Origin of the sequence: [Empedobacter] haloabium, assembly GCA_008011715.2 — a bacterium.
Classification (GTDB): domain Bacteria; phylum Pseudomonadota; class Gammaproteobacteria; order Burkholderiales; family Burkholderiaceae_D; genus Rugamonas; species Rugamonas haloabia.
Window position 1 is genome coordinate 5,801,113 of the sequence record CP136508.1, and the last position, 57,671, is coordinate 5,858,783.

General features: G+C 65.7%; 49 protein-coding genes (2 of these 49 only partly in view). 15 read left to right on the forward strand and 34 right to left on the reverse strand.

Annotated features, from left to right (window positions below):
- Window positions 1-702, reverse strand: partial view of a LysR family transcriptional regulator gene (locus E7V67_025235; protein WUR12954.1) — the 5' portion only. The gene continues 189 nt to the left of window position 1, outside the view; only the first 702 of its 891 coding nucleotides appear in the window; its start codon is at window positions 700-702; its stop codon lies off the left edge, out of view.
- Between the two features lie 83 nt (window positions 703-785).
- Here E7V67_025235 and E7V67_025240 point away from each other — a divergent pair, with 83 nt between their 5' ends.
- From E7V67_025240 to E7V67_025250, 3 genes are all read left to right on the forward strand, one after another.
- Window positions 786-1,865: a tartrate dehydrogenase gene (locus E7V67_025240; GenBank protein ID WUR12955.1), complete on the forward strand. Its 1,080-nt coding sequence runs from the start codon at window positions 786-788 to the stop codon at window positions 1,863-1,865.
- Between the two features lie 160 nt (window positions 1,866-2,025).
- Entirely contained in the window at window positions 2,026-2,232 is a 207-nt protein-coding gene (locus E7V67_025245) for a hypothetical protein (protein WUR12956.1), read from the forward strand.
- Window positions 2,233-2,266: 34 nt separating this feature from the next.
- A complete protein-coding gene (locus tag E7V67_025250; GenBank protein WUR12957.1) occupies window positions 2,267-3,025 on the forward strand; it encodes a DUF2807 domain-containing protein in 759 nt (252 codons plus the stop codon).
- 13 nt (window positions 3,026-3,038) lie between these two features.
- Here E7V67_025250 and E7V67_025255 read toward each other — a convergent pair whose 3' ends face one another.
- The 14 genes from E7V67_025255 to E7V67_025320 form a co-directional block, all read right to left on the reverse strand.
- Complete coding sequence (locus E7V67_025255) at window positions 3,039-4,082, reverse strand: LytR C-terminal domain-containing protein (GenBank protein WUR12958.1); 1,044 nt, start codon at window positions 4,080-4,082, stop codon at window positions 3,039-3,041.
- A gap of 20 nt (window positions 4,083-4,102) precedes the next feature.
- Window positions 4,103-5,044 (reverse strand): type II secretion system F family protein, encoded by a 942-nt coding sequence (locus E7V67_025260; protein WUR12959.1) that lies wholly within the window; start codon window positions 5,042-5,044, stop codon window positions 4,103-4,105.
- Entirely contained in the window at window positions 5,041-6,015 is a 975-nt protein-coding gene (locus E7V67_025265) for a type II secretion system F family protein (GenBank protein WUR12960.1), read from the reverse strand. Before E7V67_025265 ends, E7V67_025260 begins: the two co-directional genes overlap by 4 nt.
- A gap of 9 nt (window positions 6,016-6,024) precedes the next feature.
- Window positions 6,025-7,371 carry a CpaF family protein gene (locus tag E7V67_025270; GenBank protein WUR12961.1) on the reverse strand — a complete coding sequence of 449 codons (1,347 nt, stop codon included), beginning with the start codon at window positions 7,369-7,371 and terminating at the stop codon, window positions 6,025-6,027.
- Window positions 7,372-7,381: 10 nt separating this feature from the next.
- Entirely contained in the window at window positions 7,382-8,557 is a 1,176-nt protein-coding gene (locus E7V67_025275) for an AAA family ATPase (GenBank protein WUR12962.1), read from the reverse strand.
- A 24-nt stretch (window positions 8,558-8,581) separates the two neighbouring features.
- Window positions 8,582-9,154 (reverse strand): pilus assembly protein, encoded by a 573-nt coding sequence (locus E7V67_025280; GenBank protein ID WUR12963.1) that lies wholly within the window; start codon window positions 9,152-9,154, stop codon window positions 8,582-8,584.
- Window positions 9,144-9,599, reverse strand: coding sequence for a pilus assembly protein (locus E7V67_025285; protein ID WUR12964.1), 456 nt, complete (start codon window positions 9,597-9,599; stop codon window positions 9,144-9,146). The genes E7V67_025280 and E7V67_025285 overlap by 11 nt, the downstream gene beginning before the upstream one ends.
- Entirely contained in the window at window positions 9,596-10,969 is a 1,374-nt protein-coding gene (locus E7V67_025290) for a pilus assembly protein TadG-related protein (GenBank protein WUR12965.1), read from the reverse strand. Before E7V67_025290 ends, E7V67_025285 begins: the two co-directional genes overlap by 4 nt.
- A complete protein-coding gene (locus E7V67_025295; GenBank protein ID WUR12966.1) occupies window positions 10,966-11,247 on the reverse strand; it encodes a hypothetical protein in 282 nt (93 codons plus the stop codon). Before E7V67_025295 ends, E7V67_025290 begins: the two co-directional genes overlap by 4 nt.
- A gap of 7 nt (window positions 11,248-11,254) precedes the next feature.
- Entirely contained in the window at window positions 11,255-12,727 is a 1,473-nt protein-coding gene (locus tag E7V67_025300; protein ID WUR12967.1) for a type II and III secretion system protein family protein, read from the reverse strand.
- A 7-nt stretch (window positions 12,728-12,734) separates the two neighbouring features.
- Window positions 12,735-13,568, reverse strand: coding sequence for a Flp pilus assembly protein CpaB (gene cpaB / locus E7V67_025305; protein WUR12968.1), 834 nt, complete (start codon window positions 13,566-13,568; stop codon window positions 12,735-12,737).
- Window positions 13,565-14,905 carry an ATP-binding protein gene (locus tag E7V67_025310; GenBank protein WUR12969.1) on the reverse strand — a complete coding sequence of 447 codons (1,341 nt, stop codon included), beginning with the start codon at window positions 14,903-14,905 and terminating at the stop codon, window positions 13,565-13,567. The genes cpaB and E7V67_025310 overlap by 4 nt, the downstream gene beginning before the upstream one ends.
- Before the next feature lie 70 nt (window positions 14,906-14,975).
- Entirely contained in the window at window positions 14,976-15,506 is a 531-nt protein-coding gene (locus E7V67_025315; protein ID WUR12970.1) for a prepilin peptidase, read from the reverse strand.
- Window positions 15,507-15,558: 52 nt separating this feature from the next.
- A complete protein-coding gene (locus E7V67_025320) occupies window positions 15,559-15,765 on the reverse strand; it encodes a Flp family type IVb pilin (protein ID WUR12971.1) in 207 nt (68 codons plus the stop codon).
- Between the two features lie 431 nt (window positions 15,766-16,196).
- Between E7V67_025320 and E7V67_025325 the strand changes: the two genes are divergently transcribed.
- Complete coding sequence (locus E7V67_025325; GenBank protein WUR12972.1) at window positions 16,197-17,246, forward strand: GGDEF domain-containing protein; 1,050 nt, start codon at window positions 16,197-16,199, stop codon at window positions 17,244-17,246.
- Window positions 17,247-17,283: 37 nt separating this feature from the next.
- On the opposite strand, the gene E7V67_025330 is transcribed toward E7V67_025325, so the two are convergent.
- Window positions 17,284-18,519: an HD-GYP domain-containing protein gene (locus tag E7V67_025330; protein ID WUR12973.1), complete on the reverse strand. Its 1,236-nt coding sequence runs from the start codon at window positions 18,517-18,519 to the stop codon at window positions 17,284-17,286.
- An 82-nt stretch (window positions 18,520-18,601) separates the two neighbouring features.
- Between E7V67_025330 and E7V67_025335 the strand changes: the two genes are divergently transcribed.
- From E7V67_025335 to E7V67_025350, 4 genes are all read left to right on the forward strand, one after another.
- Window positions 18,602-19,531 carry a LysR substrate-binding domain-containing protein gene (locus E7V67_025335; protein ID WUR12974.1) on the forward strand — a complete coding sequence of 310 codons (930 nt, stop codon included), beginning with the start codon at window positions 18,602-18,604 and terminating at the stop codon, window positions 19,529-19,531.
- A gap of 287 nt (window positions 19,532-19,818) precedes the next feature.
- The gene (locus E7V67_025340; GenBank protein WUR16344.1) at window positions 19,819-23,385 is read left to right on the forward strand and encodes an indolepyruvate ferredoxin oxidoreductase family protein; all 3,567 of its coding nucleotides are present in this window, start codon (window positions 19,819-19,821) and stop codon (window positions 23,383-23,385) included.
- A gap of 161 nt (window positions 23,386-23,546) precedes the next feature.
- Window positions 23,547-26,837, forward strand: coding sequence for a methylmalonyl-CoA mutase family protein (locus tag E7V67_025345; protein WUR12975.1), 3,291 nt, complete (start codon window positions 23,547-23,549; stop codon window positions 26,835-26,837).
- Between the two features lie 337 nt (window positions 26,838-27,174).
- Complete coding sequence (locus E7V67_025350; GenBank protein ID WUR12976.1) at window positions 27,175-28,071, forward strand: hypothetical protein; 897 nt, start codon at window positions 27,175-27,177, stop codon at window positions 28,069-28,071.
- Here E7V67_025350 and E7V67_025355 read toward each other — a convergent pair.
- The 5 genes from E7V67_025355 to E7V67_025375 all read right to left on the reverse strand — a co-directional run bounded on the left by E7V67_025355 (window position 28,049) and on the right by E7V67_025375 (window position 34,495).
- Entirely contained in the window at window positions 28,049-29,083 is a 1,035-nt protein-coding gene (locus E7V67_025355) for a substrate-binding domain-containing protein (protein WUR12977.1), read from the reverse strand. The genes E7V67_025350 and E7V67_025355 overlap by 23 nt on opposite strands.
- A 27-nt stretch (window positions 29,084-29,110) precedes the next feature.
- Window positions 29,111-30,376, reverse strand: a complete 1,266-nt coding sequence (locus tag E7V67_025360; protein WUR12978.1) for an MFS transporter — start codon at window positions 30,374-30,376, stop codon at window positions 29,111-29,113.
- 36 nt (window positions 30,377-30,412) lie between these two features.
- Entirely contained in the window at window positions 30,413-31,057 is a 645-nt protein-coding gene (gene pgmB, locus E7V67_025365; protein ID WUR12979.1) for a beta-phosphoglucomutase, read from the reverse strand.
- Complete coding sequence (locus E7V67_025370; GenBank protein ID WUR12980.1) at window positions 31,054-33,378, reverse strand: glycosyl hydrolase family 65 protein; 2,325 nt, start codon at window positions 33,376-33,378, stop codon at window positions 31,054-31,056. Before E7V67_025370 ends, pgmB begins: the two co-directional genes overlap by 4 nt.
- A gap of 121 nt (window positions 33,379-33,499) precedes the next feature.
- Window positions 33,500-34,495 (reverse strand): LacI family DNA-binding transcriptional regulator, encoded by a 996-nt coding sequence (locus E7V67_025375; protein ID WUR12981.1) that lies wholly within the window; start codon window positions 34,493-34,495, stop codon window positions 33,500-33,502.
- A 227-nt stretch (window positions 34,496-34,722) separates the two neighbouring features.
- On the opposite strand from E7V67_025375, the gene E7V67_025380 reads away from it, so the two are divergent.
- Together E7V67_025380 and E7V67_025385 are read left to right on the forward strand one after the other, a co-directional pair.
- Entirely contained in the window at window positions 34,723-37,200 is a 2,478-nt protein-coding gene (locus tag E7V67_025380) for a TonB-dependent receptor (GenBank protein WUR12982.1), read from the forward strand.
- Window positions 37,201-37,439: 239 nt separating this feature from the next.
- Window positions 37,440-38,354 (forward strand): aldo/keto reductase, encoded by a 915-nt coding sequence (locus E7V67_025385; protein WUR12983.1) that lies wholly within the window; start codon window positions 37,440-37,442, stop codon window positions 38,352-38,354.
- A 14-nt stretch (window positions 38,355-38,368) separates the two neighbouring features.
- On the opposite strand, the gene pssA is transcribed toward E7V67_025385, so the two are convergent.
- A complete protein-coding gene (pssA, locus tag E7V67_025390; protein ID WUR16345.1) occupies window positions 38,369-39,124 on the reverse strand; it encodes a CDP-diacylglycerol--serine O-phosphatidyltransferase in 756 nt (251 codons plus the stop codon).
- Between the two features lie 207 nt (window positions 39,125-39,331).
- Between pssA and E7V67_025395 the strand changes: the two genes are divergently transcribed.
- Both E7V67_025395 and E7V67_025400 read left to right on the forward strand, forming a co-directional pair.
- A complete protein-coding gene (locus E7V67_025395) occupies window positions 39,332-40,276 on the forward strand; it encodes a CAP domain-containing protein (GenBank protein ID WUR12984.1) in 945 nt (314 codons plus the stop codon).
- The gene (locus E7V67_025400) at window positions 40,276-40,872 is read left to right on the forward strand and encodes an Hpt domain-containing protein (GenBank protein ID WUR12985.1); all 597 of its coding nucleotides are present in this window, start codon (window positions 40,276-40,278) and stop codon (window positions 40,870-40,872) included. Before E7V67_025395 ends, E7V67_025400 begins: the two co-directional genes overlap by 1 nt.
- Before the next feature lie 13 nt (window positions 40,873-40,885).
- Here E7V67_025400 and E7V67_025405 read toward each other — a convergent pair whose 3' ends face one another.
- The 6 genes from E7V67_025405 to rpmH all read right to left on the reverse strand — a co-directional run bounded on the left by E7V67_025405 (window position 40,886) and on the right by rpmH (window position 45,374).
- The gene (locus tag E7V67_025405) at window positions 40,886-41,086 is read right to left on the reverse strand and encodes a hypothetical protein (protein ID WUR12986.1); all 201 of its coding nucleotides are present in this window, start codon (window positions 41,084-41,086) and stop codon (window positions 40,886-40,888) included.
- A gap of 313 nt (window positions 41,087-41,399) precedes the next feature.
- Window positions 41,400-42,776 (reverse strand): tRNA uridine-5-carboxymethylaminomethyl(34) synthesis GTPase MnmE, encoded by a 1,377-nt coding sequence (mnmE, locus tag E7V67_025410; protein ID WUR12987.1) that lies wholly within the window; start codon window positions 42,774-42,776, stop codon window positions 41,400-41,402.
- A gap of 91 nt (window positions 42,777-42,867) precedes the next feature.
- Window positions 42,868-44,556, reverse strand: a complete 1,689-nt coding sequence (gene yidC / locus E7V67_025415) for a membrane protein insertase YidC (protein ID WUR12988.1) — start codon at window positions 44,554-44,556, stop codon at window positions 42,868-42,870.
- 9 nt (window positions 44,557-44,565) lie between these two features.
- Window positions 44,566-44,814 carry a membrane protein insertion efficiency factor YidD gene (gene yidD, locus E7V67_025420; GenBank protein WUR12989.1) on the reverse strand — a complete coding sequence of 83 codons (249 nt, stop codon included), beginning with the start codon at window positions 44,812-44,814 and terminating at the stop codon, window positions 44,566-44,568.
- Entirely contained in the window at window positions 44,811-45,218 is a 408-nt protein-coding gene (gene rnpA, locus E7V67_025425; GenBank protein WUR12990.1) for a ribonuclease P protein component, read from the reverse strand. The genes yidD and rnpA overlap by 4 nt, the downstream gene beginning before the upstream one ends.
- 21 nt (window positions 45,219-45,239) lie before the next feature.
- Window positions 45,240-45,374 carry a 50S ribosomal protein L34 gene (gene rpmH, locus E7V67_025430; GenBank protein ID WUR12991.1) on the reverse strand — a complete coding sequence of 45 codons (135 nt, stop codon included), beginning with the start codon at window positions 45,372-45,374 and terminating at the stop codon, window positions 45,240-45,242.
- 484 nt (window positions 45,375-45,858) lie between these two features.
- On the opposite strand from rpmH, the gene dnaA reads away from it, so the two are divergent.
- From dnaA to gyrB, 3 genes are all read left to right on the forward strand, one after another.
- Window positions 45,859-47,292, forward strand: a complete 1,434-nt coding sequence (gene dnaA / locus E7V67_025435) for a chromosomal replication initiator protein DnaA (GenBank protein WUR12992.1) — start codon at window positions 45,859-45,861, stop codon at window positions 47,290-47,292.
- A gap of 139 nt (window positions 47,293-47,431) precedes the next feature.
- Entirely contained in the window at window positions 47,432-48,538 is a 1,107-nt protein-coding gene (gene dnaN, locus E7V67_025440) for a DNA polymerase III subunit beta (GenBank protein ID WUR12993.1), read from the forward strand.
- 58 nt (window positions 48,539-48,596) lie between these two features.
- Window positions 48,597-51,095 (forward strand): DNA topoisomerase (ATP-hydrolyzing) subunit B, encoded by a 2,499-nt coding sequence (gene gyrB / locus E7V67_025445; protein WUR12994.1) that lies wholly within the window; start codon window positions 48,597-48,599, stop codon window positions 51,093-51,095.
- Window positions 51,096-51,151: 56 nt separating this feature from the next.
- On the opposite strand, the gene E7V67_025450 is transcribed toward gyrB, so the two are convergent.
- The 6 genes from E7V67_025450 to E7V67_025475 form a co-directional block, all read right to left on the reverse strand.
- On the reverse strand, window positions 51,152-51,412 hold the full coding sequence (locus E7V67_025450; protein WUR12995.1) for a PAAR domain-containing protein: 261 nt from the start codon (window positions 51,410-51,412) through the stop codon (window positions 51,152-51,154).
- A 5-nt stretch (window positions 51,413-51,417) separates the two neighbouring features.
- A complete protein-coding gene (locus E7V67_025455) occupies window positions 51,418-53,094 on the reverse strand; it encodes a DUF2235 domain-containing protein (GenBank protein ID WUR12996.1) in 1,677 nt (558 codons plus the stop codon).
- Window positions 53,095-53,097: 3 nt separating this feature from the next.
- Complete coding sequence (locus tag E7V67_025460; protein WUR12997.1) at window positions 53,098-53,688, reverse strand: DUF3304 domain-containing protein; 591 nt, start codon at window positions 53,686-53,688, stop codon at window positions 53,098-53,100.
- 26 nt (window positions 53,689-53,714) lie between these two features.
- Window positions 53,715-54,554 carry a DUF4123 domain-containing protein gene (locus tag E7V67_025465; protein ID WUR12998.1) on the reverse strand — a complete coding sequence of 280 codons (840 nt, stop codon included), beginning with the start codon at window positions 54,552-54,554 and terminating at the stop codon, window positions 53,715-53,717.
- Window positions 54,551-57,145, reverse strand: a complete 2,595-nt coding sequence (locus tag E7V67_025470) for a type VI secretion system Vgr family protein (protein WUR12999.1) — start codon at window positions 57,143-57,145, stop codon at window positions 54,551-54,553. Before E7V67_025470 ends, E7V67_025465 begins: the two co-directional genes overlap by 4 nt.
- A 75-nt stretch (window positions 57,146-57,220) precedes the next feature.
- Window positions 57,221-57,671 carry the final stretch of a LysR family transcriptional regulator gene (locus E7V67_025475; protein WUR13000.1) on the reverse strand. Its footprint extends 470 nt past the window's final position, so the window shows 451 of its 921 coding nt (coding positions 471-921); the start codon falls outside the window, past its right edge; the stop codon is at window positions 57,221-57,223.

Sequence of the window (57,671 nt, forward strand, 5' to 3'; positions counted from 1 at the left end):
CGCCCACTGGTGCACCACCTCCCCGTTGCTGGCCGACAGCGGCCCGCTGACTTTCACGCTTTCCTCGCCGCGCGGTCCGCGCAGCACCCAGCGGCCAAAATCGCCATGGCGCTCGCGAATCACGATGCAGCGGTGCGCCGCCAGCGCCGCCAGCGTTTGCGGCGTGCCATGCCGTTCGAGATAGGCCGGCGCCGCGCACAGCACGCGCGCATTGGCCGCGATGCGGCGCGAGATCAGGTGGGGCTCGTCCGCCTGGCCCACGCGGATATCGAGGTGGAACTCCTCGGCGATCAGGTCGACGGCGCGATCGAGCAGCTCCAGCTGAATCTCCAGCGCCGGATAGCGCAATGCCAGCGCGGACAGCGCCGGCGACACGCGGTTGCGCCCGAAGCCCGAGCTCGTGCAGATGCGCAGCAGGCCGACCGGTTCCTGCCGTTCCGCCGATACCGCCTCCCCGAGCTGCTGCACGTCTTCCAGGATGCGCAGCGCCCAGCCATGCACCACCTGGCCCTGCTCCGTCAGCGCGACGGTACGCGTGGTGCGGTGCAGCAGACGCACCGCCAGGGTTGTCTCCAAAACCGCAACGCGCTTGCTGACATAGGCGTTCGAGACACCCAGCGCGCGTGCCGTCGCCGTGAAACTGCGGTGGCGCACGACGGCGCAGAACAGCTCCAGGTCTTCCAGCAAGGGCGCATTTTTCACGAAGTGTGGAAAGTCGAGTCACGAATCGCTCGATTATATCCATCCCGTCAAGCGCTATGCTGTGCGCACAGGAGGACATGCCCATGAAAACCCAACGCATCGCAGTCATCGCCGGCGACGGCATCGGCAAGGAAGTCATGCCCGAGGGCCTGCGCGCGGTGCAGGCCGCGGCCCGCCGCTTCAACCTGCCCCTCGAATTCACCACGTTCGACTGGGCCCATTGCGACCACTATCTCCAGCACGGGAAGATGATGCCGGACGACTGGTTCCAGCAATTGAAGGATTTCGACGCGATCTACTTCGGCGCCGTCGGCATGCCGGACCTGGTGCCGGACCATATCTCGCTGTGGGGTTCGCTGCTGCAGTTTCGCCGCCAGTTCGACCAGTACGTCAACCTGCGCCCCGTGCGCCTGATGCCGGGCGTGCCTTGCCCGCTGGCCGGCAAGCAGCCGGGCGACATCGATTTTTATGTCGTACGCGAGAACACGGAGGGCGAATACTCGTCCGTCGGTGGCCGCATCTTCGCCGGCACCGAGCGCGAGACGGTGCTGCAGGAAGCGGTGTTCACCCGCCATGGCACGGATCGCATCCTGAAGTACGCGTTCGAGCTGGCGCAATCGCGCCCGAAAAAACACCTGACCTCGGCCACCAAGTCGAACGGCATCTCGATCAGCATGCCGTACTGGGACGAACGGGTGGCAGCGCTGGCACCCGCCTACCCCGACGTGAAGTGGGACAAGTACCACATCGACATCCTGTGCGCCCGCTTCGTGCTGAGCCCCGAGCGCTTCGACGTGGTGGTGGCGTCGAACCTGTTCGGCGACATCCTGTCCGACCTCGGCCCCGCCTGCACGGGCACCATCGGCATCGCGCCCTCCGGCAACCTGAATCCCGAGCGCACCTTTCCGTCGCTGTTCGAGCCGGTGCACGGCTCCGCGCCGGACATCCACGGCAGGAACATCGCCAACCCCGTCGCGATGGTGTGGAGCGGTGCGATGATGCTGGATTTCCTCGGCAATGGCGACGCCGCCTACCGCGCCGCGCACGACGCGATCATGGCCGCGATCGAGCGCGTGCTGGTCGAGGGCCCGCGCACGCCGGACATGGGCGGCAGCGCCAACACCACGCAGATGGGCGAGGCCATCGCCGCCCTGATCGGCTGAGCCGTATGGCCAGGCGCACGCAGGCTTCACGTGCCCCTGGCCGCATTTCAGGCCGCCGAATTTGCAGTTCATCGCACGCCGATGGTGTCGGCTGCAGCGGGTCTCTATAGTTCAACCATCGCAGAACGAAACACCCACCCGACACCTCAAGGAGCGCATCATGAACATCGCCAAAAACATGGAAGCCATCTTCGTTTCCGCCCTCGTCATCATCGGCGCCACCAGCATCGCGACGGCGGCCGTGCCGAAGCTGCAGCGTGCGCATGCCCCCGCCATCGCCACCGTCGCCACCAAGGCGCAGCAGGACATGCCGGTCGTCGTCGTCACCGCCAAGCGCCTGACGGCTGCGGAAAAAGCCGCGCTGTAATCGATCCTGACGACCTGACCGACGGAGAGAGCCGATGCAAAAATTTGTCAACGCAACGATGCTGGCGGTGGCCTTGTGCGCGGCCGGCACCGTGCAGGCGCAGGACAATGCGAGCGAAGCGCGCGCCGTGGATGGCCGCGCCGTCAAGGTGGTGCTGGACGGTGTGATCGACCTGCAGCTGCGCCAGGGCGCCAGCGCGGCGCTGACGATCAGCGGCGACAGGCGCTACCTGCCGAAGGTCGTGGTCACGCAGAGCGGCGACACGCTGCGCATCGGTACCGACCTGAAGGGCATCCAGATGAGCCGCCCCAACCTGCGCGCGGAGCTGACGCTGCCGAACCTGGCCGAAGTCGTCAGTGCCGGTGTCGGCAGCGCCGACGTGCAGGGCTTCAAGGGCGAACAGCTGCGCGTGGCACTCGACGGTGCCGGCGCGGTACGGCTGGCGGGTCAATACCGCAACCTCGATGCGCACCTGAATGGTGCCGGCAGCATGACGATCAATGCCGGCCACGCCGAGCGCGTGGACCTGAACCTGCGCGGCGCCGGCCAGATGGTCGTCAGTGGGCAGAGCCGCGACCTGCATGCGCGCCTGGGCGGCGCCGGCAGCCTCGACGCGCAACAGCTGCAGGCGGACAGCGTGAACCTCGACATGACGGGCCTGGGCGGCGCCACTGTCTACGCGAAATCGGCGGCCAACCTGCGCCTGTCCGGCCTCGGTTCGGCAACCGTGTACGGCAAGCCGGCCACCCGCAACGCCAGCGCGCGCGGGCTGGGTCATGTGAAGTGGCAGTGACGGCCCTGCGCCGCTAGGGTGCGGCCGGCGCCTGTGCCGGCCGCCGGTCGTGTCCCAGCACGATACGCAGGTCCGCGCCGCCGGCACCCTGCACTGGCTGCGGCAAGGTCAAGCCGAGCCGCTGCGACAATACCTGAGCCACGGCTGCGCCGCCGTTGCCATATTCGATGCGCGTGACGCGCACACCGAACGGCCGGGTATTGGTCAGCCGCACCGCATTCCACCGCAGTGACCTGATCCGCTCGTCGCGCGCCCAGGCGGCCGCCATGCCGGGCACGCCGTTGCCATTGCTGATCTCCAGCCGCAGGCCGGACCGGGCAAGCGCCGGACCGCGCGCCGGCGCCACGGCTGCTTCCACCCGTCGCACCTCCACCACTGCCGCGCCGGCCGGATGCACTTCCGTGCGCGCCAGGTCCGCCGGCCACAAGCTGGGCGCCGGCGCGATTGGTTCCGGCGCCGCGTGCGCCGAGGTGCTGCCCGCCACCGCGTAGTCCCGGCGCAGGTCGTGGTCGCGCAAGGTACGGGCCTGCTTCATCATGCGCAGCGCGCGTTCGGTCTGCCCCGCGGTCTCCAGCACGGCGGCCAGGTGTTCCCAGGCCAGCGGCTGCAGCGGGTCGAGCACGCAGGCCTTTTCCAGCGCTGCTACGGCCTCGTCGCGCGCCCCCTGCAGGTACAGCGCATAGCCCAGGTTCCCCAGCAGGAAAGCCTGCTCGGCGCTGGAAGGTTGCGGCTGCGCGGCCAGCAGCGCGCGCCAGCGCCCGATCGCGCCGTTCAGGTCACCCGTTTCCGCCAGTAGCACGGCCATGCCGTTGGCGGCGCCCCGATGGGCCGGATCACGCCGTAGTGCGTCCTCGTACGCGGTACGGGCGCGTTGCGGCTGCCGTGCCGCATGCGCGCCGCGGCCCAGCGCATACAGGGTATCCGCACTGTCCAGCGGCACCGGCGCCGGTGCAGGCACCGGTGCCGGGTCAGGCTGGCGCGGCATGCCACAGGCCAGCAGCACCGCACCCGTGCAGGCGGCACAGGCCGCGCTCACGATCCGGCTCGTCGTCTTCATCGCTCGCCCCCGTCGATTGTTCAGTGCCCGTTCATCATCGGCAGCACTTCCTGCGCCATGTGGATCGCGGCCGGTCCCATCAGCACGATCAGCAGCGTGGGGAAGATGCAGAAGATCAGCGGGAACATCAGCTTCAGCGACACCTTGGCCGCCGCCTCCTCCGCCAGCAGGCTGCGCTTCTGGCGCAGATTGTCCGAGTGGATCCGCAGCGAGTCACCCATGCTGGTGCCGAAGCGCTCCGACTGGATCAGCATCGCCACCAGCGTGTCGACGTCCTCCACGCCCGTGCGCAGCGCGAAGTTGCGCAGTGCCCGCTCCTTGCTGAAGCCGGCACGCATTTCCATCAGCACCAGCTGCAATTCCTGCGCCAGCACCTCGCTCTTGACGTGCACCTCGGCCGCCACCTTGGTCAGCCCGCGCTCCATGGACAGTCCGGCCTCGACGCAGACGGTCAGCAGGTCGAGCGCGTCCGGAATGTTCTCGAAGATGTCGCGGCAGCGCCGGCTGGCCGTACGCGTCAGCAGCGCGTTCGGCAGATAGTAGCCGAAGGCCGCGCCGGCAAACAGCACGGCCAGCAAGCCGTTCTGCGGCACGCCCGCGGGCGCCGCGACCAGCACCACGGCCAGCAATGCCGGCAGTCCCAGCGCCAGGACCGTTTTGGCGGCGAAGTACAGCGTGGGCGCGTGCGCATGGCGCCAGCCGGCATTGATGAACTTCGTGCGCAGTGGCGAGCGCTCCCAGCCCTCCTCCGGCAGCGACAACTTGGTGAACGGCTGCGCGGCCCGCGCGACGCGCTCGATCCACTGGGCGCCTTCGGCCGGCTGCGCCTCCTGGGCCGTGGCGCGGAACGAGCGCAGCCGCTCGCGCAGCGCGGCGGGCGCGAACAACGCCATGGCGGCGAGCGCGAGCCCGACGACGACGAGGAAGACGATCAGCAGGAACAACAGCTGGGCACCGTTCATATCCGTATCCTGATCAGGTTACGCATCCATAGGATGCCGAACAGGGTCGAGCCGGCGGCCGACCACAGCAGATTCCGGCCGGTCGCCGTGGTCCACAAGATGCTGACGTAGCCATAGTTGGTAGCCGACGATATCGCCAGCATCCCCACCGGCAGCAGCGCCAGGATCCACGCCGACATGCGCCCTTCGGCCGACAGCACGCGCACCTGCGCCAGCAGCTTCAGGCGCGCGCGCGTGAGGCGGCCGATATTGGCCAGTAACTCCGCCAGGTTGCCACCCGATTCGCGCTGGATCAATACCGCCAGCACCAGGTAGCGCAGGTCCGTCAACGGAATGCGCGTGCCCAGGTTGTGCAGCGCCTCGTTCATCGGCACGCCGTAGTTGATCTCCTCGTACGTCGCCTTGAATTCGCCGCCGATCGGGTCGGATAGTTCGTCGCCCACCATTTTCAGCACGTTGGCGAACGAGTGACCCGCGCGCAACGCGCGCGCCAGGAAGTCGGCGGCTTCCGGCAGCTGGGCTTCGATCTTCTTCAGGCGCGCCGCACGGGCGCGCAGCAGCACGCCGTAGGGAGCCGCCGCCGCCAGCACCAGCAGCAGCAACGCCGGCAGCAGCGGTACCGGCAAGCCGGGCAAGAGTGCCAGCGTAACGACCATCAGCAGCAGCGCACCGCCCAGGAACTGCCCGACCTGCCATCCCAGGCCGGACTGCAGCAGCAGCCGGTCCAGCGCCGCCAGCCGCGGTACCCGGTTCAGCCAGCGGTCCAGCCATGGCGAGGCGGCGTAGCGGCGCTGCTTCAGGATGCTGATCCGCTCGGCCCCCGGGCCGCGCCCGGCCATCATGTCGAGCCGGTGGGCGATGCGGCGGGCGCTTTTGCCATGGCTAGTCGTCCACCACAGCCACGCGCCTTCGACTATGAAGATCACGGCGGCGAACAGCAGGACGGCAAAGGCGGCGAATACCAGGTCCATCGCGTCTCCCTATTCGAACACGCGGTCCGGATCGAACACGCTGTCCGGCACCGGCACGCCGAACAGGCGCAGGCGGTCGGCGAAGCGCGGCCGCACGCCGGTCGCGAAAAAGTGGCCCTGCACCTTGCCATGGGCGTCCACGCCGGTCTGCTCGAAGCGGAAGATCTCCTGCATCGCGATGACGTCGCCCTCCATGCCGGTGACTTCCTGCAGGCTGACCAGCTTGCGCGCGCCGTCGGTCAGGCGCGACACCTGCATGACCACCGTGACGGCGGAGCTGATCTGCTGGCGTGTCGCGCGCGGCGTCAGGTTGACGCCGGCCATGCCGACCATGTTTTCCAGCCGCGCCAGCGCGTCGCGCGGCGTGTTCGAGTGGACCGTGGCCAGCGAGCCCTCGTGGCCCGTGTTCATCGCCTGCAGCATGTCGAGCGCCTCCGGTCCGCGCACTTCGCCCAGGATGATGCGGTCGGGCCGCATGCGCAGCGCGTTGCGCACCAGCGCGCGCTGGTTCACCTCGCCCTTGCCCTCGATATTGGGCGGCCGCGTCTCCAGGCGCACCACGTGCGGCTGGCGCATCTGCAGCTCGGCCGCATCCTCGATCGTGACGATACGCTCGCTGGGCGGGATGAAGCCGGACAGCACGTTCAGCAGCGTCGTCTTGCCGCTGCCCGTACCGCCCGAGATCAGGATGTTGATCTTGGCATGGCCCAGCGCCTGCAACACCTGCAGCATCGGTGGCGTCAGGCTCTTGTACTCGATCAGGTTGGCCATCGTCAGCGGGTTGGCCGAGAAGCGGCGGATCGACAGGATCGGACCGTCCACCGCCAGCGGCGGAATGATCGCGTTGACGCGCGAGCCGTCCGGCAGGCGCGCGTCCACCATCGGGCTCGACTCGTCGATGCGCCGGCCCACCCGCGAGACGATCTTCTCGATGATTTTCATCAGATGGGCGTTGTCGTTGAACGTGACCTCGGTCAGTTCGAGGCGGCCGCCCCGCTCCACGTACACCTTGCTGCAGGTGTTGACGAGGATGTCGGACACGCCCGCGTCGGCCAGCAGCGGCTCGAGCGGTCCGAAGCCCAGCATCTCGTGCTGGATGTCGAGCACCAGGTGGTGGCGCTCGCTCTGGTTCAGCACGATGCGCTCGTCCTCGATGATGCGCTGGACCAGCAACGCCAGCTCGTGCTTGAACTGTTCCGGCGTGAGGCGCTTCAGGCGTTCCAGGTCGATGCGGTCCAGGATCAGCTGATGCATCGTGCGCTTCAGGTCCTGGTAGGCCGCCTGCGACTGGGCCGGCAGGCTGATGGCGTGGCCGCGGGGGTCGTCGGCCAGTGCCAGGCGTTCGCGTAGGCTCATCGTTGCTCTCCTATTGTTCGGCGGGGCTGCGGCCGAACAGTCGGTCGAACAGGCCCTTGGTTTCCGATACGCGACGCTCCGTCACCAGTTCGACCAGCTCGGCCAGGCTGCGCGCCACCGGGCTGCTGCGCGACAGCTGCAGCACGGGAATGCCCTGGTTGACCGAATCGGTGGCCGACAGGTAGTCGTTCGGCACCGTGTGCACGACGTCCGCGCCCAGTGCGTGTTCCAGGTCCGCCAGGCGCAATTTGCCGCCCTTCTCGTAGCGGTTGACGATCAGGCGGGTGCGCTCGGCCGGATAGCCGAGCGAACGGAAGATGTCGATCAGGCGGCGCCCGTCGCGGATGTCCGGCAGGGCCAGCTGCAGCACCGGATAGATGGTGTCGGCGCTGTCGAGCGCGCGCAGCGACAGCGCGTCGATCTGCCGCCCCACGTCCAGCACGACGAAGTCGTAGTGCTGGCGCGCCACCCGCAGGATGACGTCCATGTGCTCGGGCTTCATGTCGACCGACTGCGCCGGGTCGTCGGCCGCTGCCAGCACGCCGAAGCCGGGCGCCACGTGCACCAGGCACGATTCGAGGAAGGCACCGTCCATGCGGCCGATCTGGCCGCAGATGTCGGACAGCGTCATGCTCGGCTTCTGGTCAGAGACGTACAGGGTGGCGTCGCCGAACTGGCCATGCAGGTCGATCAGCAGCACCTTCTTCTCGGCCAGCGCGGCCAGCGCATAGCCGAAGTTCGTCGCCAGGAACGTGGCACCGCTGCCGCCCTTGCAGGCGATGAAGGCCAGTACCTTGCCGTCGCGCATGCGCGTCACGCCCGCCTCGATCTCGATGCGGTCCATCGCCTCGTGGAAGGCGCGGTGCACCAGGGGCAGCTGCAGCACCTCGCGCATGCCGGCACGCATGGCGCGGATCAACAGCTCCTGCTGCGCTTCGCGCGTCAGCAGCATGAAGGTGGCGCCGGGATACTGGCGCGCCAGCCGGTCCACCAGCTCCCATTCGGCCGCGTCGACGTCCCCGGCGTCCAGGATCACCAAATCCGGGCCGTCGGCGACCGGGCGGTCCACCGCATCGCGCAGCCCCTGGCGCGACGCCACCAGTTGCACGGCCGGCAGCCGCGCCGAACCCTGCGCCGCCAGTTCCGCGTGCAGCAGGCTGTCCTTGCTGATCATCAGTGCTTTCATCGCATGGTCCTCATGTCCGTTGGATCACAGGCAGGTCATGCCCGGCCGGAAGCCGAGCGATTCCGCTTTCACGACCGTGACGGCGGTCGGCACGGTCAGCTGCGCCATGCCGGGCCCGAAGCCCGTCAGGGTGCGGTACGGCAGCGGCGTGCAGCCGCTGCCGCCGCTGGCGCAGATACTGGCGCGCACGAAGCGGATGCAGGCGGCGCCGTTCGGGTTTTCCGTGCAGTTCACGACGTTTTGCAGCGGGCAGGCCGGCAGTGTCGCCAGCGGCACCAGCGCGCCGCTGGCGTCCATCGACAGGTATTCGATGCGCACGTTGTCGGTGGTCAGGTTCGACACGAGCGGCAGGGGGCCGGCGCCGGTACGGAACAGCGCGTGGCTGCGCAGCGCCGCCATCGCGGTGTCCGTCGAAAAATCGGTCAACGCGGCCGCCCGCGCGGCACGGCGGGTGATCTCCTGCGCCGTATTGAACACGTACATCAGGCGGGCGACCTCGATCGTGCTAAACGCCAGCAGCAGGAACACACCCAACACCAGGGCCAGTTCGATGACGACGGCGCCGCGCTGGCGGCAATGGCGGCGGTCAGGGCGCATAGCTCACCGTATAGTGGACCGCCATGTTGACGTTCGGTGTCGCCAGTTCGTACCAGCCAGGCGCACGCAGCGTGGACGAGAAATGCACCGCCGCGTCGACGGTCACGTCCTGCGGCAGCCAGGCGCCGCAGTTGACGTTGTCGCAGCGGACCCCGGTCATGCCGGTCGCGGGCGGCATGTCGATTCCGGCATCGCGCGCGGCCTGGCGCACATAGGCGTCGGCATCGGCGTTCAGGCGTGCGCTGGCGCCGTACTGCACCATCGCCTCCTGCGGCAGCGCGGCGATGATCCGGCTGGCGCCGTAGACGGCCTTGTGCAGCGCGGTCGCATGCCAGGTCATGCGGCCCACGTACAGCATGCCCGGCAGCAGCAACAAGGCCGTCAAGCTCATCAGCAGGGCCGCTTCGACCGCCGCGACCCCGCGTTCCTTGCGGCGCGCATTCATCGGTACAGTCCTATCGCGGTGCCCAGCGCCGCCTCGCTGACGACACCCACGAATTCCGCCGGTATCTCGGTCGCGCTGGCCGGCGCGGTCAGCAGGAAGCGGCCGATGGCAAGCACGTTCGGCTCGGCGCCGCCGCTGGCGGGGCAGTTCAGCAGCGGCACATGCAGCAGCCGCCGGTTCGGGCGCCCCGGCTGCGTCGGTGCGGTGACATAGCCGGGCGTTACGTAGGGCGCGTCCAGCGGCATCGATACCGAGTTGGCCGGCGTGGACGGATACAAGCTGGCAAAATTGCCGGCGCTCTGGCCGCGCGGCACGTTGTACGCCCAGCGCGTGCCGTAGTCCGCATCGGGCGTATTCACCGTCGCGGCGGTCCACGGCAGGTCGGCGATGGTGCGGAGCTTGCCGCCGACCGTCGTGCGCTGGGCGTAGGCACGCACCGGGCGAGTGGTCATCCAGTTGGCATTCTCGCCGACGTACTCGCGCACATTGGTATCCGGTGGCGCGCTGGCGAGGTTGCAGACCGGGACCTGGCCGAAGCGGGAATTGAGCTGGCGCCAGAAGTCGAACGAGGCTGGCCTGCGCAGGTAGGGGAATCCGCTGCCGATGGCGGTGTACGCGAGCGTCCCGCTGCACATGAATGGCGCCACGGTATTGTCGTCGAACGAGACCGTGGCGCCGGCGTGCGAGCCGCTCGTGGGCGGATGTACCGGATCGAACAGGTAGTACAGCGGCGTGACGCCGTTCGGATTCAGGTCCAGCAGGTTGTAGCCGATGCCTGGGCGCAGGCCGTAGCGCACGGTCTCGGTAACGCCGGGGCTACCGGCATTGCTGCGCGTCGCCGAAGCGCTGGTGCTCAACGCGCAGATCGCCAGCGGCGCGACCCGCAGCGCGGTCGGTCCGGCCACCGCCACGGGCGCCACGTCCACCGCGATGCTTCCCCCGACCACGCCCATCAGCACCGGACGCATCACGTTCATCTGCTCGTCCAGGTCGGCCAGGTCGACGCGCACATAGCGCATATTGGCCGCGTCGCCCGCTGCCGCGCTGGCGCTGCGCCAGTCGGCGCCATCCGGGGTCGGGCCGAAGCGCAACGCGGCGCTGCGCCACTCCAGCGGCGTGGCGAGGTTGATGTTCAGCGAACGGGCGATCTGGCTGGCGCGCAGCACGGCCTGCGCGATGCCGGTGCTGGTTCCGTCCAGCTTGACGGCGGCCGCGATGGCGATGCTGTCGGCCGCGTTCTGCAACTGCGTCGTGCGCAGGTACAGCAGGCCAAGGTCGAGCGCCAGGCCCACGCAGCCGATCATCACGGGCAGCAGCAGCGCGTACATCAACGCGATGGCGCCGCGCTGGCGGTGGCTTGGCGTGTTCATTTGGTCCCGCTCACGCCGATCGTGAACACGGCCGGCGCCGGCGGCTCGGCGAACGACTTGCGGTAGCGCTGCTGCGCCAGCGCTGCGCTGGCGCCGTCGATGCCGTCCACGGTCGTGCGCGCACGCGCGGCATCGGGATTCAATACCTGCTGCGCGAACGCGGCGCGGGTGGCGGCACCGAACCGCGCGTCCCACTGCGGGGTCGTCGGTATCGCCTGGCAGCCGGCGCAAGCCAGCAGGATGACCGTGAGCAGAGCGGTCGTCGGTTTGAACATCATGCACTCCTCATTTCAGCTGGAAGCCGGAAGACTGGACGGGCGGCGCGGGTGGCGCCGGCGCTTCCATCCGGCCCAGCAGGTGCAGTTCGGCCCCACTGGCCGGCCGCACCGCGTCGGTCGGCAGCGCGTGGGGCGGCGGTGGCAGGGGCTTGACCAGGTGCGCTGTCACGACAAACAGCAGCTCGGTGCGGGCTCGCTGGAAGTCGGTGCTGCGAAACAGCGCCCCCAGGATCGGCAGCTCGCCCAGCATGGGCATCGCATTGATGTTGCTGGTCTGGTTATCGCGGATCAGGCCACCGATGGCGAAGCTCTGGCCGTCGTACAGTTGCACGGTGGTGGTGGCCCGGCGCGTCGTCAGCAGCGGCATGATGGCTTTGCCGCTCACGCTGCCGGTGCTGAGGCCGACGCCTTCCTGCGCCAGCTCCGACACCTCCGGCGCCACCGCCAGGTTGATGCGCCCGCCGGCCAGCACCGTCGGCGTGAAGCGCAGCCCGACGCCGAATTCCTTCTCTTCCAGCGTGACCTTGTTGTTATCCTGCGCCACCGGGATGAAGATCGTGCCGCCGGCCAGGAAGCTGCCTTCCTGGCCGCTGACGGCCATGACGGTCGGCTCGGCCAGGATGCGCACCAGGCCATTCTGGTTCTCGGCATCGAGGCGGACATATTTGTCCAGCGCTTTGGCCAGGGCGAAGCTGCCGCGCGCGGTCGCGCTCAGGAAATTGGCCGCCACCCCACCGGCCCACTCACCGCCCAACGGACGGAAGGCGGCGGCACCCTCGAGCTTGTCGAGCAGCGTCTTCGACACCTCGGCGATCTTCACTTCCAGCATGACCTGCTGTGGCGCGCTGATGCCCAGCAGGTTGACGACGCGCGTGCCACTGCTGGCGCCCGCCGCTTGCGCGTTGTCGGCGCCGGTCAGCGCCTTCGCGGGTGCGCGCACGAACGCCTGCGCCAGCTCCAGCACCTGGGTCAGCGTGGCACTGTTCTCCACCGTGCCGGACAACACCAGCGCATCGGCGGCGGCACTGACGCGGATATTCTTCTCTTCCGGCAGCAGGGCGGCCAGGGCAGCCTGCAGGCCGGCCGTGTCCATGCCGACCACGACGTCGATGACACTGCACGCGCCGCTGCGGCCCTGCACGATCATGTTGGTGCTGCCCACTTCGGCGCCGACCAGGTACAAGGTCGCGGGCGCCACCAGCATCGCCTGCAGCACGGCGGGATTGCCGACGGCGCGGCTGACGATGGGTTCGGGCAGGCGCATCAACGTGGATTTCCCCAGTTGCAGCGCCAGCTGGCCCGGCGCGGCCGGGGCGCCACTGCAGCGCGGACCGTCCGCCCGGGTGGCGCTGGCGCGCGCAGCGGCCGCCGCCCTGGCCGCGTCGGCGCCGGGCGGTGCCTGCTCCGGTGGCGCCGCCAGCACGTACTGGCAGGCGCAGGCAACCAATAAAACCAGGCGGCGGGTCGTCGAAGGCATCATGGGCTCCTCACAGGCACTGGCGGCCGCTGTGCAGCCCGTCGATGGTGCCGATACAGTGGCGCGGCGGCTCGCTGTGCGCGACCTTGGGTACGGCGCGCTGCGCGACCGGCGCCCCGGCGCTGGCTACCGGCTGGGTCTTGGCAAGGCCCAGCAGGCTGCTCTTGGTGGCGCCGGCCGTGGTGCCCGGTTGCGGGTCGACCTGGTTGCGCAGCACCAGCGACAGGCTGCCCACGCTGCGCGCCAGGTCGAGCTTTTCGGCCTGGTCCGGCGCCACTTCCAGCGTGACGGCATTGACCACGCGCGGCTTGGTATCGTCCCGGCTGACCTCCTGGGCCACGGCCAGCACGAGGATGCGTTCCAGGACGATCTTTGAAATGGCCTCGTCGTTGTGCTGGGCGCCGCCGGCCTGGGTGCTGACGAGGATGTCGACGAAATTACCGGGCAGCGCGAAGCCGGCCACGCCGATGACGTCGTTGACCCGCACGGTGATCGCACGCTTGCCTTCTGTGATCAGCGCGGACAGGCCGCCCAGAGTGCCGGCCGGCGCCAGTTTCGCTTCGGTCAGCGGTTCGCCGCGCAGTACGCTGCTTTTCAGCACGCGGCCGCTCAGCGCCAGCGGATCGCGCAGTGCGCCGGTCGGCACGCTGTCGGCGGGCCAATCCGACAGTTTCACCATTTCGGGACCGATGCGCTGGCCCAGGCTGGCGTCGCCGGTGGCGACGACGATGCGGCTGCCGGAGGCCGGGGCCTGGCGCAGCAGCAGGCGCGATGCCATCGCCACGGCCCCCAGGCCGAGGACGATGGCGAGCGCCATCATCAGGTAGGCACGACGGTTCTTCATGCCGCCCTCCCGCCGGCGTGCGCCGGGGCCAGGGCGAACATGCTGGACCAGGCCTGGTCGACGCTGGCCGGCGTGACGGCCGCCGGCTCACCCAGGAAGGCGGCGAACTCGCGGATACGCGCCAGGATCGCGTGCGGGAAGCCGGCCAGCAGCGGCTGGCCGCTGGCGCGATGCAGTTCGCCGACCAGGTACGTCAGCGCCGCCTCGTCAGGCGCCAGGCCCATGTGGTGGCACTGCTGGCGGAACAGCGCGCGATAGGCCGCTTCGCCGATCGGCCCCACGTGCACCTTGTAGCCGATGCGGCGCAGCGACGAGGGATCGAGCACGGCCTGCGGCGCCTGGTTGGTGATGAAGACCATGGTGGCATCGAACGGCACGGCGAACTTGTGGCCGCCGGCCAGCGCCAGCTGGTCGGCCCCCGTGTCGAGTGCCTGCGTGAAGCGCCCCAGCAGCTCGGCGGCCGGCAGGCGCTGGCGACCCAGGTCGTCGACGATGAACAGGCCGCCGGCCGCCTTGACGTGCGCCGGCGCGTGATAGCAGCCGCTGAACGGGTCGTGGCGCAGGTCGAGCATGTCGGCGCCCAGCTCGGCCCCCAGGTGCAGCGTGGGCCGGGCGCACTGGGCCCAGCGGGTATCGCTGCTGCGGCGGTCGGCGCTGGCGCGGGCCGGCAAGCTCGGCGGCTGGTGCACGGCAGCGTCGTGCACCAGCACGATCTCCTGCCCTACCACCACTGCGTACGGCACGGCCACGCTGCCCTGCAGCAGGCGGCCCAGGCGCCGCGCCAGTGTGCTCTTGCCGCTGCCGGGGGCGCCGTACAACAGCAGCGAGCGGTGCGCGTGCAGCGCGGCGCCCGCCAGCTGGTGCACGTGGGCCGGCATGCAATCGCCGGCGAATTCCGCGGCCACGTCGTCGGCACTGACGGGCGCCAACAGGGCAGACTGGCGCTGCAGCATGGCCCGGTAGGCCGCCAAGGGCACCGGCGCCGCGCCGGCATAGGAACTGCGCTCCAGCCAGGCGGCGGCGCGCTGGCGGCCGGCCGACGTCAGCTGGTATTGCACGTCCAGGTCGGAGTCGCCGCGCCATGCCACCTCGGCCAGTTGCTCGGCCACCAGGAAGTCGAAGACTTCGCGCAGCACATTGATCGACAGGCGCAGCCGGGTCGTCAGCGTGGACAGCTGCGTCCGGCCGGAGCCGAACAGGGCCTTGGCCGCCAGCTCCACCAGCAGTGCCATGTCCAGCCCCGTCTCGCGCACGGTTTTCGGTTGCGGTGGCAGCAGGGGCGCGTCATCGGCGCCGGGCAGTTCCGCCGCAACACTGGAATAGGTCGAATGGTCCATGCCGTTTCTCCTCGTGAGATGGCGATGATAGCGAGATGTTTCCGTGTAGATATTGACCAGCAGCAATGAGCTAGTAGTTCATGCGCCCCAGCGCGCACAGCGTGCCCAGCGCGATGGCCACGCCATAGGGAATGCCACCGGCGCTGGCCACGCGCGGCAGCGGCACGTGCTGTTGCGGCACGCCGCTCAGGGCCTGGATCAGCGGTGCCAGGATGGCCGCCAGGTTGCGCCCCAGGATGCGCCAGCGCCCGCTGTGCAGTACGATCAGCAAGCCCAGCACGCCGCCGATCAGGCAGGTCAGCAGGACAATCTGCAGGGCGAGCAGTGGGCCGGCGAACGCACCCACCATCGCCATCAGCTTGACGTCGCCGGCGGCCATGCCGCGCAGCGCGTACAGAGGAATGAACAGGAAGAAGCCGGTGGCGCAGCCGGCCAGCCACGTCGACAGCAAAGCGCTGCCGGCACCTGCGTACCAATGGAGCGCGGCGGCCAATGCCAGGCCGGACAGCACGAGCACGTTGGGGATGCGGCGAATGGCCAGGTCGGTGACGGCAGCCTGCATGACCAGCCACAGCAGGAGTATCTGAAGTGCCGGATTCATGGATGCCTCGATGGAAAAAAGCCCGCCGGCGTGAGCGGCGGGCTGGACTGCGTCAGCTACCGCTACCCGTACCGGTGCCGGCACCTGCGGCCAACTGGGTGGCGATGCTGGTGAACGTGTTCTTGATCGCCGTGCCGACGCCGGTAAAGGCCACGCCGATGACGCCGGCAATCACAGCGGCGATCAGGCCATACTCGATCGCGGTAATGCCTTCTTCATCCCGGGCGAAGTCCCGGGCTGCGACAATTAATGCTTTCATGCTGTCCTCCTGTGGTGGTGGGTTTGCGCTGCGGTCTGGCGACATACGTCAGCCAGTAAGACCATCTTAGGCCGTATGCTCGAAAGCAATATTGACCGCCCACAACTTTTCCACAAGGAACTATCATTAGTGAAGACGGAAATGTGACAGACAAGGCTGCTGGGCTATGTCACACTGCGTCAGCTCGTCCGGGAGAGGCCCATTGTGCGAATCTGTTGCTGGCCGGACGCTGAGAGGCGCTGCGCGTTGTGCACAAAGGGTAGAATCGTGGCGTTTTTCAAGAATTTTCGCAAAGGATAATTGCTGAGAAAGCAAAAAACATTTATGCTGATCAGCTGTCTTTTGGAAAGGCCTCGTGCTTTGCGTCACTGTGTGCCTTGATTTTTCGGAAACATAATGCGACGCGCGTCTTGATACTTCAGAGAACGAGCATGGATTCCCTACTGAAACACATGGTGGACATGACCGGCCACCGCGATCACACGATGCTGGACATCTCGGTGATCTCGGCGGTGCAGGAGCTCGCCGGCGCCAGCCAGGCGCGCGTGCTGACCTTGGCCACCGTGCGGGACCAGATCTTCGTGCGTGCCCGTGCCGTCGTCGTCGCCGGCCAGCCGGCACGCATGGAAGACCATCCCGATCCGGCCAGTCCGGGCGACCCGATCGCCTCCTATCCGGCGCTGGCCAACTGCATCGCGCGGCATGAATCGAGCGCCGACCAGATGGACGCCGACGGCCGCCACACGCTGTGGCTGCCGATCTGGCTGGGCGACAAGGCCGATACCTGCCTGGAGATCGTCAATCCGACGCCGTACACGAGCGATACGATCCACGTCATCGGCGGCATCGTCAGCGTCTACCGCAACTTCCAGAACCTGCTCGACTACAGCGAACGCGATTCGCTGACCGGCCTGTTGAATCGCAAGACCTTCGACGACCAGCTGGCCAAGATGCTGCAGGCCAGCAGCGCCGAACAGGATTCGCTGTCGCTGCCGCCGGGCGAACCGGAACGGCGCCAGCACTGCGAAGAGGAACAGCAATGGCTCGCGGTGGTGGACGTCGACCACTTCAAGCACGTCAACGACAAGTTCGGCCACCTGTACGGCGACGAAGTGCTGATCCTGATCGCCAACCTGCTGCAGTCGTCGTTCCGCGCCCAGGACCGCGTGTTCCGCTTCGGCGGCGAGGAATTCGTCGTGCTGCTGCGCTCGACCACCCTGGACAACGCCAAGAAGATCATCGATCGCTTCCGCATGAACGTGGAGCAGCACGACTTCCCGCAGGTGGGCAAGGTCACGGTCAGCGTGGGCTTCGTCAAGATCAGCGCCTTCGAGGCGCCCGTCATCATCCTGGGCCGCGCCGACCAGGCGCTGTACTACGCCAAGAGCCACGGCCGCAACATGGCCTGCCACTACGATGAACTCGTCAGCGGCGGCCTGCTGCAGCGGGTGGAATCGAACGACACCGCCGAATTCTTCTAAGCCGTTCCGGCGGGCGGCCGAGCGGCCGCCCTTCCCGTCACACCACCAGGAAGCGCATGGGATCGACCTTCCACTGCGCCGGGTCCTCGTGCCCAACGATCTTCTCGGCGCCGCCGAAACCCAGGCCGCGGGCCAGGTCGATCATCTCCGGCTTGATGTAGACATTGGTCTTCGTGTTGAAGAACACGTTCACTTTCGGCGCCAGCAGGTTGGTCTCGTGCGGCTCGACCACCACGCCCAGGCGGCCCGATTCCAGCCGCACCAGCGTGCCGACCGGGTAGATGCCGACGCAGCGCATGAATTGCTGCACCAGCTGGGGATTGAAGTGGAACTTGCTCCATTCGTAGATCTTGCGCAGCGCCGCCGCGGCGGGAATGCCGCGGTGGTAGCAGCGGTCGGCCGTGATGGCGTCGTAGACGTCGACGATGGCCGCCATCTGCGCCAGTTCGCTGATGTCGTCGCCGGCCAGCTTGTCGGGGTACCCCGTGCCGTCGCGGCGCTCGTGGTGGTGGCGCGTGATGTCCAGTGCGATCTGGCCCACTTCGGGCGTCTGCAGCAGGATCTTGTAGCCGTCTTCCGGGTGGCGGCGGATGATGTCGAATTCGGCGTCGGTCAGGCGGCCCGGCTTGTTGAGGATCTCGTCCGGCACCAGTGCCTTGCCGGTATCGTGCAGCAGGCCGCCCAGGCCCGCCTCACGCGTCAGTCCCTCGTCCATCTCGCGCGAATGGCAGAACGCCACCAGCAGCGCGCACACGCTGACCGAGTGCAGGAAGGTGTAGTCGTCCTTGGTCTTGATGCGCAAGAGGCCCGTCAGTGCGCCGGGGTTGCGCAGGATCGATTCGGTGATGCTTTGCACGACCGGCTGCACGGTGCCGATCTCGATGGCCTTGCCCAGGCGGGCGTCCGCCATCACGTTGCGTACCAAGCCCGCGGCCTGCTGGCGGATGCGGGCCGCGCGCTGCAGCTCCTCGCCCAGCGCCACCCGCAGCGGCCGCACCGGCGCCTGCGCGATGCCGACGACCTCCTCCTCGATGGCGGCCTGCGCCTCCTGCAGGGTCGGCGCATCCTGCACGTCCAGGCCACGGGCGGCATCGATCACCACCTGGCGGATGCCGGCGTTGTGGATCTTGCGGATTTCCGCTTCCGAGGTGATCGCGAAGCGGCTGCGCACGAACGGGTGATCGATCCAGTCGCAACTGAGATCGTGGATATACATGCCAACCTTCAGCTGGGAGGCGTCGACTTTCTTTAACATACGGGTCCTGCGGTTCATCAGGCGCGGCGCGCTACAATGCCAGTATAACCAAACAGTTGCCGTACGGGACTAATCGTAAGTTAAAAGCATCGAAAATCTTATGGAATTGCGCCAACTCCGCTATTTTGTTGCAATCGTCGACCACGGATCGCTGTCGCGCGCGGCCGGCGTGCTGCACGTGGCGCAACCGGCCCTGACGGCGCAGCTGCGCCAGCTGGAGCAGGACCTGGGCGCGCAGCTGCTGCACCGCACCGCGCAGGGTGTACACAGCACGGATGCGGGCAAGGTGTTTTACGAGCACGCGCAGGCGATCCTGAAGCAGGTGGCGGACGCGCGCACGGCCGTCACCCAATCGGCCCATCCGGCCGGCAGCGTGACCCTGGGCCTGCCGCACAGCATCTCGGCGGCGCTGGCGTTGCCGCTGCTGGAGGCGGCGCGGGCGCAGTACCCGGACATCACCCTGCAGCTGACGGAGGAACTGACCGGCAACCTGGCCGAGCAGCTGAAATCGGGCCGCGTCAACCTGGCCGTGCTGTTCGACGACGGCCAGCTGACGCCGTTTGCGACGACGCCGCTGGCGGAGGAATCGCTGTGCTTCATCTGCCGCGCCGACGCGCGCTGGTTCCCGCAGCGCTCCGCGATCACCCTGCAGGAAGCCCTGCAGGCCACCCTGATCCTGCCGGGGCTGCAGCACGGCGTGCGCCCCCGCATCGAGGCCGTCGCCGGCGCGGCGGGCCTGGCGCCGACGGACGTCATCGAGATCAATTCCATCGCCATCCTGAAGTCGGCCCTGATGGCGGACATGGGCGCGACGATCCTCCCGGTCGCGCCCGTGTTGCCGGAAATCGAGCGTGGCCTGATGCGGGCGATATCCATCCACAGCCCGGCCATCTCGCGCACCGTGGTGCTGTGCGCTTCCCGTACCCTGCCCCTGACCAATGCCGCGACAGCGATCAGCCGGCTGGCGGTCGAGGTGGCGGGACAGCTGTGCCAGGGCGGCACATGGCCGGGCGCGGTGCTGTTGGCCTAGACAGCCGAGCCCGTGTCCCACCACGGGGTCAGTCACCAAAACGAGACACGGGCTCGGCACTAGTACGGGCCGCGTCCATCACTTTTTCTTATACCCCCATCGCCATCCCCTATTTCCGTATACGTCAACCAAGGCGTAGACTGACCGATTAGAAGAGCCACCGCAGAGTGGCTAGCCGCGATACGCGGCCCCGTAGCCTTCGCCAGACCGCGCCCACCCGGCGCGCCAAGGCTAGGCGCAACCGAAATAAAGCATTTTGGAGACAAGCCATGCCCGATACCCCGGCAATGGGTGCCGCCGCGTCCGTTCGTGACGCCGCGCCCGCGCAGCCAGTCGTTCTGCACGACGTCAGCCTCGACGACAAGTACACCGCCACTTCCGGCAAGATCTTCCTCTCCGGCATCCAGGCCCTGGTGCGCCTGCCGATGATGCAGAAAAAACGCGACGAGAAAGCGGGCCTGAACACCGCGGGCTTCATCTCCGGCTATCGCGGATCGCCCTTGGGCGGCCTGGACGAAACGCTGTGGAAGACGAAGAAGCACCTGGAGGCGAATCACATCCAGTTCGTGCCGGGCGTGAACGAGGACCTGGCCGCCACCGCCGTCTGGGGTTCGCAGCAGGTCGACCTGATCGGCCCGTCGAAATACGATGGCGTGTTCGCCATGTGGTACGGCAAGGGCCCGGGCGTCGACCGCTGCGGCGACGTCTTCAAGCACATGAACCATGCCGGCACCTCGAAGCATGGCGGCATCCTGCTGGTGGCCGGCGACGACCACGGCGCGTATTCGTCCACCCTGCCGCACCAGTCCGACCACATCTTCTCGGCCTGCATGATCCCCGTGCTGTACCCCTGCAATGTGCAGGAGTACCTGGACCTGGGCGTGCATGGCTGGGCGATGTCGCGCTTCTCCGGCTGCGCCGTGGCGTTCAAGGCGCTGGCGGACACGGTCGAATCGTCGGCCTCCGTCGATGCCGACCCGTTCCGCGTGCAGGTAAAGATTCCGCAGGACTTCCATATGCCCGAAGGCGGCCTGAATGCCCGCCTGTCGTCGATCCCGCTGGGCCAGCAGGCGCGCAACCAGGAAGCGCTGATGCAGGACTACAAGATCTATGCAGCCCTCGCCTACGCGCGGGAGAACAAGCTCAATCACACGACGATCGATAACCCGAACGCCAAGCTGGGCATCATCGCCTCCGGCAAATCCTACCTGGACGTACTGGAAGCGCTGGAAGAACTGGGCATCGACGAGGACATGGCCGCGAAAGTCGGCCTGCGCCTGTTCAAGGTGTCGATGCCCTGGCCGCTGGAGCCGGACTCGGTGCGCGAATTCGCCCAGGGCCTCGACGAAATCCTGGTGGTCGAAGAGAAGCGCCAGTTCGTCGAATACCAGCTGAAGGAACAGCTGTACAACTGGCGCGACGACGTCCGTCCGCGCGTCATCGGCAAGTTCGACGACAAGGGCGAGTGGGTCGCGCCGCGCGGCGAATGGCTGCTGCCGCCGAAGGCCGACTTCTCGGTCTCGCAGGTCGCGCGCGTGATCGCCTCGCGCGTGAAACGCTATATCGACGACACGCATATCCAGGACCAGATCAAGGCCCGCCTGACCTTCCTGGACGCCAAGGACGCGGTGCTGAAGAAGGCCATCAGCACGCCGTTCCGTCCCGCCTTCTATTGCTCCGGCTGCCCGCACAACACGTCGACCAAGGTCCCAGACGGCAGCTTCGCGCTGGCCGGCATCGGCTGCCACGTGATGGCCACGTCGATCTACCCGGAGATGAACAAGCTGACCACGCACATGGGCGGCGAAGGCACGCCGTGGATCGGCCAGGCCGCGTTCTCGGAAGTGCCGCACGTGTTCCAGAACCTGGGCGACGGCACCTACTTCCACTCCGGCTACCTGGCGATCCGCGCCGCCGTGGCCGCGAAGGTCAACATCACCTATAAAATCCTATACAACGACGCCGTCGCGATGACGGGCGGCCAGCCGGTCGATGGCACCGTGTCCGTGCCGATGATCGCGCAGCAGATGGCGGCCGAAGGCATCAAGCGCATCGCCCTGGTCACCGAAGACCTGTCGCGCTATGCCGACCGCTCGAACCTGCCGGCCATCGTCACGCTGCACGACCGCAAGGAGATGGACGACGTGCAGCGCGAGCTGCGCGAGATCCCCGGCTGCACGGTACTGATCTACGACCAGACCTGCGCGGCCGAGAAGCGTCGCCGCCGCAAGAAGAACGAGTTCCCGGACCCGAACAAGCGCATGGTCATCAACGAAGCCGTGTGCGAAGGCTGCGGCGATTGCGGCATCCAGTCCAACTGCGTCTCGATCCTGCCGAAGGAGACGGAGTTCGGCCGCAAGCGCACGATCGACCAGTCCAGCTGCAACAAGGACTATTCGTGCGTGAAGGGCTTCTGCCCCAGCTTCGTTACCGTCGAAGGCGGTACCTTGAAGAAATCGAAGACGGGCGTCAGCAAGGACAAGACGTCCGACGACGGCTGGGCAGCGCTGCCGCAACCGCGCCTGCCGGACTGCGAGCAGCCGTACAACATCCTGATCAACGGTATCGGCGGTACCGGTGTCATCACCGTCGGCGCGCTGATGGGCATGGCCGCGCACCTGGAGGGCAAGGGCGCCTCCGTGCTGGACATGACGGGCATGTCGCAGAAGAACGGCTCCGTCACGTCGCACGTGAAGATCGCCACGTCGCCGGCGCACCTGCGCGCGCAGCGCATCGCCACCGGCGAAGCGGACCTGATCCTGGGCTGCGACATGCTGACGGCCGGTGCGGCCGACGCGGTGTCGAAAATGCGGCCGGGCCGCACGCTGGCCGTGGTCAACCTGCACGAGCAGCCGCCCGGCACGTTCGCGCAGAACGCCGACTGGCAATACCCGGCCGAGGAAGTGCGCGCGCTGATCGTCGAATCCGTCGGTGGTGAGAATGCGGCGGACTTCATCGACGCCACCAAGCTGGCCACGGCGCTGATGGGCGACTCGATCGCCGCCAACCTGTTCATGCTGGGCTATGCCTGGCAGCGCGGCCGCATTCCGCTGTCGGAAGCGGCGCTGCTGCGCGCCATCGAGATGAACGGCGTGGCCGTCGAGTCGAACAAGAAGAGCTTCCTGTGGGGCCGCCGTGCCTCCGTCGACGTCAAACGTGTCGAGATGACGGCGACGCCGGCGCAGGCCATCGTCGTGCAGATGCCGCAAAGCCTGGATGGCGTCATCAAGAAGCGCGTCGAGTTCCTGACCGGCTACCAGAACGCGGCCTATGCGGCGCAGTACGAGCAGTTGGTGGTGCAGGTGCGCGAGCGCGAGACCGCCCTTGGCCTGTCGAACAAGCTGTCGATGGCGGTGGCGAAATCGCTGTTCAAGCTGATGGCGTACAAAGACGAATACGAAGTGGCGCGCCTGTACACGGACGGCCGCTTCGTCGAACAGCTGAAAACGCAGTTCGAGGGCGACTTCAGCCTGAAGTTCAACCTGGCGCCGCCGATCTTCGCGAAGAAGGACGCGAAGGGCCATCTGGTCAAGGCGGAGTACGGCTCGTGGATGTGGAAGGCATTCAGCGTGCTGGCCAAGCTGAAAGGCCTGCGCGGCGGCGCGTTCGACATCTTCGGCCGCACCGAAGAGCGCAAGATGGAGCGCGCGCTGATCGGCGAATACCGCCAGACCGTGGCGGAGCTGCTGGCCGGCCTGAACGCGGGCAACTACGAGCAGGCCGTGGCGATCGCCGCGCTGCCGGAAAAGATCCGCGGCTTCGGCCACGTCAAGGAAAAGGCCGTCGCCACGTACCACGCCGATAAGGCGCGCCTGCTGGCCGCCTTCGGCGGCGCCCGCCAGCACGCCGCCTGATATTGCTTTGAAAATGGGGACAGACCCCATTTTTTCAGCAATGTTTCCCGAAAAATGGGGTCTGTCCCCACTTTTCGGGAAACTTCCAGCATTCGCTTTTACGTTAACGTAAACGTCATATAATCGGATCAGCACGATCCGTCGAAATTCCAGGGAATCTCATGAACGATCTGACCTCCGCCAAGACCCTTGCCGCCGAAGCCGACCAGGCGCGGCCGGCCAACAAGGTGCGCTTCGTTACGGCCGCCTCGCTGTTCGATGGCCACGATGCCTCGATCAACATCATGCGCCGCATCCTGCAGTCGAACGGCGTCGAGGTCGTCCACCTCGGCCACAACCGCTCGGTCGACGAAGTCGTCACCGCCGCGCTGGCGGAGGACGTGCAGGGCATCGCCATCTCCAGCTACCAGGGTGGCCACGTCGAATACTTCAAGTACATGATCGACCTGCTGCGCCAGCGCGGCGGCGCCCACATCAAGGTGTTCGGCGGCGGCGGCGGCGTCATCGTGCCGGCCGAGATCGCGGACCTGCACGCCTATGGCGTCACCCGCATCTTCAGCCCGGAAGACGGCCAGCGCATGGGCCTGGTCGGCATGATCCAGTGGATGGTGCAGCAATGCGACATCGACCTGTCGCAGTATTCCCCCACCTCGCTGGCGCCGCTGCAGGAAGGCGACATCGCCACGCGCCATCGCCCGCTGGCCCAGCTGATCACGGCGCTGGAAAACGACCGCGCCGCACCCGAGCTGCGCAAGCAGCTGATCGAAGCGGCCGACCAGCTGGCCACGCCGACGCTGGGCATTACCGGCACCGGCGGCGCCGGCAAGTCGTCCTTGACGGACGAACTCATTCGCCGCATCCGCCTGGACCAGGGCGACGCGCTCAACATCGCCATCATCTCGATCGACCCGTCGCGCCGCAAGTCCGGCGGCGCGCTGCTGGGCGACCGCATCCGCATGAATGCGATCAATCCGTGGAATGGCCAGGCACGCGTGTTCATGCGCTCGCTGGCCACGCGCGAGGCGGGTTCCGAAATCTCGCAGGCGCTGCCGGACGTGATCGCCGCCTGCAAGGTGGCCGGCTTCGACCTCGTCATCGTCGAGACCTCCGGCATCGGCCAGGGCGACGCCGCCATCGTGCCGCACGTGGACGTGTCGATGTACGTGATGACGCCCGAATTCGGCGCCGCGTCGCAGCTGGAAAAGATCGACATGCTCGATTTCGCCGACTTCATCGCCATCAACAAATTCGACCGCAAGGGCGCGCAGGATGCGCTGCGCGACGTGGCCAAGCAGTACCAGCGCAACCGCGAGCTGTGGAGCAAGCGCCCGGAAGAGATGCCGGTCTACGGCACCCAGGCGTCCCGCTTCAACGACGACGGCGTCACGGCGCTGTACCAGGGCCTGCTGCCGAAACTCGTCGAGCACGGCCTGCACACGCAGCCGGGCAAGCTGGCGCCGGTGGACGTGCGCTTCAGCTCCGGCAAGAACGTCATCGTGCCGCCCGCGCGGGCGCGCTACCTGGCCGAGATCGCGGACACCGTGCGCGGCTACCACAAGACCGTCCGGCGCCAGTCGGTCCTGGCGCGCGAGCGCCAGCAGCTGACGGAAGCCAAGCGCATGCTGGCGGCGGCCGGCAAGCATGCCGACTTCGACGACGTCATCGTCGAACGCGACAACCAGCTGGACGCCAACACGAAAAAACTGCTGACGACGTGGCCGGACGTACAGGCGGCCTACGCGGGCGACGAATTCGTCGTGAAAATCCGCGACAAGGAAATCCGCACGGGCCTCGTGTATCACACGCTGTCCGGCAACAAGGTGAGGAAGGTATCGCTGCCGAAGTACGAGGACCACGGCGAGCTGCTGCGCTGGCTGATGCTGGAAAATGTGCCGGGCTCGTTCCCGTACACGGCCGGCGTGTTCCCGTTCAAGCGCGAGGGCGAAGACCCGACCCGCATGTTCGCCGGCGAAGGCGACGCGTTCCGCACCAATCGCCGCTTCAAGCTGGTCTCGGAAGGGCTGGACGCGAAGCGCCTGTCCACCGCCTTCGACTCCGTCACCTTGTACGGCGCCGACCCGGCCCTGCGCCCGGACATCTACGGTAAAGTGGGCAACTCCGGTGTTTCGATCGCGACGCTGGACGACATGAAAGTGCTGTACGACGGCTTCGACCTGTGCAGCCCGACGACCTCCGTCTCGATGACGATCAACGGCCCGGCGCCGACGATCCTGGCCATGTTCATGAACACGGCGATCGACCAGCAGATCGACAAGTTCGCGCGCGACCAGGGCCGCCAGCCGACGGATGAGGAAGCGGCGCAGATCCGCGCCTGGGTGCTGCAGAACGTGCGCGGCACCGTGCAGGCCGACATCCTGAAGGAAGACCAGGGCCAGAACACCTGCATCTTCAGCACCGAGTTCTCGCTGAAGGTGATGGGCGACATCCAGGAATATTTTGTTCAACACCAGGTCCGCAACTTCTACTCCGTCTCGATCTCCGGCTACCACATCGCCGAGGCGGGTGCGAACCCCATCTCGCAGCTGGCCTTCACCTTGTCGAACGGTTTCACCTTCGTCGAGGCGTACCTGGCGCGCGGCATGAACATCGACGACTTCGCACCCAACCTGTCGTTCTTCTTCTCGAACGGCATGGACCCGGAATACACGGTGCTGGGCCGCGTGGCGCGCCGCATCTGGGCCGTCACGATGCGCGACAAGTACGGCGCCAACGACCGCAGCCAGAAGCTGAAGTACCACATCCAGACTTCCGGCCGCTCGCTGCACGCGCAGGAGATCGACTTCAACGACATCCGCACCACCCTGCAGGCGCTGATCGCGATCTACGACAACTGCAACTCGCTGCACACCAACGCCTACGATGAGGCGATCACGACGCCGACGGACGAATCGGTCCGTCGCGCGCTGGCGATCCAGCTGATCATCAACCGCGAGTGGGGCCTGGCGAAGAACGAGAACCCGAACCAGGGCGCGTTCATCATGGAAGAACTGACCGACCTGGTGGAAGAAGCGGTGCTGCAGGAGTTCGAGCGTATCGCCGAACGCGGCGGCGTGCTGGGCGCGATGGAGACGGGCTACCAGCGCGGCAAGATCCAGGAGGAGTCGCTGCTGTACGAGCACAAGAAGCACGACGGCTCGCTGCCGATCATCGGCGTCAACACCTTCCGCAATCCGAAGGGCGCCGAGGTGCCGCAGACGATCGAGCTGGCCCGCTCCACCGACGATGAGAAGCAGTCGCAGCTCAGGCGCCTGGAGGACTTCCACCAGCGCCACGCATCGGAAAGCCCGGCCGCGCTGGCCGCGCTGCAGCAGGCGGCGATCGACAACGCCAATGTGTTCGAGAAGCTGATGGACGCGGCGCGGGTCTGCTCGCTGGGGCAGATCACCACCGCCTTGTTCGAGGTGGGTGGGCAGTACCGCCGGAATATGTAACAGCCTGCGGCAGCCGCGTATCGGGGTCTGTCCCTACGGGACTGACCCCGAAGTTTTTGCTGGCTCCGTCGAAACGCTGCCGAACTTCGGGGTCAGCCCCTGTGCAGGGACAGACCCCAAGCGTTGCGGGTGTTAACCTTAAACTATCAATGTTAAAAGACGGTGCGCACCTCGCCCCGTCCCGTCACAATCATCGGCGCGATTTTCAGGCGGTATTGATCCCGCTCTACCATTCCTTTCGTCTTGCCAGCCAGCCCTGCTGCTGATCAATACGCCAGTGTTCCCCTTCGCTAACGTATAGCTCGTTGTACAGGCCTCCCCCTGATGAGGACCGTAAATGAGATACGCACGCCTGACGCCGGGGCACGGCTTCAAACCCGCCAACAGCTTCTTCTACTATCTGCAGCGCATCATCGTCGCGCCACCGCTCAGGGGGCTGTGCGTGCGCATGTTCCGGCAGTGGGTGCGCATGCGCCAGGGCCAGCCTGACGCGCCCATGCCGGCCGCGCAGCGCCGCCTGCTCGAGCACCTGCACATGGAAGGCTACGCGGCGCTGGGCAATTTGCTGACGCATGCGCAGTGCGCCGACATTCACCACTACTTCACCCCACGTACCCTGACCGACCGGCACGACGCCGGCACCACGTTCACATTGGCCAGCGTGCCCGCCACGGTCCGGCTGGCCGAGTACGGCCTGAGCGACATCGTGCACTGCCCGCACATCCTGGCACTGGCCAACGACCGCCGCCTGCTGGAACTGGCGGCCAGCTACATCGGCTGCAAGCCCACCATCTCCCAGCTGGGCGTGCGCTGGTCGTTCCCCAGCACCGCCCAGCGCAGCGACCTGCAGACGTTTCACCGCGATTCCGAGGACTGGCGCTACTTCAAGGTGATCGTCTACCTGACCGACGTGGGCGATGGCGACGGTCCCCACGTCTATGTGCGCGGCACCCACAAGACACGCGCGCCGATGCGCCTGCGCCTGCAGACCGATGGCGAAATCAGCGAACAGTATGGCGACGAACGCCTGATCGTCGCGCGCGGTGAGCGGGGCTTCGGCTTCGCCGTCGACACGGCGGGCGTACACAAGGGCGCGCCACCGACGGACCGGCCACGCCTGATGCTGCAGATCCAGTACTCGCTGTTTCGCAGCTATGCCTACGTGTACGAACCGGAGCCGTATCCGGACGACTGCCCGTTCGACCGCTACATCAACCGCCTGATCCTGGCCTGAATCCGCCGGGCGCAGGCCCCACCGTGGACCCGGCCAGCAGGCGCGGTTGCCACAGCTCCTGCAATGCCGCCGCCGGCGTGCCGCCCAGGCGCGCCAGCAGCATGCGCGCCATCGTCGCGCCGGCCGCGCGCGCATCCGGCTGGTCGATCGTCGTCACGTCCAGCTCCGCCAGGGTGTCCGCCATGCTGCCCCAGACGACCAGCGAGATGTCGACACCGATGCGAAGGCCCGCGTCGAGCAGCGCCCGCACGGCACCGACGCCGGACAGGTGGTTGTCGACGATGACGGCGGTCGGCCGCGGCACCAGCGCCAGCAATTCCTGCATGGCCTGGTAGCCGCTGCGGCGGTCGATGGCCGATTCGATCAGGCAGCGCGGGTCAGGCACCAGACCGGCCGCCTGCAACGAGGCGATAAAGCTGTCGCGGCGCTGGCGCGCGAAATTCAGCGTCAACGGTGAACCCAGCAGCGCGATGCGGCGGTGGCCCTGCGCCCGCAGCGCCTGCACGGCCAGCGCGATGCCGGCCGCGTTGTCGTAGTCGAACCAGGCGTACGGCTGATCCAGTTGGGTCCTGCCGTGAGCGACGAACGGAAAGCCGGCTTCGCTGAGCCAGGCGATGCGCTCGTCGTCGACCAGCGTGCGGCTGACCACCAGGCCGTCGACGCGGCGCCCGCGCACCAGCTGGCGGTAGGTGGGCAGCTCGTTGGCCGGCGAGACCGGCACGATGATCAGGTTCATGCCGGCCGCTTCCAGCGCCGCGGACATGCCGCCAACCGTCTCCAGGAACATCGGGTCGCCCAGGTCGGCCGGCAGCAACGGGTAGATGATGCCGAGCACGTTGCTGCGGCCGACGGCCAGGGTGCGCGCGGCCGGATTGGCCTGGTAGCCGGCCGCAGCCGCCGCGGCCAGGACCCGCTCGCGCGTGCGTTCCGACACTTCCGGATAGCCGTTCAGCGCGCGGCTGACGGTGGTCTTGGACATGCCGAGCGTGTCGGCCAGCGCTTTCAGGTTCATTGCAGGGGCAGGTTCAATGCGGATGCGTCAATGCGAGCCGCCGATTATAGCGGTGCCGCTGACACCGTCCTCCCCTTCCACGGCGCGGCGAAAGAGGTACAGCATAATCAGGACAACAGCAATGGGCACCAAGGTCAGGTAGAAGGCGAAGTGGCCGGAGAACGCACCGAAGATATAACCCGTGACCAGAGAACCCGTGGTGCCGCCCAGGGCCGAGAAGATCACCAGCAGCCCCGTCATCGCCGAATGCTGGTGCTGCGGCAAGGAGCTCAGCATCACCGAATTGATGCCCGGGTAGATCGGCGCCATGAACAGGCCGATCAGCGGGAACAGGAAGGCGGCGACGGGCGCGCTGGCCCAGGTCACGTCGGGATTGGCGACCGCGTCGTGCGTCAGCGGCAGCGCCAGCAGCACCACGGCGCCCATGCCGACCAGGCAGGCGTTCATGACGGGATACCAGTGCAGCCGGCGCAGCACGATCCCGGCCGACAACCGCCCCACGGCCAGGCAGGCGGCGAAGATGCTGGTCACCTGGACGCTCATCGCCGCCGGCAGCTTCAGGATTTCGTTGTTAAACGTCGGCAGCCACGTGCCCACGCTCTGCTCGATCAGCACATATAGAAACGCGGTGATGACGAAGATGCAGACCAGCGGCTTGAAGAACAACTTGAGCATGGCGGCGAAATCCTGCGCCGGCGTGCGCTCGGCCGGCAGCGCGGCCAGGCGCTCGTCGAACCTAGTCGCCAGCAGCAGCACGAACGTGACGGCGCACAGCGCGGCCAGCAGCCAGTAGACGTTCAGCCAGCTGTGCGAGCGCGGATCGGCCGAATCGATGAACCAGCTGAACACCCAATAGGCGCACAGCACGCCCAGCATGAAGAAGCCTTCCAGCGTGTTCATGATGCCGGCGTGGTGGCGGCGGCTGGTGGCCACCAGGCCGAGCGTCGAGTAGACCGACACCTTGATCAGCGCGAACGACACGCCCACGCACAGGAACAGCAGCTTGGCCGTCGCGAAGGCCGGCACCAGCGGCATGGCCAGGCAGGCGAACGTGACGATGGCCAGGCCAATCAGCATCGCCTTCTTGTAGCCGATGCGCGGCAGGAACGACGCGACCAGGAACGAGACGACGGCGATCGGCAGGTCCTTGAACCCTTCCAGCACGCTGGCGGCGGATTTGGTCACGCCATAGTTATTGATGACCTGCAGGATCACGGTGCCGACGCTGTTGAGCAGGATGGCGAACACGAAATAGATCAGGAACAGGATGTAAAGGATGCGGCGGCTTTGCATGGGGTGTCTCCTCCGTGAATTTTTTTATATATTCTTTTATGCCGCCACGTAGTCGGATAGCCTGAACTGCGCCAGGCTCGGTATCACGACGTCCGCCTGGCGCAGCGTGGCGGGATCGCCGATGCCGACAGCGTACATCCCCGCCGCCTTGATCGAAGCCACCCCGGCCACCGCATCCTCGACGCCGAAACAGTCGGCGGGCGGCACGCCCAGCGCCTGGGCCGCCGCCAGGAAGATCTCGGGGTCCGGCTTGCCCTTCGCGATCAGGCCCGCGTCGACGACGTAGTCGAACTTGTCCGTGATGCCCAGCCGGTCCAGCACCGTGAAGGCGTTGCGGCTGACGGAGGCCAGGCCGATTCTCAAGCCCGCAGCGCGACAGTCGTCCAGCGCCTGCATGGCGCCCGGCAGCAGGTCGCTCGGCGTCATCGTGGCGATCAGCACCTTGTAATGCTCGTTCTTCGCGGTCGCCAGCGCCAGCTTTTCCTCCTGCGTGTAGCGGCGCGGGCTGGAGGCGAGGATCAGGTCGAGGGAGCCCATCCGGTCGATGCCCTTCAGGTGCTCGTTGAAGGCCTCGTCGAAATGCACGCCCTGCGATTCGGCCAGCCGCTTCCAGGCCAGGTAGTGGTAGCGGGCGGTGTCGGTGATGACGCCGTCCAGGTCGAAGATGACTGCGCGTTTCATGCAAGCTCCTGGTGCGTGGATTGTGCGGCCGTGAGCGCGATCACGGTATCGCGGTGGGTAAAGCGCAACGCGTCGCCGCGCAGCAGCGTGTACGTGGTGCCGGCGGCATCCACGGCGACGCGCAGCAGGCAGCCGCGCAGGTGGATGTGGAACTGGTAGCGGCGCCACTGACGCGGCAGCGTCGGCGCGAAACGCACAGCGCCGTCGACCACGCGCATGCCGCCGAAGCCGTACGCCACGCCCAGCCACGTGCCGGCCATCGCCGCCGTGTGCACGCCGTAGCGGGTGTTGCCATGGGTGTCGTCCAGGTCCATGCGCGCCGTCTCCATGAAGTAGTCGTACGCCTTGTCCTGGTAGCCCACTTCGGCGGCGATGATCGAATAGATGCAGGAGGACAGCGAGGAGTCGTGCGTCGTCACGGCCTCGTAGTAGTCGAAGTCGCGTCGCTTGTCCTCCAGCGTGAAGCGGTCGGACAGCAGCAGCAGCGCCAGCACCACGTCGGCCTGCTTGCACACCTGGTGGCGGTAGATCACCATCGGGTGGTAGTTCAGCAGCAGCGGGTATTTGTCGGCCGGGGTGTTGGCGAAGTCCCAGCGCTTCTTCGACAGGAAGCTGTCGTCCTGCTCATGGATGCCCAGCTCCTGGTCGTACGGCAGGTACATCGCGCCGGCGGCGCGGCGCCATTCGGCCGGCTCCTCCGAGCCCAATCCCATCGCCGCCGCGATGCGGGCATGGTCCTCGGGGTACTCGGCCGCAAGCTGGTCCGCGATGGCGGCCGCGAACTCCAGGTGCTGGCGCGCCATCGCATTGGTGTAGTAGTTGTTGTTGACGAGGGCCGTGTACTCGTCCGGTCCCGTCACCTCGTTGATGACGAAGCAGCCCTTGCGATCCCAGCTGCCGATGCCGGTCCAGATGCGCGCCGTCTCCATGACGATCTCCGCACCGCAGGCGCGCAGCCAGTCGATGTCGCCCGTCGCGTCCCAGTACTGCTTGATGGAGTACGCGATGTCGGCGTTGATGTGGTACTGCGCCGTGCCGGCCGGGAAGTAGGCGGAACACTCTTCGCCAGCGATGGTACGCCACGGATACAGCGCGCCCTTCTCGTGCGACATCTGGCGCGCCCGCCGGCGCGCCGATTCCAGCCCCGCCCAGCGGTAGTCCAGCAGTTTGCGGGCGATCTCCGGTTTGTTGTACAGGAAGTAGGGGAAGATATAAATCTCCGTGTCCCAGAAATAGTGGCCTTCGTAGCCCTCCCCCGTGACGCCCTTGGCGGCGATATTGGTCTTGCCGTCGCGGCCCACCGATTGCAGCAGGTGGTAGGCGTTGAAGCGGATGCCCTGCTGCAGGGCGTCGTCGCCGTCGATCTCCACGTCGGCCTGCTGCCAGAAGTCGGCGAGATAGGCCGCCTGGCGTGCGGCCAGCGCGTCGAAGCCGTCGGCCTGCGCCTGCGCCAGCACGGCGCGGCTGCGTTCTGCCAGCTCGCCTTCCGGATAGTCGCGCGACGAGTGGTAGCTGGCGTACTTCGTCACCTCGATCACCTGGCCTTGGGTGGCCGCGAACGTGTAGGCCTGCTCCAGCCGCAGGCCCTGCTGCAGGAAGGTGGCGTTGGCCGCGCCGTCTACCTGCGTGCGCGTGGCGCTGACGAGGTGGAAGCCGCTGTTGCGGGTTTTCTGCACCAGCGCCGCGTAATGGGCGTCCTGTTCGACCGCCAGCAAGGTGAGCGCCGGGCCGGACACGGCCGAGCCGACGCGCGGATCGTCGCCCGCTTCCAGGTTCTTCACGGCGCCATCCAGGCTGGCCACGACGCGCATGCTGCCGCTGAAGTTGACGGGCGTGACCCGCACCTGCAGCGCCAGCAGGTGCTTGTTGTCGAACGAGACCAGGCGGCGGCTGTGGTAGTCGATCGTGCGCCCCCGCGGCGACGTCCAGCGCAGCCGGCGCTCCAGCAGGCCGGTGCGCAGGTCGAGCGTGCGCTCGTAGTGCTCGACGGTGCCGGTCAGCGGGTCGAACGGCTCGTCCTCCACATAGACCTGCAAGCCTTTCGCGTTCGGCACGTTCAGCATGAACTGGTTGGTCTTGGCCAGCGCGTAGGCCGTTTCCGGGTAGTGGATCGGTTCGGACTCGTAGAAGCCGTTCAGGTAGGTGCCGTCCATCGACGTGCCGGCCGGGCCGCTGTAGCCCTCCTCGCCCGTGCCGCGCAGGCCGATGTAGCCGTTGCCGAGGGCGAACAGCGTCTCGTTCAGGAAGTGCGCCGCGGTAGCGGGCGCGGTTTCGCGCAGGCGCCAGGGGTCGGGCGGGAAGTTAAGAGTGTTTGCGGACACGTCAGGCCTTTCAAACCGGTTTGGAAACGCGTTAAAAAAAATCGGCAGCGGTTCAGACTCACGGTGTCAGGCACCTATCTTCAGGTCGCAGACCTGAAGATAGGTGCCTGACACCGGTGTTTCATGTTGCCCGGACCATCAACGTGGTCGGCAACACCTCCGACCCCACCGCCTCGCCATTCATCAAGTCAAGCATCTTGCGCGCCAGCAGTACGCCGCCGTCGCGCAGGTATTGGTGCACGCTGGTCAGCGGCGGCACGAAGCTGGCCGCCCCGGGCGTGTCGTCGTAGCCGATGACGGAGACCGCCTCCGGCACGTGCAGGCTCTTTTCCGCCAGCGCCCGGATCGCGCCCATCGCCAGCAGGTCGCTGGCGGCGAACACGCCGTCGAACGTGGCGCCCTTCTTTTTCAGCAGCGCCGAGATGCAATCGAAGCCGGCCTCGAACGTGAACGCCTTCGGCCGGAGGATGTGCACCGTGCCGCGCCCGCCCATCGCGTCGATGAAGCCGGCGCAGCGCTCCTGCACCTCGGCGTGGTCAACGTCGCCGAGGAACACCAGCTTGCTGCGGCCCAGCTCGATGAAGCGCTGCGCCGCCGACTGGCCGCCCTTGCGGTTGTCGCTGCCGACGACGATCGTGTCCGACCCCGGCTCCGGCGCGCCCCAGACGACCAGCGGCAGGCCGGTCTTCTGCAACGTCGTCACCGCCGTGCCGTGTGAGCCCTGGCCGAGCAGGATCAGGCCATCCGCGCCCTGCACCGGAGCCGTGTCCAGCAGCTGCTTCGATGTCAGCACCACGCTGTAGCCGGCTGTCGTCAGCTCTTGCGTGATGCCGCCCAGCAGTTCCAGCGGGTACGGATCGGACATCGGCCGGCCTTTCGCAGGTGTCATTTCCACCACGACCGCCACCGAGTACGAGCGCCCCATGCGCAGGTTGCGCGCGCTCACATTGAAGCGGTAGCCCTGCTCTTCGGCGATCTTGCGCACCTTGTCACGGGTGGCTTCCGTCACCAGCGGACTGTTGCGCAGCGCCCGCGACACCGTGATCTTCGAGACGCCCGCCACCCGTGCCAGGTCTTCCATCGTCAGGCCGGAGTCGGGAGTTTTGGGTGGTGCCATGGTCGCTCGTGTTGGGTGCTTGGAAAAAGTCTGGGGGCATTATGACAGATTCCAAAGTTTTGTCGCGAAAAATGACATCGATAACATTTCGATTGACATCGATATCATTTGTTGTTTCAATGGCAGTCACAACTGCTGAAAACCAATCAAGCAGCGGGAACGGCAGGCGCCTGGTGGGGCCGGCCCCTTGTCCCGGAGACGACAATCCCTAGAGAAGAAAGCCCATCATGAGAATTCCTCGCACGTTCCTGCACTCGTCCATTTCGCTGGCCATCCTGACCCTGGCCAGCCAGGCCCAGGCACAAACCGACACCCCGGCTCCACCGCCGGCGGACACCAGCGGCGCCAGCGGTGCGCCTCAAACCCAGGCCAGCGCGGCCCGAAACGACGCCGTCCAGACGGAAATCCAGCAAGTGGTCGTGACCGGCGTGGCCACGTCCGGCGGCGTGCGCAAGCTCGACTCCGCCTTTTCCATCACGACGGCCAGCGAGGAACAGCTGAAGCAGGCCGCACCCAGCAGCACGGCCGATATCCTGAAGCTGGTGCCGGGCGTGTATGCGGAAGCGACCGGCGGCCAGTCCGGCGCCAATATCGAGGTGCGCGGTTTCCCGTCCGGCTCCGATTCACCGTTCGTGTCCGTGCAGATGATGGGCAACCCGATCTATCCGGTGCCGACCCTGTCGTTCTTCGAAGGCTCCTCGGCGTTCCGCCTGGACGACACGATCGAGCGCGTGGAAGTGCTGCGCGGCGGCCCCAGCACGATCTTCTCGAACGGCCAGCCGGGCGCGACGATGAACTTCATCCTGAAGAAAGGCACGGACACGCCGGAAGGCTCGATCCGCTTCTCGACGGGCACGGGCGAACTGCGCCGCGTCGACGTGTTCTACGGTGGAAAGATCGCGGACGGCTGGTACGGCACCATCGGCGGCTTCTACCGCAACACCAACGGCGTGCGCGATGCCGGCTTCCCGGCCGACAAGGGCGGCCAGCTGAGCGCCACCCTGACGAAAAAGCTCGACGGCGGCGAAGTGACGTTCTACGCCCGCAGCACCAATGACAAGAACGCGTTCTATACCGGCGTGCCGCTGATTTCGTCCAACGAAGGCCGCACGATCAGCGAGTTTCCCGGCTTCGATCCGCTGACTGGCACCCTGATGAGTGGGGAGATGCGGCGATTTACGGTGGAAGCGGCACCCGGGCGCACCTTGAGCTACGACCTGGGCGACGGCCGCGGCCTGAAGTCGAACGTGTTCGGCGTCGACTTCGCCCAGACGATCGGTGGCTGGAACGTGTCGAACAAGTTCAATTACTTCGACGGCGACCTGAACACGATCGCCATGTTCACCGGGAACAATCCGCTGGCGATGGGCGCCTACAACGCCAGCGCCCTGGCCACCCACGGCGGCACGCGCGCCACGGCCACCTACCTGGACGGCACCCCGGTCGCGGACAACCAGCAGGTGGTGCAGGCCGGCCTGTGGGCGGTCGAGAAGCAGCTGCAGTCGTTCACGGACGAGATCCGCGTCAGCCGCGAATGGATGAAGGGCAACACGGTGACGATCGGCGCCTACTTCGCCAACTACTCGTCGGATGACGTCTGGTACCTGGGCAACAGCCACCTGATGACGGCCGTGCCGAACGCGCGCCTGATCGACGTGCGTCTGAACAACGGCGTCATCGTGTCGAACCAGGGCAAGGAAGGCCCCGTGAACTACGCGCCGGTGGCGTCCTATGACGGCAGCAACACGGCCCTGTTCATCGCCAACGAATGGAAGGTCAACGACCGCATCAAGGTGGACGGCGGCATCCGCCGCGAGCGCCAGAAGCTCGACGCCACGGTGTCGAAACTGGTCACGGGCGACACCGACAACAATCCGCTGACGGTCTACAACAACAATACGTCGATGCCGACCGGGGCCAACACCGCGCTGACCCGTACCGACTCGGCCAACTCGTTCACGATCGGCGGCAACTACAAGCTGGCCCGCGACGCCAGCGTGTTCGTGCGCGCCAATACGGGCCACACGTTCGTCGCCTTCGACGACCTGCGCAACGCCGGCACCCAGGCCAACGTGGACAATCGCGACTTCCTGCCGACGCCGAAGATCAAGCAGGTCGAAGTGGGCTTCAAGACGGCCACCCCGCTGTACAGCGCCTACATCAACTACTTCCACACGGAGTTCGACGGCATCTCGTTCCAGCAGCTGCTGGCCGATGGCACCGTGCTGTATTCCACCAGCGGCTCGAAGGGCAACGGCGTCGAGTTCGAGCTGGCCGCGCGCCCCATCCGCGACCTGACCTTGACCCTGACGGGCAACTGGCAGGATTCGGAATACAAGGACAACCCGAAGACGGCCGGCAAGCGCGTGCAGCGCCAGCCGAAGACGCAGTTCCGCTTCACGCCGGCCTATCGCATCCCGCTGGGCGAGAACGAGCTGAAACTGTACGGCACCTACACCTACGTGGGCGAGCGCTGGGCCGACCAGCTCAACGAGCAGTATCTGCCGTCGTACAAGACGTTCGACCTGGGCGCCGTGTACCGCCTGGGTGAAAAGATCGAGCTGCGTGTGAGCGGCAGCAACCTGTCCAACGAGCTGGGCCTGACCGAAGGCAATTCGCGCCTGACGACCGGCGGCACCGGCCCGATCAACGCGCGCCCGCTGTTCGGCCGCACGTGGGAAGCGTCCGTCATGTACCGGTTCTAAGCGTTCATCGAGAACAGTCCCTGGCGCGCGGAAATCCAAGGCTGCGCGTTCGTTCTCACCTTTGGCGGCCTGCGGGCCGCTTTTTTTTGCTCCGAACCGGAGAACTGGGGTCAGGCCCGGCGGGTCTGACCCCGGTCCCCGGCTAGCGGCCGCACGCCAGAAAAACGGTGACTGGCACCGTTTTTGTACGCCGAGCGCACTATAATTTCCCTTTCCGCCTCCAACCTGAAAGCCTCCCCATGACGAACTTCGCCGCACCCTGCCCTGTCGTACGCACCTCGGAAGACGGCCTCGCGCTGTCGCGCATCGTGGCGGGCATGTGGCGCATGGGAGAGTGGCAGATGTCGCCACAACAGCGCCTCGCCTTTATCGAACAGTGCCTGGAGCTGGGCGTGTCCAGCTTCGACCATGCCGACATCTATGGCGGCTACGGCGTGGAAAGCCTGTTCGGTGAGGCGCTGGCGCTGCAGCCTTCGCTGCGCGAGCGCATGCAGATCGTCAGCAAGTGCGGCATCAAGCTGATTTCGCCGGCGCGACCCGCGCACACGATCCAGCATTACGACACGACGGCCGCGCACATCACGGCTTCCGTCGACAACTCCTTGAAGGCGCTCGGCACCACGCACCTGGACCTGCTGCTGATCCACCGCCCCGACCCGCTGATGGACTTCGACGAGATCGCCGAGACGTTCGAGTCGCTGCGCGCGGCGGGCAAGGTGCGTCATTTCGGCGTATCGAACTTCAGCCGCCACCAGTTCGAATGCCTGCACCGGCGCGTGCCGCTGGCGACCAACCAGGTCGAGTTCTCGCCGCTGCACTTGGCGCCGATGTTCGACGAAACGTTCGACGGCCTGCAGGACAAAGGCGTGGCGCCGATGATCTGGTCGCCGCTGGCCGGCGGCCGCCTGTTCGGCGACGATGCGGCGACGGTGCCGCTGCGCGCCAAGCTGCGCCAGGTGGCGGCGGAGACGGGCCGCTCGTTCACCAGCGTGGTGTTCGCGTGGATCATGCAGCTGCCCAGCAGGCCGATCCCCCTGACGGGCAGCGGCCGCATCGAGGCGATCCGCGAAGCGGTGGAGGCGACGCGCTTTACGTTGACCCGGCAGCAGTGGTTCGAAATCCTGCGCGCGGCGCGCGGTCACGAGGTCGCGTGAATCCCTGCTGAACTTCAGTCCTCGTACACGACCGGCGGCGCAATCTTGCGGAAGCCCTGCTTCCACGCCAGGTTCAGCGCCAATGTGCCGGTGATGTAGACCAGGAAGAACAGCACGAAGTAATACGCGCGCAGCCAGATCAGCAGGCCGATATTGATGGCCAGGACCACGAACAGCGCCGTGCTTTTCTTCTGCTTCGAGCTGGGAAAGCGGATCGTCGACACCATCAGGCTGCCGACCAGGAACAGCAGCAGCACGACCAGCCAGCCATGCAGGGACGTATCGGGCGGTTCCGGCCACGCGACGACGACGGAGGCGACGCACGCGGCACCCGCCGTGATGGGCATGCCGACGAAGTATTTCGGGTCGGTCCGGCCGACGTTGACGTTGAAGCGGGCCAGCCGCAGCGCGCCGCAGGCGACAAAGAAGAACGCGGCGATACCGCCGGCGCGCAGCAGGGTCGGGTCGGCCGGCCCCATCGGCACGAAGCCGTAGCAGTACAGCAGCAGGGCCGGGGCGCAGCCGAAGTTCATCACGTCGGCAATGGAATCGAGCTGCACACCGAACTCGGAGCTGGTGCCGGTGGCACGGGCGACGAAGCCATCGAGCGCGTCGAAGATGCCGGCCAGGACCAGCAGCGCGGCAGCCAGGCGGTAGTCCGCCGCGTAGCCGGCATGGGCATTGTCGACGGAGAGGACGATGCTGCCGAAGCCACAGGCGATCGACAGCAGGGTGACCGAGCTGGGCAAGGCAAACTTTGCGCGCTGCATGCGGCGGGTATGGGGAGTAGTCAATTGAGCTCGCGTATGAGGTTTCCGGCACGTGGCCTATTGGACATTGCCGGTATTGTACCGTCCGCGCCGGGCCGGCAGCGCCCCGCAACCGGGCCGGCTGCCAGCCAAAGAGCAGGCCACGCGACTTGATTTGGCTTAGAATCGCTCTGTGGCCGGGCTGTACCGGCATCCCCGGAGCTCATCATGCAGGCACTCGAACACTGGAACGCGCGACTGGCCGCCCTGCTGCTGGCAGGACTGCTGTCCGCCTGCGGCGGCGGCGACGGCCCGGATGACGGGGTACAACCCACCAATCCACAGACACCGGTGCCGCAGCCGGGCGCGCCCACCGCGACGGGCGACACGGCCACGGACGGCTTTGCCTGGTTCAACTACCGCCGCGCGCAGACCGGCTTGTCGGTTCTCGCGCGTAACGGCGCCATCGATCGCGCCGCGCTGGGCCATTCGAATTACCTGCGCTTGAACGATACGGTGTCACACGACCAGGTGCGTGGCAATCCCGGTTACACGGGCGCAAAGCTGGAAGACCGCTTCGCGGCGGCGGGGTATGTGCTGGTGGGCACGCGTGCCTACGGCGAGGTGATTTCGGCCGCCGCCGACCGCGCCGGCTTTTACCACGCCGAGGAGCTGATCGCGGCGATTTATCACCGCTTCGTGATCTTCGAGCCGCTGTTCCGCGAAATGGGCACAGGCGCCTCGTCCACGGCGAGCGGCTACACCTATTTCACGGCCGACTTCGCGGCCAGCAACGGCTACGGTCCCGGCGTCGGCCGCGGCAACGTCGTGGTGTATCCCGTCAATGGCCAGACGGCCGTGCCCGTCAATTTCATGAGCGACAGCGAGTCGCCCGATCCCGTGCCGGACCGTAACGAGGTCGGCTATCCGATCAGCGTGCATGCCGACAACCCGTCGACGATCATCGTCAACAGTTTCACGGTGCGGCCGCGCGGTGGAATGGACCTGCCGGTGCGCCTGCTGACCAAGGCGACCGACGCGGAGACCCCCAAGGCCGCCGCATCGATCATCCCGTTGACGAAACTGGCGGGCGCTACCGTCTACGACGTCAGCTTCAGCGGCACCGTCGATGGCACGGCCATTGCGCGCAACTGGTCCTTCACGACACGCTGATGGGTATTCGTTTCGATCCGGCGGAAGCCGCGGCGCTGCCCGCGCTCGACGCGACCCACGGCCTGGCACGCCTGCTGGGCGACCAGCAGGTCTACGCCAACGTGTTGCGGCGCTTTTCGGGTTACGTGTCCTGCGTCGAGGAAGCCAGGGCACAACTGGCCGCGGGCGACCGCGATGCCGCCCACCGCACGCTGCACACATTGAAAGGCGCGGCCGGGCTGGTTTCGGCACCGCGGCTGTACATGCTGGCGGGCCGGGCGGAACACGCGATGGAGCGGGGCGAACCGGTCGATGAACTGCTGGCGCCGCTGCAAGCGGCGCTGACCGCCCTGCTGGCGGCCATCGCCGAAGAATTGGAACGCAATCCGCCGCCGCCGGTGGCGCTCGATGCGTCGGAGGAGAGCGACGGCGCCGTGCTGCTGCAGGAACTGGCCCGGCTATTGGATGAAGGCAACGGCAGCGCCGTCGACCTGGCGGCGCGCTATGCGCCGCTGCTGGCGGAAACGGTGGGGGCCGAGCATTGGCGCGCGGTCGCGGCGGCAGTGGACGACTACGACTTCGACCGCGCCCTGGAACTGCTGCGCCCGGCGCTGTGACGCCGGGCCGACCTCAACGGGTGTATTCCGCTTCTTCGTCGAACGAATCCGCGCAATCCCGGCCGCAGAAGCGCTTCACGCTGTCCAGCGGCTTTTCGCAATACCAGCACGAGCCCTTGGGCGGCAGCATCTGCCGCGTTCGCAACGGCGCTGGCATCACCGGCAACCCTGCACTGGCAATCTCGGATGACAGGTTCTCTTGTATCGGTTCCACAATGTTCCCCTTTTGGATGCACTTCAAGCCTGTAAGCAAGATTACGTCAGTGGAAGTATCCGGGCATGAGCGGCGTCAATCCGGACAGGGAACCCGCCAGCCTTGCATCGCTTACGCCACAAGGTGGAAACGCGCCGGCGCGGCGGGTCGCTGCAATAAATAATAGCAGGATTAAAACAGGGGAAATGGCGCCGTTGCGTGCGTTGGCGCACGTTCAGGCACATTCACAACAGGGATGGTAGGGACCGAAAATTTTTCCTATGGGCAGGGGATTTCCGATAGGCGGGCGGGCCGCGAAGGCCCGCCCGAGGCGTCATTTGCCGATACAGAACCGGCTGAAAATCACACCCAGCAAATCGTCTGACGAAAACGCGCCGGTAATCGTGGACAGCTGTGTCTGCGCCAGCCGCAGTTCCTCGGCGAACAGGTCGAGCGACTGGTCCGTCTGCGCCGCATGCTGGCTGGCGTGATCGAGGTGGCGCGCCGCGTTCTTCAACGCGATCAGGTGACGTTCGCGCGCCAGGTATAGCGATTCGCCCGTCTGCTGCCACCCGGCGATGCGCAGCAGCTCCTGGCGCAGCAGGTCGATGCCCTGGTGCTCGTGCGCGGACAGGTAGATGTGCGTGGCGTCCTCGGACGTATCCAGCGACGGCTTGTGGCCGGACAGGTCGATCTTGTTCCAGATGCGCAGCACCGGCACGCCGGCGGGGAAGCCGGCGATGATGGCTTCATCCGCCCGCGTAGGACCGTGGCTGGCGTCCAGCATGTGCAGGATCACGTCGGCCTTGCCGACCTCGCCCCAGGTGCGTTCGATGCCGATCCGTTCGACCACGTCCACCGCCTCCTCAATGCCGCGGATGCCGGCCGTGTCGATGATGTTCAGCGGAATGCCTTCGATCTGGATGGTTTCCGTCACCTTGTCGCGCGTCGTGCCCGCGATCGGTGTGACGATGGCCACGTCCGCGCCGGCCAACGCATTCAGTAGTGAGGACTTACCGACGTTCGGCTGCCCGACCAGCACGACATTCAGGCCCTCGCGCAGCAAGGCGCCTTGCGATGCCTGGCGGAATACGGCGTCCAGCGCCTCGACGATGCCTTTCAGCTGACCGCGCGCGTCGGATTTTTCCAGGAAGTCGATTTCCTCTTCCGGGAAGTCCAGGGTCGCCTCGACCAGCATGCGCAGGTGCGTGACGCGCTCGACCAGCGCGTGGATTGTCTTCGAGAACGCGCCGGACAGCGACTGCGACGCCGATTTCACGGCCGCTTCGGTGGACGCGTCGATCAGGTCGGCCACCGCCTCGGCCTGGGCCAGGTCCAGCTTGTCGTTCATGTAGGCGCGGCGGGTGAACTCGCCCGGTTCGGCCAGGCGCACGCCGAAGTCGCGGCCAGCCTCCAGCACGCGCTGCAACAGCATCTGCAGCACGACGGGGCCGCCGTGGCCCTGCAGCTCGATCACGTCCTCGCCGGTATACGAATGGGGACCCTTGAAGTAGATGGCGATGCCCTGGTCGATCAGGTTGCCGTCCGCCTGCGTGAACGGGATGTACGTGGCGTGGCGCGGCTTCAGCGGCGCGCCGAACAGCGCCTGCGCCAGCCCCTGCAGGTTCTTGCCGGAGGCGCGCACGACGCCGATGCCGCCGCGCCCCGGCGCGGTGGCGATGGCGGCGATGGGAGAGGTATCGAGATTCATAGGAGGATTCTAATGAAAAAAGGGACAGCCCCCCTTTTCAGGAAAAGTTTCCTGAAAAATGGGGTCTGTCCCTATTTTTTGGCAACGGACGTTATTTCGCGTCAGGCGCCAGCTTTTTCGTGATGACCCACTGCTGGGCGATCGAGAACAGGTTGTTGACCACCCAGTACAGCACCAGGCCGGATGGGAAGAACAGGAACATCACGGAGAAGATCAGCGGCATGAACAGCATCATCTTCGCCTGGGTCGGATCGGCCGGCTGCGGGTTCAGCTTCATCGTCACGAACATCGAGATCGCGTACAGCACCGGCAGGATGAAGAACGGGTCCGGACGGGTCAGGTCGTGGATCCACCAGATCCATGGCGCGCCGCGCATCTCGACCGAAGCGTTCAGCACCCAGTACAGGGCGATGAAGATCGGCATCTGCACGATGATCGGCAGGCAGCCGCCCAGCGGGTTGATCTTCTCGGTCTTGTACAGCTCCATCATCGCCTGGTTCATCTTCTGCGGGTCGCCTTTGTAGCGCTCGCGGATGGCCGTCATCTTCGGCGTCACCACCTTCATGCGCGCCATGCTGCGGTAGCTCGCGGCCGACAGCGGGAAGAACACCAGCTTGATCAGGATCGTGAAGGCGATGATCGTCCAGCCCCAGTTGCCCAGCGCGCCGTGGATCTTTTCCATCACCCAGTACATCGGCTTGGCGACGATCGTCAGCATGCCGTAGTCCTTGACCAGTTCGAGGCCAGGCGACACGCGTTCCAGCGCCTGCTCTTCCTGCGGGCCGGAATACAGCTTGGCGCTGTTCGAGATCGTGGCGCCCGGCGCCAGGGTGCCCAGCGGCTGCACGACGCCGATCGCGTACGTGTTGGTGTCCACCTTGCGGGTGAAGATGTCATGCATCTGCTTCGCCTGCGGTACCAGTGCCGAGACGAAGAAGTGCTGCGAGATCGCGACCCAGCCGTTGTCGGCCTTGGTCGGGTGATCCGGCGTGAACGGCTTGCCCGGATTTTCCTTTTGTGCCGCGTCTTCCTTCTCGATCTTCTCGAAGGTGAGCTTCTTGTACTTGTCGGCGTCCGTGTACAGCGTCGGGCCGGTGAAGCTCGGGTTGAACCAGGACGAGCCTTCCGGCTTGTTGCCGTCGTGGACCAGCTGCAGGTACAGCTCCGGTTTCAGCGGCGCGGTGCCGGTGTTGGTGACGTCGTGGCGCACGTCGATGACGTAGTCGCCGCGCTTGAACGTGAACGTCTTGGTCAGCTTGACGCCGTTCTGCTCCGCGTCCATGACGACCTGCAGCTGGCCGGCGGCGTCCAGCGTGCGCGGACCCGGACGGACCGTGAAGCCCGTGTGGTGGTTCGGCAGGCCAGGCGCGCCGACCAGGCCCGTCTGCGCCAGGTAGACGCGGTTGCCGCCCTGCTGGAACAGCTGCTGGTTCTTGTTCGGATCGATGCCGTCCTTGAACTTGAGCAGTTCCAGGCGCTTGATCTGGCCGCCCAGCGTGTCGATATCGACCTTGAAGACGTCCGTCGTGATCGTCACGACCTCGCTCTTGAATGGCGCGGCGCTGCCCGGCACGGCGGCGGCGCCGGCCACGGTGGCGGTGCCCACGGCCGCGGGCACGCCGCTGTTGGCGGCGTTACCGGCCTTGGCCTCGGTGGCCGGCGCGGTCTGGGCCGGCGCGAACATCGATGGCCGGCCGGACGAGATCATCCACTCGTTCCACAGGGCGACCAGCGAAACAGCGAAGACGATCCACAGGATGGTGCGTTTGTTGATATCCATTGGGTCAAATCAGGAGTGGTTGCAACCGCAAGCGGTCGAAGAATGCCGCGGCGGGACGGGATCGAGCCCGCCCGGATGCCACGGGTGGCAGCGGCAGATGCGGCGTGCCGCGAGCCAGCTGCCCTTGGCCGCGCCATGCACGCGCAGCGCTTCCAGTGCGTAGTTCGAGCAGCTCGGATAGAACCGGCAGCTCGGGCCCATCAGGGGACTGATGGCGACCTGGTAACCCCGCAACAGGAAGGTCAGGATGGTTTTCATCGCGCGGGCCGGGCCTTGCTCTGGGCCGCGAACAGGCGCGCCAGTTCGACGCGCAGCTCGGCCTTCAGCCTGGCCGTCGTGGCCGGGCCGGCCTTGGTGTTGACCGGCTTCGCCAGCCGCACCACGCAATCGATGGCGGGCAGGCCGGTCACGCGGAACAACTCGCGGGTGACGCGTTTGATGGTGTTGCGCGTGACGGCGCGCGGTGCGAGCCGTTTGGCAACGACAACTCCCAGCCGCGCATGAGGCAGCTGATTCTGGCGGGTATAGAGCACGAAGTGCGCGCTTTTCTGAGCCGGGCGCAAACGAAAAACGGATGAAAATTCATCCGTTTTAACGATGCGCCGAGCGCGCGCGAAGTCGTGGGAACCTTCGCCTGAAGAGCCGTTGGAACTACTGTCCACGCTCGACGAACAAGCTTTGGCTTATACAGCCAGACGCTTGCGGCCTTTGGCGCGGCGTGCGTTCAGGACCTGACGGCCGCCACGGGTAGCCATACGAGCACGGAAACCGTGGGTACGCTTGCGGCGCACGACGGAAGGTTGGTAAGTACGTTTCATGTTGGTCTCGCTAAAGAAGCAAAAAAATGCAAAATCGGGCCTGCCGTACGGCACTGAACTTCAGCTGTACGCCAGGGAATCCCTTCAGTTATTGGTGCCAATGACATTTCGCGCACTTATGCCAACACGTCCGGCACAAGCTGGCCAATCTCATCGCCCGCTTCATCCGCGCTGATCGTAAACTGAAAAATCACGGAGTACGGGCGGGGAACCCTGAATTATCAGCATTTGGAGGGTGCTTGTCAACAGCGAACGGCCCCGCGCGCACCGGCGCCGGCACGCCGTTTTACGCAAAAAATTGGAACAACCCTGTGGATAACTTGTTGGGTTCGGAGTTAGAATAGCGTGTTACGTGTGGCGCGCACGAGGTTTCGTTGCATGCGTTGCACTTGTCGCCAGGAAGCGTCAGACGCTCCCGGCCGACGACGCAGCATGCTGACCGGGAACCTCGGGTGCCCTCCCTTTGCTTTTAGATAGACGATTCATGGAAAATTTCTGGCAGACCTGTTCCGCCCAACTGGAACTGGAGCTGACGCCGCAACAATTCAGCGCGTGGATTAAACCGCTTGTACCGCTCGACTACGAGAACGGCAAGCTGCGCATTGCTGCGCCCAATCGCTTCAAGCTCGACTGGGTCAAGTCCCAGTTCGCCAGTCGCATCACCGCCCTTGCATCGCAATACTGGGAGGCGCCGACGGAGGTGCAGTTCGTGCTCGACCCGCGCACCAACCCGGCCCGCAAGGTGTCGCCACCGACCGTCAATGGCGGCATCGGCGGCGGCACCGGCAACAGCGTCGACGCGCCGGCCGTGCACGTGGCCGACGTGCGCACCGTCGAAAGCCCGGCCAGCGCCGCGCCATCGACCGCCAACGATTTCGCCAATGCGCGCGGGCGCGAGCAAAGCCGCATCAACACCGACCTGACGTTCGACAGCTTCGTCACCGGTAAGGCCAACCAGCTGGCGCGCGCCGCCGCGATCCAGGTGGCGAACAACCCGGGCGTGTCGTACAACCCGCTGTTCTTCTACGGCGGCGTGGGCCTGGGCAAGACCCACTTGATCCATGCGATCGGCAACCAGGTGATGGCCGACCAGCCGGGCGCGCGCATCCGCTACATCCACGCCGAGCAGTACGTGCGCGACGTGGTCACGGCCTACCAGCGCAAGGGCTTCGACGACTTCAAGCACTACTACCACTCGCTGGACATGCTGCTGATCGACGATATCCAGTTCTTCGGCGGGAAGAGCCGCACGCAGGAAGAGTTCTTCTATGCGTTCGAAGCGCTGATCGCGGCCAAGAAGCAGATCATCATCACGTCGGACACGTATCCGAAAGAGATCACCGGCATGGACGACCGCCTGATCTCGCGCTTCGACTCGGGCCTGACGGTGGCGATCGAGCCGCCGGAACTGGAAATGCGCGTGGCGATCCTGCTGAAGAAAGCCAAGTCGGAAGGCGTGACGCTGTCGGACGACGTGGCCTTCTTCGTGGCCAAGCACCTGCGCTCGAACGTGCGCGAACTGGAAGGCGCGCTGCGCAAGATCCTGGCCTACTCGCGCTTCCACGGCAAGGACATCTCGATCGACATCGTCAAGGAAGCCTTGAAGGACCTGCTGTCGGTGCAGAACCGCCAGATCAGCGTGGAGAACATCCAGAAGACGGTGGCGGACTTCTTCAACATCAAGGTCGCCGACATGTATTCGAAGCGCCGCCCCGCCAACATCGCGCGGCCGCGCCAGATCGCCATGTACCTGGCCAAGGAGCTGACGCAGAAAAGCCTGCCGGAGATCGGCGAGCTGTTCGGCGGGCGCGATCACACCACCGTGCTGCACGCGGTACGCAAGATCGCGCAGGACCGGACCAAGAACCCGGAGTGCAACCATGAGCTGCACGTGTTGGAACAGACGCTGAAGGGGTGAGGCAGGGAATTCGCGGAGCATGCTCCGCGCCTGCCGAACGACGCGGCCATGCAGGGCCGCGGCTGGGGCGGACGTAGCTCAGCCTTAGCCACTAGAATTACCACTCTGTCGAGTTATTAATTTTTTATCGAGGATATTTATGCAACTGGTCAAAACCACCCGAGATACGCTACTCCGGCCACTGCAGATCGTGAGCGGTATTGTCGAGCGTCGGCACACCATGCCGATTCTGGCCAATATCCTCATCCGCAAGGAAGGCGAAGCCGTCTCGTTCCTCTCCACCGATACGGAAGTGCAGATCACGACCCATGCGAACATCGGCGCCAGCGCCGACGTGGCCGGCACCACCGTGGCCGCGCGCAAGCTGCTCGACATCCTGCGCGCGCTGCCCGAATCGGGCGACGTGACCATGACGTTGCTGAACAAGCGCCTGACGGTACAAAGCGGTAAATCGCGCTTCGCGCTGCAGACCCTGGCCGCCGAGGAATTCCCCACCGTGCAGGAAGCGGAAGCCTTCAACGCTTCGTTCACGCTGCCGCAGAAAACACTGAAGCACCTGTTCAACATGGTGCACTTCGCGATGGCGCAGCAGGACATCCGCTACTACCTGAACGGCCTCTTGCTGGTGCTGGACGGCGAGAACGTCATCGCCGTGGCCACCGACGGCCACCGCCTGGCGTTCTGCCAGGTGAAAACCGAGCAGGCCTTCGAGCGCCAGGAAGTGATCATCCCGCGCAAGACCATCATCGAGCTGCAGCGCCTGCTGGAAGAGAACGACGAGGCGGTCCAGCTGGACATCGCCGCCAACCAGGTCAAGCTGGGCTTCGCGGACATCGAGCTGATCTCCAAGCTGGTCGAGGGCAAGTTCCCCGACTACACGCGCGTGATCCCGAAGGGCTACAAGAACGACTTCACGATCAGCCGCGACGAGCTGCTGCGCTCCCTGCAGCGCGCGGCCATCATGACGAGCGATAAGTTCAAGGGCGTGCGCTGCATCATCAGCCCCGGTTCGCTGAAGATCTCGTCCACCAACGCGGACCAGGAAGAAGCGGTCGAGGAACTGGAAATCGACTACGGCGGCGACAACATCGACATCGGCTTCAACGTCACGTACCTGCTGGACGTGCTGAACAACCTGAAGTGCGACCAGGTCAACGTGGCGCTGGGCGACTCGAATTCGTCCGCGCTGATCTCGATCCCGGACAATCCCGACTTCAAGTACGTCGTGATGCCGATGCGGATCTGATCCGCCCGCCCGACCGCAGTCCCGATCCAAACAGCATAGTTAATTGAGAAAGTAGTCCATGTCCGAAAGCCAGAACGCACCACAAATCCCGGCAAAACAGGAAGAGTACGGCGCATCGTCGATCCAGATCCTCGAGGGTCTGGAGGCAGTCCGCAAGCGCCCCGGCATGTATATCGGTGACACCTCGGACGGCACCGGCCTGCACCACCTCGTGTTCGAAGTGCTGGACAACTCGATCGACGAAGCGCTGGCGGGCTACTGCTCCGAGATCCACGTGACGATCCACTCGGACAACTCGATCTCGATCACCGACAACGGCCGCGGCATCCCCGTTGGCCTGAAGATGGACGACAAGCACGAGCCGAAGCGTTCGGCCGCGGAGATTGTGCTGACGGAGCTGCACGCGGGCGGCAAGTTCGACCAGAACTCGTACAAGGTGTCCGGCGGCCTGCACGGCGTAGGTGTCTCGTGCGTGAACGCGCTCTCGAAACTGCTGCGCGTGACGATCCGCCGCGACGGCAAGGTGCACCAGATGGAATTCGTGCGCGGCGTGCCCCAGAACCGCGAACTGGAAATGCGCGACGGCGTGCAGGTCTCGCCAATCAAGGTCATCGGCGAAACGGATAAACGCGGCACCGACGTGCACTTCTGGGCCGACGAACAGATCTTCACGCACGTCGAGTTCCACTACGAGATCCTGGCCAAGCGTATCCGCGAGCTCTCGTTCCTGAACAACGGCGTCAACATCAAGCTGACCGACCAGCGCAACGGCAAGGAAGAAGTGTTCGCGTTCGAAGGCGGCACGCGCGGCTTCGTCGAATACATCAACAAGGCCAAGAACGTGCTGCACCCGACCGTGTTCCAGGCCACCGGCGAGCGCCAGTCCGACCAGGGCACGACGATCTCGGTGGACGTGTCGATGCAATGGAACGACGCGTTCAACGAGCAGGTGCTGTGCTTCACCAATAACATCCCGCAGCGCGACGGCGGCACCCACCTGACCGGCCTGCGCGCCGCGATGACGCGCGTGATCAACAAGTACATCGACGAGAACGACTTCGCGAAAAAGGCGAAAGTCGAAATCGCCGGCGACGACATGCGCGAAGGCCTGACCTGCGTGCTGTCGGTGAAGGTGCCGGAACCGAAGTTCTCGTCGCAGACGAAAGACAAGCTGGTGTCGTCGGAGGTGCGCGGCCCGGTCGAGGAAATCGTCGCGAAGACGCTGACGGACTTCCTGATGGAGAAGCCGAACGACGCCAAGATCATCTGCGGCAAGATCGTCGAGGCGGCACGCGCGCGCGAAGCGGCCCGCAAGGCGCGTGACCTGACGCGCCGCAAGGGCGTGCTGGACGGCCTGGGCCTGTCGGCCAAGCTGGCCGACTGCCAGGAAAAGGACCCGGCGCTGTCCGAGCTGTACATCGTCGAGGGTGACTCCGCAGGCGGCTCGGCCAAGCAGGGCCGCGACCGCAAGTTCCAGGCCATCCTGCCGCTGCGCGGCAAGGTACTGAACGTGGAAAAGGCGCGCTTCGAGAAGATGCTGTCCTCCGAGCAGATCACGACCTTGATCGCGACCCTGGGCACGTCGATCGGCCCGGACGAGTTCAACGCCGACAAGCTGCGCTACCACCGCATCATCATCATGACTGACGCGGACGTCGACGGCGCCCACATCCGCACGCTGCTCCTGACGCTGTTCTACCGCCAGATGCCGCAGCTGGTCGAGCGCGGCCACGTCTACATCGCCCAGCCGCCGCTGTACAAGGTCAAGGCCGGCCGCGACGAGCGCTACCTGAAGGACGACCTGGAAGAAGCGACGTACATGATGACGGTTGCGCTGAACACCGCCGTGCTGACGCCGCGCGAAGGCGCCGACCCGATCACCGGCGAGCCGCTGGCCGAACTGGCGCGTCAGTACAACCTGGCCAACGCCGTCATGACGCGCCTGACGCGCGTGATCGACCGCGCTGCGCTGACCGCGATCATGACCGGCGTGAAGCTGGACCTGTCGACGCTGGACGCCGCGCGCGCCTCGGCGCAGGCGCTGTCGGACAATATCGGCGACGCCAGCGTGACGGTCTCGGTCCGTTCGGACGAGCTGTCGGAAAAGCACCTGCTGTGGATCGAGCGCATGCACCACGGTAACGTCAAGGTCAGCACGATCGACGCCGACTTCGTGGGCGGCTCCGACTACGCCGTGCTGTCGAAGGCGGCCGAAACGTTCACGGGCCTGATCGGCGAAGGCGCCCTGATCCGCCGCGGCGAAGGCGAGCGCACCAAGGAATCTGCCGTGGTGGACTTCCACCACGCGATGAACTGGCTGCGCGACGAAGCGGAACGCACCGTGTCCAAGCAGCGCTACAAAGGTCTGGGTGAGATGAATCCCGAGCAGCTGTGGGAAACGACGATGGACCCGACGGTGCGGCGTCTGCTGAAGGTGCAGATCGAGGATGCGATTGCCGCCGACCAGATCTTCACGACCCTGATGGGCGACGATGTCGAGCCGCGCCGGAACTTTATCGAGTCGAATGCGCTGCGGGCGGGGAATATCGACGTTTGATCGTTTCCTGTTCAGGCAAGAAAAAAGAGGCTTCGGCCTCTTTTTTCTTTTAGGAGTCAGCCGATCGACGAGAGCAGCTTGGCACCGCACGCGGCCTTGTCGCCGTCGTAAGCCACTTCCTTGCCCCGGTGCTTGCGTTCACCGCCCTGCGGCGTGATGGCGAAGACGCCGTTGCATTTCGGGCAGGTCACCTGATTGCCCTCGACGGCCACGCACTTGCCGAGTGCCTTCAGGTCAGGCGCGGCCGAGATGACGGAGCCGCCGTGGCTGGTCTTGTCGCCCAGGCGGATCACGCCCTTGCCTTTGCTGTTCTTCATGATCGTTACGCCGTGGTTGCGCTCTTCGAGGATGGGTCGGCACGCTGCGTCAGTTCCGGGTTCTCGCTGCCGCGGAAGCAGCGGCGGTGGCGCCAGTAGCCGGTGGACTCGACGTAGTCCTTTCTGAAGCCTGCAAGCGAGTCATGGACATAGGTGTCGAAAAACGCGGCCAGTTCCGGATTCACCGGCGCTGCCGCCCTTGCCGCCGCGACCAGTGCGGGTGCTTCCGGGTCGAACGACGTGAGCTCTTCCTGCCTGTACTCCGGATGCTGCAGGTCGAAGCGCTTGGTCGACCGTGCCATATGCACGAATTTTCCGGCCAGATTCTCGTCGCCGCGAGAGCCCACGCGGCGTGCATCCTTGACCAGCTGGTCATTGGACTCGATCAGGAACTTCCTGTCGCCTGTAGCGCGGCTGACATGGCCAAGCTGGTCGTATTGCGCCCGCATTTGCCAACGCCAGGCCATGTACGGCGCCATCCATTCGCTCAGCATTCGTGGAAATGTTCCCGAAGCGGTCAGGAAGGCTTGATACGCCTTCTCCAGTTCCGGGGCGATCGCGAAGCGGCCTTCGGTGCTCGGCCGCAGGGGTACGCCGGCCGCGATCGCGCACTCCATCATATGGCGCAGCGGGATTTGCGACAGCTTGTGCGCATCCGCCGTGGCGGGATCGGTGCCACATGCCAGGCCAAGCTCGCCGGGCGCGTAGCCGCCGCCGACGTCGCTATGCGATCCCGGATAGGCGAACTCCCTGCAATTGGGCGGCACCACACCGGCGACCGAGACTTCGTCGAGTGGAAAATTCTTGCGGATCTCATGCATGGCGACCAGGTGGACGCAATTCTTGATCTTCGGGCTGATCCGTAGATACCTGGCGCGCGCCCAACCGGAATGGCCACCCGTCGAATTCACGATCGTATTGCCAACGGCGCCCATGACGCCTGCGGATGCCACCGTATCGAAGATGCCGAGAAAGCGGATCGTCAGCGGCACGCCGGCCAGCTTGCCGTCGATGGTCAGGCGCTCGATCCAGCTGCAGAATACGCGCGCTTGGGCTGCGCCGCGGGAAAAGCCGAACACATCAAGAATGCACTCCTTGAGTTTTACTTTGCTTGCCACCAGCTTTTCTTCGAAGGCTTTCAATTGTTCGAAGAAAAAGTTCTCTCTCGCCGTAGCATCCTCCTCGAAATCGAGGAGTCCGCGATCGCGGCCCAGCTCATGCAAAGCCGCAATCAAGTCCGCTTCGCGCCTGTTACTACAAAGGCCTTTTACTTGATTACCTGAGTATATTTCGATATTAAAGACCGCCAAATATAGTTGATTAATTACCTGCAGTATCACATAAAGTATCCTTGCGTACCCGCCCGATCCGAAAGCGGAACCGAACTTCAATTTTTTTGTTTCAGCTATCTCCGGGAATTCTGTTCCAACGCCGTTAACATAGAACCTATGTACGCTTGGCTCGTTACTCGGATACATCCCGTAAAGCCGCGACACATTAGAGTCACCGAAGGAAGCCTCATCATGATAGCGGTTATTATTAGTGCCATCAAAAAATATGCCGACTTGTATCAACTTCTCACAGCTCGATGCATCTAAAGGCAACGGCTGATAGATACTAATTCCAGCAATCGGAGATGTCGATGTAGCTGACATGCGCAAAGTGAGTAGGGCCTCGGTCATGGCTTACCATCCAGACCAATGCTGACCATCGTCCTGCTTCCTTACCCGCACAGCAGCTGTTGCAAAACGCTCTCCGTTATCATCCTGCGCGACTGGATGACGCTCATGTTGAGGTCCATAGATGCTGCTCACCACTCTTACTCTACCGGCTGCAAAAATATGAACATACAGGGTCTCGGGTGTAGCGTAATACTCTACAGGCACCTCGGCTTCATATGCGCTGTCTACTATTAGGCTCTTGTGTATGCCCTTTTTTGTTTCTTCGACATTCTCTGTACGCCAATCGAGTACCGTCCAGCTCACCTTTGCTACCAGCCCTGGACGCCATTTTGATGGCAGCATTATGCAGCACATCCGGCTTCCTCCTCCGCCGCCCCGCCCTGCATCACCATAAGAAAAGCCGTTCACATATATTCTTTCCGCACTAAAATCACCGCCCATATGGTGGATCGGAGTAACAATTACGCCTGTACTATCGTAAGGATGGTTGACTAATTTAAGAGTTTTTTCAGAATGAGATACACAACCTGATGCTGCCGCAGTTACGATAACGGCCAGGCTCCACTTTAAAACTCGCGCTGTGGATACTCGCATTTGGATTTCCTTTAAAAAGTCATCATCTAGGTTTTCTTAGACCACATTGAAGCATGCGGCAACTGCCCCATCACACACCGCGCAATCCCCGCCCGCACAGCTTCGATATCCTCCAACGCCAGAACCCTGCGCAATTCAGGCGTCTGCAAAATTCGCCCACGCGTATCAAACGCCCCGCGCGCCAGCAGCATCAACGTCGCGTTATCGGTATGGCCGGCGGAGCGGAACAAATCCCGCGACCAACGCGCCATTTCGTATTCCGCGAGCGGCGTCGCAGCGAACTTTTGGCCCGGCCGCATCGTTCTCAAGTTGGCGAGCAGCTGTTCCACCGCCAGCGCATCCTTCAATGCCGTGACTTGCTGCTCGCTCAACATGAGCGGCAGAACAGCGTCCGGTGTGGCAAGGACGGGAGGCAGCTGCGTGAGCACACCGTTGCGCTGGTGGACCTGCCACAGCGGTATTGGGCCATGGAACAAAGCCCATTGCTCAGGTGTCAGCACGGTAGCCAATGCGGCCAGCACCAGGCAGTCCGCAAAGCGCAGCGTCAGCTCCTCACCCTGTTCGTTGACGAAATAGATGAAGCGGCGCAGATGTTCGGCCAACGCCTGCAGCGGCAAGTTCGTGTGGATGACCGACAGGTGCAGTTGCGGCCTGCGCCCGTTTGCCAGCGCCATCACCTCGGCCATGGCGCCGGCGGCGTGCGCCTGCGCGAAATCGATCAGCAGCGGGCTGACCTTGAGGGCCTGGCGCTCGTACAGCGGCACCAGCCACGTGGGCCGTCGCTTTGCATTGGTCCAGCACAGCACGCGCGGCGCTGGATCGATCAGCGCGGTGTCGATCAACAGATAGGTGGCGAGATCGTTCATTTCGATGGCGCGAATGGACTGTGGGCCTGCGCCGCGATCAGCAGGCAGGGTACGCAAACCTTGTGGACCGGCGTCTCGCCGGGGAATTGCTGCGGCTTGTCCTGGCCGGGAAAGGTCTGGTGGTCGGCCGCGTACATATGATGCTTGCCCGACGTATAGCCCTTGATGCCACCCGCGCTCAATTCGAGCTCGGTGCCGCCGCCGTTGATGCGCACGCCCTTCTTGGCCTTGATCGTGATCCAGTCCGTCGTGCTGATGATGTCCAGGACCTTCTTGGCCAGCAGCCCCAGCTGCTCGTCCTGGGCCTGGATGGTGACCTTGCCGCTGGCTGCGGTCAGCTTGGCGCCGCCTTCGTTGGCGAACAGGCTCAGGCCCTGCGCCGCGCGGATGGTGGCGGTCTCGCCGGCCGCGATGTGCGTCGATTTCGCGCTGACCACGTCGATGTCGGTGCTGGCGCCCAGGGCGATATTGGCGCCGCTGCCGGCCACGATGCCCGCCGGTCCGCTCAGCGCCACCACGGGCCGGCCCTGCTGCTCCAGCTCCCGTACCGACTGGAACAGCTGTGCCAGCGCGTCGCCGTCCGGCTTGTCGCCGGCGTGGTCGGTGGCGCGTGCCGCCAGTTCTTTCGCCAGCTTCTCCAGCCCTTCCGCGATGCGCAGCAGGTCGGGGCGTTCGACGTGGCGTCCGGTCTTGCTGTCGCTGCTTTCCGCCGTCACCAGCACGCCTTCGATGCCGCGCACGGCCACGTGCTTTTCGCTGCGCAGTTCCGCGCCCTGGCCGCGCTCCTCGCCGAAGCCGGCGCGCCGCGGCTGCGTCAGATAACCCAGGTTCAGCTGCGACGCCGCGTGGTCGCTGGCCAGCTGCGCGCTGATCTGGCCGGCCGTGTCGTCGAAGCGCAGCTGGTTGCCGCGTCCGCCCTGCCTGACCTCCTTCGAGCGCATGCCGGAGAGGTAGCGGTTGCCCGGCAGCGTGCCGTTGACGCTCAGCGCCGGTGGATGGCCCTTGCCGTTGTACAGCTGGCCGACGATGACGGGCTTGTCCGGGTCACCGCCGAGAAACGTGACCAGCACCTCGGAGCCCACCCGCGGCAGGCTGAGCGCGCCGCATTGATTTATCGGCACTGGGCCTTCGCCGGCCCAGCTGCTGGCCACCCGTATCCATGCGGAGTCGCGTTCCGTGTCCGAGGCGCCGCTGGTGCCGTAGGCGTGCGTATGGTCCTGTTCGCGCGTGCCGGGAAACCGTACCTTGACGCGGCCCTGCTCGTCGCAGTAGACGTCCTCGCCCTCCGGCCCCACCACGACAGCGCTTTGCGTATGCACCACCGGCAGGTCGGTGCGCACGTCGTAGGCCGGCACGATGTCGATGCCGCGACGGACTGCCGTGAAGCGGATCTTCGAGCGCTGCTCGCCTGCCATGTCGGCGCTCGACCAGCGGCTGCGCTGGAACATTCCCTCGACACGGGCTGCCAGTTGTCGCTGCAGATTGTTGTGTGCCGTGACGTGCAGCTCCGTGATGATGAACTCGCGCTCGTCCGGTGCGTGACGATCGATCTCCGCGTGATCGGCCAGCGTGAAGTACTCGCCGGCGCGGAACGCGCGCACGCTGCCCTCGCCCTGGAAGCACTTGGTCTCGTAATCGTGGCGCCGCATCGCCAACGTGCCCAACGCCATCAGGTCGCCGTGGCTGTCGCCGGCGTGCGGCATCACGACCTGGTAGTCGTTCAGCGTCGCGCTGACGCCGGCAAAGGAGTTCCTGACGTGGCTTTCCGCCGTCACGCTCATCAACGCCTGGGCATACGGTTCCGCGTAATTCCAGCTGTGGCGTGTGACGCTGGCTGGCTGCAGCGTGCGCACGCCGTTCCAGCTGGTGATGCTGTCGCGTTCCTCGGTCGCACCGTCGCGGTGGTAGCGTACCGTGCCGGCGGCGTTGGGCCGGCAGCTGTCCGCATGGTTCCACAACACCATGCAGTGCGCCACGTACTCCCGGGCAGCGTCCGGCGCGAAATGCCAGTTGATGCCGCGGCGCTTCAGCAACCGCCGGATGAAGGCGGCATCCGACTCGTTGTGCTGCATCGTGAATTCTCGCTGCGGATAGTCGGCCATGCCGACCATCGGGTCCACCTCGAGCCGGAACTGGGTGGCCAGCACCTGGCTCATGTGCTGCCATTCGCCGACCAGCAACCGGACGATATCGACTTCGTTCTTGTTGCGGAAAATGCGCGTGTTGATGCGTTTTTCCATCACCGCCAGCGCGTCGCGGATAACGAGCTGGTAGCTCGCCAGGCCGCCGTCGCTGTCGCCGCTGGCGGCTTGCGTGACGATACCGGCCACTGTGCGCAGCTCGCCCGTGTCCGTCACGAAGTCGATGGCGGCCGGCAGTGCAATGAATTCCTTCAGCGGCAGATAGGCGTCGAGGGCCACGCACAACACGCGGTACTCGAAGCCACCACAGATCGACTCCACGCCCTCCACCCGCTGCGGCAGCAGCACGTCCTCCAGCAGCATGCGCGGGTGATCGATGCGCAGTCTCAGCGGCCGGTTGTCCGTGATCAGGTCGCGGGGCAGCCGCAGGAAATCGCTGAGGGCATTCATCGCCGCCTCAAAAAAATGATGAGAGGCAATGTTTACACAGCCGTTGGCGCGCATGCTTGCGCTACCACAACGGAATCAGACCGGTGTTGCCACCCAGCCGCGCACTGGTCCCTCGAAGCGCTCCACGAGGAAATCGATAAACACCCGCACCCGCGCCGGCATGTGCTTCTGGTTGCGGAAGATGATGTGGATCTCTTCCAGGTCACCCGGATTGAACGCCGCCAGTACCTCGACAAGGCGTCCTTCCGCGATATCGCGCGCGATATGGAACATGCCCAGGCGCGCGATGCCCAGGCCCTCCAGCGCCAGTTGGCGCATCGTTTCGCCGTTGTTCGTCAGCATGCCGCCCTGCACCGGCAGCAGCTCCGCGCGGCCGTCCACCACGAAGGGCCACTCGTCCCGTGAGCGCCGGAAGTTGAAGTTCAGGCAGCGATACGCGGCCAGGTCGGCCGGCGTGGCCGGCGTGCCGTGACGGGCCAGGTAGGCTGGGGAAGCGACGACGGCGCGGCGGCTGTCGCCCAACTTG

Excerpts from the sequence above, each read along its gene's own strand:
- yidD (WUR12989.1), bottom strand. The coding sequence starts at position 44,814 with ATGAAAACCATCCTGACCTTCCTGTTGCGGGGTTACCAGGTCGCCATC.
- E7V67_025260 (WUR12959.1), bottom strand. The coding sequence starts at position 5,044 with ATGAACGGTGCCCAGCTGTTGTTCCTGCTGATCGTCTTCCTCGTCGTC.
- E7V67_025375 (WUR12981.1), bottom strand. The coding sequence starts at position 34,495 with ATGGCACCACCCAAAACTCCCGACTCCGGCCTGACGATGGAAGACCTG.
- E7V67_025255 (WUR12958.1), bottom strand. The coding sequence starts at position 4,082 with ATGAAGACGACGAGCCGGATCGTGAGCGCGGCCTGTGCCGCCTGCACG.
- E7V67_025250 (WUR12957.1), top strand. The coding sequence starts at position 2,267 with ATGCAAAAATTTGTCAACGCAACGATGCTGGCGGTGGCCTTGTGCGCG.
- E7V67_025275 (WUR12962.1), bottom strand. The coding sequence starts at position 8,557 with ATGAAAGCACTGATGATCAGCAAGGACAGCCTGCTGCACGCGGAACTG.
- E7V67_025320 (WUR12971.1), bottom strand. The coding sequence starts at position 15,765 with ATGAAAGCATTAATTGTCGCAGCCCGGGACTTCGCCCGGGATGAAGAA.
- pssA (WUR16345.1), bottom strand. The coding sequence starts at position 39,124 with ATGCAGCGCGCAAAGTTTGCCTTGCCCAGCTCGGTCACCCTGCTGTCG.
- E7V67_025340 (WUR16344.1), top strand. The coding sequence starts at position 19,819 with ATGGGTGCCGCCGCGTCCGTTCGTGACGCCGCGCCCGCGCAGCCAGTC.
- yidC (WUR12988.1), bottom strand. The coding sequence starts at position 44,556 with ATGGATATCAACAAACGCACCATCCTGTGGATCGTCTTCGCTGTTTCG.
- pgmB (WUR12979.1), bottom strand. The coding sequence starts at position 31,057 with ATGAAACGCGCAGTCATCTTCGACCTGGACGGCGTCATCACCGACACC.
- E7V67_025280 (WUR12963.1), bottom strand. The coding sequence starts at position 9,154 with ATGCGCCCTGACCGCCGCCATTGCCGCCAGCGCGGCGCCGTCGTCATC.
- E7V67_025460 (WUR12997.1), bottom strand. The coding sequence starts at position 53,688 with ATGCGAGTATCCACAGCGCGAGTTTTAAAGTGGAGCCTGGCCGTTATC.
- mnmE (WUR12987.1), bottom strand. The coding sequence starts at position 42,776 with ATGAATCTCGATACCTCTCCCATCGCCGCCATCGCCACCGCGCCGGGG.
- E7V67_025350 (WUR12976.1), top strand. The coding sequence starts at position 27,175 with ATGAGATACGCACGCCTGACGCCGGGGCACGGCTTCAAACCCGCCAAC.
- E7V67_025345 (WUR12975.1), top strand. The coding sequence starts at position 23,547 with ATGAACGATCTGACCTCCGCCAAGACCCTTGCCGCCGAAGCCGACCAG.
- dnaA (WUR12992.1), top strand. The coding sequence starts at position 45,859 with ATGGAAAATTTCTGGCAGACCTGTTCCGCCCAACTGGAACTGGAGCTG.
- E7V67_025265 (WUR12960.1), bottom strand. The coding sequence starts at position 6,015 with ATGGACCTGGTATTCGCCGCCTTTGCCGTCCTGCTGTTCGCCGCCGTG.
- E7V67_025455 (WUR12996.1), bottom strand. The coding sequence starts at position 53,094 with ATGACCGAGGCCCTACTCACTTTGCGCATGTCAGCTACATCGACATCT.
- cpaB (WUR12968.1), bottom strand. The coding sequence starts at position 13,568 with ATGAAGAACCGTCGTGCCTACCTGATGATGGCGCTCGCCATCGTCCTC.
- E7V67_025295 (WUR12966.1), bottom strand. The coding sequence starts at position 11,247 with ATGATGTTCAAACCGACGACCGCTCTGCTCACGGTCATCCTGCTGGCT.
- E7V67_025330 (WUR12973.1), bottom strand. The coding sequence starts at position 18,519 with ATGAACCGCAGGACCCGTATGTTAAAGAAAGTCGACGCCTCCCAGCTG.
- E7V67_025240 (WUR12955.1), top strand. The coding sequence starts at position 786 with ATGAAAACCCAACGCATCGCAGTCATCGCCGGCGACGGCATCGGCAAG.
- E7V67_025335 (WUR12974.1), top strand. The coding sequence starts at position 18,602 with ATGGAATTGCGCCAACTCCGCTATTTTGTTGCAATCGTCGACCACGGA.
- E7V67_025355 (WUR12977.1), bottom strand. The coding sequence starts at position 29,083 with ATGAACCTGAAAGCGCTGGCCGACACGCTCGGCATGTCCAAGACCACC.
- E7V67_025300 (WUR12967.1), bottom strand. The coding sequence starts at position 12,727 with ATGATGCCTTCGACGACCCGCCGCCTGGTTTTATTGGTTGCCTGCGCC.
- E7V67_025465 (WUR12998.1), bottom strand. The coding sequence starts at position 54,554 with ATGAACGATCTCGCCACCTATCTGTTGATCGACACCGCGCTGATCGAT.
- E7V67_025290 (WUR12965.1), bottom strand. The coding sequence starts at position 10,969 with ATGAACACGCCAAGCCACCGCCAGCGCGGCGCCATCGCGTTGATGTAC.
- E7V67_025380 (WUR12982.1), top strand. The coding sequence starts at position 34,723 with ATGAGAATTCCTCGCACGTTCCTGCACTCGTCCATTTCGCTGGCCATC.
- E7V67_025285 (WUR12964.1), bottom strand. The coding sequence starts at position 9,599 with ATGAATGCGCGCCGCAAGGAACGCGGGGTCGCGGCGGTCGAAGCGGCC.
- E7V67_025270 (WUR12961.1), bottom strand. The coding sequence starts at position 7,371 with ATGAGCCTACGCGAACGCCTGGCACTGGCCGACGACCCCCGCGGCCAC.
- E7V67_025450 (WUR12995.1), bottom strand. The coding sequence starts at position 51,412 with ATGAAGAACAGCAAAGGCAAGGGCGTGATCCGCCTGGGCGACAAGACC.
- gyrB (WUR12994.1), top strand. The coding sequence starts at position 48,597 with ATGTCCGAAAGCCAGAACGCACCACAAATCCCGGCAAAACAGGAAGAG.
- E7V67_025315 (WUR12970.1), bottom strand. The coding sequence starts at position 15,506 with ATGAATCCGGCACTTCAGATACTCCTGCTGTGGCTGGTCATGCAGGCT.
- E7V67_025470 (WUR12999.1), bottom strand. The coding sequence starts at position 57,145 with ATGAATGCCCTCAGCGATTTCCTGCGGCTGCCCCGCGACCTGATCACG.
- E7V67_025310 (WUR12969.1), bottom strand. The coding sequence starts at position 14,905 with ATGGACCATTCGACCTATTCCAGTGTTGCGGCGGAACTGCCCGGCGCC.
- E7V67_025325 (WUR12972.1), top strand. The coding sequence starts at position 16,197 with ATGGATTCCCTACTGAAACACATGGTGGACATGACCGGCCACCGCGAT.
- rpmH (WUR12991.1), bottom strand. The coding sequence starts at position 45,374 with ATGAAACGTACTTACCAACCTTCCGTCGTGCGCCGCAAGCGTACCCAC.
- E7V67_025400 (WUR12985.1), top strand. The coding sequence starts at position 40,276 with ATGGGTATTCGTTTCGATCCGGCGGAAGCCGCGGCGCTGCCCGCGCTC.
- E7V67_025360 (WUR12978.1), bottom strand. The coding sequence starts at position 30,376 with ATGCAAAGCCGCCGCATCCTTTACATCCTGTTCCTGATCTATTTCGTG.
- dnaN (WUR12993.1), top strand. The coding sequence starts at position 47,432 with ATGCAACTGGTCAAAACCACCCGAGATACGCTACTCCGGCCACTGCAG.
- E7V67_025385 (WUR12983.1), top strand. The coding sequence starts at position 37,440 with ATGACGAACTTCGCCGCACCCTGCCCTGTCGTACGCACCTCGGAAGAC.
- E7V67_025395 (WUR12984.1), top strand. The coding sequence starts at position 39,332 with ATGCAGGCACTCGAACACTGGAACGCGCGACTGGCCGCCCTGCTGCTG.
- E7V67_025245 (WUR12956.1), top strand. The coding sequence starts at position 2,026 with ATGAACATCGCCAAAAACATGGAAGCCATCTTCGTTTCCGCCCTCGTC.